The sequence below is a fragment of the Cohnella abietis genome (assembly GCF_004295585.1).
Lineage (GTDB): Bacteria > Bacillota > Bacilli > Paenibacillales > Paenibacillaceae > Cohnella > Cohnella abietis.
On the sequence record NZ_AP019400.1, the window covers coordinates 2317645 to 2375315 of the forward strand.

47 protein-coding genes (2 of these 47 only partly in view) are annotated in these 57671 nt (G+C 47.0%); 33 read left to right on the plus strand and 14 right to left on the minus strand.

The genetic code is table 11. The features are described from left to right. Positions 1-1173: the 5' portion of an MFS transporter gene (locus tag KCTCHS21_RS09890; protein WP_232058231.1), read on the minus strand. It extends 75 nt beyond the left edge of the window; only the first 1173 of its 1248 coding nucleotides appear in the window; the start codon lies at positions 1171-1173; its stop codon lies beyond the left edge, outside the window. A 252-nt stretch (positions 1174-1425) separates the two neighbouring features. On the opposite strand from KCTCHS21_RS09890, the gene KCTCHS21_RS09895 reads away from it, so the two are divergent. Then, complete coding sequence (locus KCTCHS21_RS09895) at positions 1426-2007, plus strand: peroxiredoxin family protein (protein ID WP_130607258.1); 582 nt, start codon at positions 1426-1428, stop codon at positions 2005-2007. Between the two features lie 149 nt (positions 2008-2156). Here KCTCHS21_RS09895 and cimA read toward each other — a convergent pair whose 3' ends face one another. After that, a complete protein-coding gene (cimA, locus tag KCTCHS21_RS09900; RefSeq protein ID WP_130607260.1) occupies positions 2157-3770 on the minus strand; it encodes a citramalate synthase in 1614 nt (537 codons plus the stop codon). A 148-nt stretch (positions 3771-3918) separates the two neighbouring features. On the opposite strand from cimA, the gene KCTCHS21_RS09905 reads away from it, so the two are divergent. The 6 genes from KCTCHS21_RS09905 (at position 3919) to KCTCHS21_RS09930 (ending at position 13406) form a co-directional block, all read left to right on the plus strand. Continuing rightward, positions 3919-5208 carry a DNA polymerase IV gene (locus KCTCHS21_RS09905; RefSeq protein ID WP_130607262.1) on the plus strand — a complete coding sequence of 430 codons (1290 nt, stop codon included), beginning with the start codon at positions 3919-3921 and terminating at the stop codon, positions 5206-5208. Positions 5209-5327: 119 nt separating this feature from the next. Then, complete coding sequence (locus tag KCTCHS21_RS09910) at positions 5328-5564, plus strand: ferredoxin (RefSeq protein WP_130607264.1); 237 nt, start codon at positions 5328-5330, stop codon at positions 5562-5564. Positions 5565-5763: 199 nt separating this feature from the next. Then, complete coding sequence (locus KCTCHS21_RS09915) at positions 5764-7593, plus strand: CHASE2 domain-containing protein (RefSeq protein ID WP_130607266.1); 1830 nt, start codon at positions 5764-5766, stop codon at positions 7591-7593. Between the two features lie 67 nt (positions 7594-7660). After that, a complete protein-coding gene (locus KCTCHS21_RS09920; RefSeq protein WP_130607268.1) occupies positions 7661-10318 on the plus strand; it encodes a FecR domain-containing protein in 2658 nt (885 codons plus the stop codon). Positions 10319-10357: 39 nt separating this feature from the next. Further along, positions 10358-11929, plus strand: a complete 1572-nt coding sequence (locus KCTCHS21_RS09925; protein WP_130607271.1) for a stalk domain-containing protein — start codon at positions 10358-10360, stop codon at positions 11927-11929. A 16-nt stretch (positions 11930-11945) separates the two neighbouring features. Next, complete coding sequence (locus tag KCTCHS21_RS09930) at positions 11946-13406, plus strand: L,D-transpeptidase (protein ID WP_130607273.1); 1461 nt, start codon at positions 11946-11948, stop codon at positions 13404-13406. A gap of 15 nt (positions 13407-13421) precedes the next feature. On the opposite strand, the gene KCTCHS21_RS31365 is transcribed toward KCTCHS21_RS09930, so the two are convergent. Continuing rightward, a complete protein-coding gene (locus tag KCTCHS21_RS31365) occupies positions 13422-13565 on the minus strand; it encodes a hypothetical protein (protein ID WP_170211425.1) in 144 nt (47 codons plus the stop codon). A gap of 253 nt (positions 13566-13818) precedes the next feature. Between KCTCHS21_RS31365 and KCTCHS21_RS09935 the strand changes: the two genes are divergently transcribed. The 6 genes from KCTCHS21_RS09935 (at position 13819) to KCTCHS21_RS09960 (ending at position 19338) form a co-directional block, all read left to right on the plus strand. Further along, positions 13819-14913: a quinone-dependent dihydroorotate dehydrogenase gene (locus tag KCTCHS21_RS09935; protein WP_179952688.1), complete on the plus strand. Its 1095-nt coding sequence runs from the start codon at positions 13819-13821 to the stop codon at positions 14911-14913. Between the two features lie 11 nt (positions 14914-14924). After that, the gene (locus KCTCHS21_RS09940; RefSeq protein ID WP_130607275.1) at positions 14925-15728 is read left to right on the plus strand and encodes a GTP diphosphokinase; all 804 of its coding nucleotides are present in this window, start codon (positions 14925-14927) and stop codon (positions 15726-15728) included. A 1-nt stretch (position 15729) separates the two neighbouring features. Continuing rightward, positions 15730-16185, plus strand: a complete 456-nt coding sequence (locus tag KCTCHS21_RS09945; RefSeq protein ID WP_232058144.1) for a DUF309 domain-containing protein — start codon at positions 15730-15732, stop codon at positions 16183-16185. Between the two features lie 690 nt (positions 16186-16875). After that, the gene (locus KCTCHS21_RS09950; protein ID WP_145988933.1) at positions 16876-17268 is read left to right on the plus strand and encodes a hypothetical protein; all 393 of its coding nucleotides are present in this window, start codon (positions 16876-16878) and stop codon (positions 17266-17268) included. 439 nt (positions 17269-17707) lie between these two features. Further along, the gene (locus KCTCHS21_RS09955; RefSeq protein WP_130607279.1) at positions 17708-18550 is read left to right on the plus strand and encodes a pseudouridine synthase; all 843 of its coding nucleotides are present in this window, start codon (positions 17708-17710) and stop codon (positions 18548-18550) included. Next, positions 18547-19338 (plus strand): Cof-type HAD-IIB family hydrolase, encoded by a 792-nt coding sequence (locus KCTCHS21_RS09960; protein WP_130607281.1) that lies wholly within the window; start codon positions 18547-18549, stop codon positions 19336-19338. Before KCTCHS21_RS09955 ends, KCTCHS21_RS09960 begins: the two co-directional genes overlap by 4 nt. Positions 19339-19426: 88 nt before the next feature. Here KCTCHS21_RS09960 and KCTCHS21_RS09965 read toward each other — a convergent pair whose 3' ends face one another. From KCTCHS21_RS09965 to KCTCHS21_RS09975, 3 genes are all read right to left on the minus strand, one after another. Beyond that, a complete protein-coding gene (locus tag KCTCHS21_RS09965) occupies positions 19427-19519 on the minus strand; it encodes a sporulation protein YjcZ (RefSeq protein WP_130607283.1) in 93 nt (30 codons plus the stop codon). Positions 19520-19732: 213 nt separating this feature from the next. Further along, positions 19733-20686, minus strand: coding sequence for a D-2-hydroxyacid dehydrogenase (locus KCTCHS21_RS09970; protein WP_130607285.1), 954 nt, complete (start codon positions 20684-20686; stop codon positions 19733-19735). Between the two features lie 47 nt (positions 20687-20733). Then, positions 20734-21924 (minus strand): GGDEF domain-containing protein, encoded by a 1191-nt coding sequence (locus KCTCHS21_RS09975; protein ID WP_157994002.1) that lies wholly within the window; start codon positions 21922-21924, stop codon positions 20734-20736. A gap of 129 nt (positions 21925-22053) precedes the next feature. Here KCTCHS21_RS09975 and KCTCHS21_RS09980 point away from each other — a divergent pair, with 129 nt between their 5' ends. Genes KCTCHS21_RS09980 through KCTCHS21_RS09990 form a run of 3 tightly spaced genes read left to right on the plus strand, consistent with a single transcriptional unit; the run spans position 22054 to position 27776 of the window. Beyond that, a complete protein-coding gene (locus tag KCTCHS21_RS09980) occupies positions 22054-23220 on the plus strand; it encodes a glycosyltransferase family 4 protein (protein WP_130607289.1) in 1167 nt (388 codons plus the stop codon). 5 nt (positions 23221-23225) lie between these two features. Then, complete coding sequence (locus KCTCHS21_RS09985; RefSeq protein WP_157994003.1) at positions 23226-24509, plus strand: metallophosphoesterase family protein; 1284 nt, start codon at positions 23226-23228, stop codon at positions 24507-24509. 24 nt (positions 24510-24533) lie between these two features. Continuing rightward, positions 24534-27776 carry an AAA family ATPase gene (locus KCTCHS21_RS09990; RefSeq protein ID WP_130607293.1) on the plus strand — a complete coding sequence of 1081 codons (3243 nt, stop codon included), beginning with the start codon at positions 24534-24536 and terminating at the stop codon, positions 27774-27776. Here the strand turns inward: KCTCHS21_RS09990 and KCTCHS21_RS09995 are convergent. Both KCTCHS21_RS09995 and KCTCHS21_RS10000 read right to left on the minus strand, forming a co-directional pair. Continuing rightward, complete coding sequence (locus KCTCHS21_RS09995; protein WP_130607295.1) at positions 27760-28827, minus strand: YkvI family membrane protein; 1068 nt, start codon at positions 28825-28827, stop codon at positions 27760-27762. The genes KCTCHS21_RS09990 and KCTCHS21_RS09995 overlap by 17 nt on opposite strands. Positions 28828-28986: 159 nt before the next feature. Then, positions 28987-29697: a hypothetical protein gene (locus KCTCHS21_RS10000; protein ID WP_130607297.1), complete on the minus strand. Its 711-nt coding sequence runs from the start codon at positions 29695-29697 to the stop codon at positions 28987-28989. A 240-nt stretch (positions 29698-29937) separates the two neighbouring features. Here KCTCHS21_RS10000 and KCTCHS21_RS10005 point away from each other — a divergent pair, with 240 nt between their 5' ends. The 7 genes from KCTCHS21_RS10005 (at position 29938) to KCTCHS21_RS10035 (ending at position 35873) form a co-directional block, all read left to right on the plus strand. After that, positions 29938-30510: a xanthine phosphoribosyltransferase gene (locus tag KCTCHS21_RS10005; protein ID WP_130607299.1), complete on the plus strand. Its 573-nt coding sequence runs from the start codon at positions 29938-29940 to the stop codon at positions 30508-30510. 87 nt (positions 30511-30597) lie between these two features. Further along, entirely contained in the window at positions 30598-30933 is a 336-nt protein-coding gene (locus KCTCHS21_RS10010; RefSeq protein ID WP_130607301.1) for a hypothetical protein, read from the plus strand. 94 nt (positions 30934-31027) lie between these two features. After that, complete coding sequence (locus tag KCTCHS21_RS10015; RefSeq protein ID WP_130607303.1) at positions 31028-31240, plus strand: hypothetical protein; 213 nt, start codon at positions 31028-31030, stop codon at positions 31238-31240. 74 nt (positions 31241-31314) lie between these two features. Further along, complete coding sequence (locus KCTCHS21_RS10020; RefSeq protein ID WP_130607305.1) at positions 31315-31680, plus strand: carboxymuconolactone decarboxylase family protein; 366 nt, start codon at positions 31315-31317, stop codon at positions 31678-31680. 363 nt (positions 31681-32043) lie between these two features. Further along, on the plus strand, positions 32044-34413 hold the full coding sequence (locus KCTCHS21_RS10025) for a response regulator (protein WP_162309301.1): 2370 nt from the start codon (positions 32044-32046) through the stop codon (positions 34411-34413). Positions 34414-34443: 30 nt separating this feature from the next. After that, positions 34444-34809 (plus strand): response regulator, encoded by a 366-nt coding sequence (locus tag KCTCHS21_RS10030; protein ID WP_130607309.1) that lies wholly within the window; start codon positions 34444-34446, stop codon positions 34807-34809. Between the two features lie 29 nt (positions 34810-34838). Continuing rightward, positions 34839-35873 carry an HD domain-containing phosphohydrolase gene (locus tag KCTCHS21_RS10035; protein WP_130607311.1) on the plus strand — a complete coding sequence of 345 codons (1035 nt, stop codon included), beginning with the start codon at positions 34839-34841 and terminating at the stop codon, positions 35871-35873. Between the two features lie 4 nt (positions 35874-35877). Here the strand turns inward: KCTCHS21_RS10035 and KCTCHS21_RS10040 are convergent, their stop codons facing one another. Further along, on the minus strand, positions 35878-37269 hold the full coding sequence (locus KCTCHS21_RS10040; RefSeq protein ID WP_130607313.1) for a sensor histidine kinase: 1392 nt from the start codon (positions 37267-37269) through the stop codon (positions 35878-35880). 1 nt (position 37270) lies between these two features. Beyond that, complete coding sequence (locus tag KCTCHS21_RS10045; protein WP_130607315.1) at positions 37271-37984, minus strand: response regulator transcription factor; 714 nt, start codon at positions 37982-37984, stop codon at positions 37271-37273. A 183-nt stretch (positions 37985-38167) separates the two neighbouring features. Here KCTCHS21_RS10045 and KCTCHS21_RS10050 point away from each other — a divergent pair, with 183 nt between their 5' ends. The 6 genes from KCTCHS21_RS10050 to KCTCHS21_RS10075 all read left to right on the plus strand — a co-directional run bounded on the left by KCTCHS21_RS10050 (position 38168) and on the right by KCTCHS21_RS10075 (position 45729). Next, on the plus strand, positions 38168-39034 hold the full coding sequence (locus KCTCHS21_RS10050; RefSeq protein ID WP_130607324.1) for a carbohydrate ABC transporter permease: 867 nt from the start codon (positions 38168-38170) through the stop codon (positions 39032-39034). A 22-nt stretch (positions 39035-39056) separates the two neighbouring features. Further along, on the plus strand, positions 39057-39914 hold the full coding sequence (locus KCTCHS21_RS10055) for a carbohydrate ABC transporter permease (RefSeq protein ID WP_130607326.1): 858 nt from the start codon (positions 39057-39059) through the stop codon (positions 39912-39914). Between the two features lie 19 nt (positions 39915-39933). Next, the gene (locus KCTCHS21_RS10060) at positions 39934-41082 is read left to right on the plus strand and encodes an efflux RND transporter periplasmic adaptor subunit (RefSeq protein ID WP_130607328.1); all 1149 of its coding nucleotides are present in this window, start codon (positions 39934-39936) and stop codon (positions 41080-41082) included. A 13-nt stretch (positions 41083-41095) separates the two neighbouring features. Then, a complete protein-coding gene (locus KCTCHS21_RS10065; protein WP_157994004.1) occupies positions 41096-42454 on the plus strand; it encodes an ABC transporter substrate-binding protein in 1359 nt (452 codons plus the stop codon). Further along, positions 42447-43001, plus strand: a complete 555-nt coding sequence (locus KCTCHS21_RS10070; RefSeq protein WP_130607332.1) for an RNA polymerase sigma factor — start codon at positions 42447-42449, stop codon at positions 42999-43001. The genes KCTCHS21_RS10065 and KCTCHS21_RS10070 overlap by 8 nt, the downstream gene beginning before the upstream one ends. A gap of 127 nt (positions 43002-43128) precedes the next feature. Beyond that, positions 43129-45729, plus strand: coding sequence for an Ig-like domain-containing protein (locus KCTCHS21_RS10075; RefSeq protein WP_130607334.1), 2601 nt, complete (start codon positions 43129-43131; stop codon positions 45727-45729). Between the two features lie 427 nt (positions 45730-46156). Here KCTCHS21_RS10075 and KCTCHS21_RS10080 read toward each other — a convergent pair whose 3' ends face one another. Continuing rightward, on the minus strand, positions 46157-47788 hold the full coding sequence (locus tag KCTCHS21_RS10080; protein WP_232058145.1) for a HAMP domain-containing sensor histidine kinase: 1632 nt from the start codon (positions 47786-47788) through the stop codon (positions 46157-46159). Between the two features lie 104 nt (positions 47789-47892). Then, entirely contained in the window at positions 47893-48627 is a 735-nt protein-coding gene (locus KCTCHS21_RS10085) for a response regulator transcription factor (protein WP_130616438.1), read from the minus strand. A gap of 281 nt (positions 48628-48908) precedes the next feature. Between KCTCHS21_RS10085 and KCTCHS21_RS10090 the strand changes: the two genes are divergently transcribed. From KCTCHS21_RS10090 to pbfA, 3 genes are all read left to right on the plus strand, one after another. Further along, positions 48909-51902 (plus strand): efflux RND transporter permease subunit, encoded by a 2994-nt coding sequence (locus tag KCTCHS21_RS10090; protein WP_130607338.1) that lies wholly within the window; start codon positions 48909-48911, stop codon positions 51900-51902. Positions 51903-52171: 269 nt separating this feature from the next. After that, a complete protein-coding gene (locus KCTCHS21_RS10095; RefSeq protein ID WP_130607339.1) occupies positions 52172-52483 on the plus strand; it encodes a YbjQ family protein in 312 nt (103 codons plus the stop codon). A gap of 381 nt (positions 52484-52864) precedes the next feature. After that, complete coding sequence (gene pbfA, locus KCTCHS21_RS10100) at positions 52865-54232, plus strand: (R)-1-hydroxy-2-aminoethylphosphonate ammonia-lyase (RefSeq protein ID WP_130607341.1); 1368 nt, start codon at positions 52865-52867, stop codon at positions 54230-54232. 723 nt (positions 54233-54955) lie between these two features. Here the strand turns inward: pbfA and KCTCHS21_RS10105 are convergent. Together KCTCHS21_RS10105 and KCTCHS21_RS31105 are read right to left on the minus strand one after the other, a co-directional pair. Continuing rightward, the gene (locus KCTCHS21_RS10105) at positions 54956-55816 is read right to left on the minus strand and encodes a helix-turn-helix transcriptional regulator (protein ID WP_130607343.1); all 861 of its coding nucleotides are present in this window, start codon (positions 55814-55816) and stop codon (positions 54956-54958) included. Between the two features lie 39 nt (positions 55817-55855). Next, on the minus strand, positions 55856-56014 hold the full coding sequence (locus KCTCHS21_RS31105; protein ID WP_162309302.1) for a hypothetical protein: 159 nt from the start codon (positions 56012-56014) through the stop codon (positions 55856-55858). A gap of 137 nt (positions 56015-56151) precedes the next feature. Between KCTCHS21_RS31105 and KCTCHS21_RS10110 the strand changes: the two genes are divergently transcribed. Continuing rightward, positions 56152-57671, plus strand: partial view of a glycoside hydrolase family 95 protein gene (locus tag KCTCHS21_RS10110; RefSeq protein ID WP_232058146.1) — the 5' portion only. 895 nt of this gene lie beyond the right edge of the window; the window shows 1520 of its 2415 coding nt (coding positions 1-1520); it begins with the start codon at positions 56152-56154; its stop codon lies off the right edge, out of view.

A 57671-nucleotide genomic window follows, 5' to 3' on the forward strand; every position in this document is an offset into this window, starting at 1 on the left:
GATAAATACGAGCTGGTGCGACATTCCCATTAACCATCCGAATAGGGGAGGGCCAAGGGCCACCCCAAAAAACCTCAAGCTACTGTAAAGGGAGGTAATCATTCCTCTTTCGGCCTTCTCAACTGCGCCAGTAATCATCGTATTTAGACAAGGCAGAAGCAACCCAGTTCCAATGCTGCTGACGGTTAACAGTCCGATGAATACATATAAATTTGAATTAAACCATATGGCCAGCGCTAAAGAAACAACCATCATTGCCAGGCCAATATTCATAAGCCAACGTATAAGTACGCCATTTTTTTTGATGATTGTACCTGTAAGGTAAGCGGTTAGCACCATGCCTAATAACGGAATGGCTAAGATAAGCCCTTTGCGCACTCCTATAATGGAGTAGGGCGGTTCCTCCAGTATGTTGGAAAGAAAGAACAGAACCCCGAACAAAATAAACAACGCCAATGATCCCCCGAAAAAAGAAGAAATCAACCAGCGACCCTGTTTTGCGAAAATACTCCGAATGGATTTCAAATATTGTTTTAATGGCTTAGGCTGCTCTTCGCGCTTCGGTTCCTTAAGGAGAAATATAACCGCTAGCAATGACAATAAGCAGAAGACTGGAAAAGCAAAAAATGCAGCATACCACACGATAATTGCAAGAAGAGCTCCCAGTATAGGGCTCACAACCTTGCCAGCACCGTTGGACGCTTCGATTAAGCCTAGCGCCTGGCTTTCCTCGCCATCTTTGAATAAGTCGCCTACTAAAGCCATAGCAATAGGAGCCGTGCCTGCAGCACCAATTCCTTGCACCGCTCTTGCCCCGATCAAGATTCCATAGGAGTCCCACACTGCACCCAAACCGGCCAGAATCCCCGCCCCTCCATACACAATGAGAGCAGGAATCATAACGGCTTTGCGACTGAATCGGTCAGAGAGGTAGCCGGCGATCGGAATGATAATAGCTGCTGAGAAGGAGAATAGACTTATGACCAGGCTGCTCTGAAATTTCGAAATGCCGAGCTCTTTACTCAAAGTGGGTAAAATAGGGACAAGCATGGAATTACCGAGAACGAGCACTAAAGGGACAGTCGAGAGGGCGATGTATTCCCATATTTTACTCTTCCGTCCCCCTGTAGAGCTTGGGGACGCTTTCTGTTTTGTTTCAGTTTGTGAGGTCATATCGCTTGTAAAAGTTACCGACAGCTTACGCTTAGATTCAGTTGTAGTGGACAATCCCATTCCTCCTTAGGACCCCAAAAGCCCCGTCTAAAGCCAATATCAAAGGTAAGGTGCCCACTTGAAGATTAAGGTATGCACTGGGAGATGGGATCATTTTCCGAAATAGACACGAAGCTGTCGTTGGAACGATGCTCACAAATGAGTTAAAATAAAATAACCATCCGAGATTGGATAGAAAAGAGTGAATATACGATGAAAAGAAATGTATTAATATTAGGTTTAGTTGTAATCGCTATTGTAGCGGTATGGATATGGGACTCACCAAGTGGTAAGGAAGGCAACCAGGCTACAGTGGGAGCCCCTGCAGGAAAAGTAGATGACCGGAATATCCCGTCTAAGCCATCACCTAAAGTAAATCATTATGCTCCATCTTTTAGCTTACCGTCCTTAGACGGAACTTCTACCTTCGAGGTAGGGGGCAAAAGGGATAAAGTACTTATCGTTAATTTCTGGGCGGCATGGTGCGGTCCTTGCGAGCTAGAGGCGCCCGATCTCAAGGATATTTATGAGAAGCACCAGGATAAGCTGGATTTATATGCGGTTAATGCAACCAATTTTGATAAGCTGAGGGAAGCAAAGGATTTCGTCAAGGAGCAGGAGCTTGTTTTCCCTATTCTTACAGATGCAAAAGGTGTTGCCGGGGATTTATATAAGGTATACTCGTACCCAATAAGCTTTATTATTGATCGTGATGGGGTCATTCGCCACAGGATTGAAGGGGTTATTGAACGAAAGCAATGGGAGATTTACCTGCAAGAGGTTATTAATTCGTAGACGCTTATTAAGACAGAAAATTAAAGGGATTTCCGTAAAGATCGAGCACCTGGATCTGAACGCGGAAGTCCTTTTTCTTTTTCCAAGTTTTCTTTTCCAGCGACAAAACAAAAAAAGAGAGGCCTAAGCCTCTCTTTACAGTCTCTACATTAATGATTAACTAGCCCATGCGATTCTCTTACGAGCTCATGGATGGTTTCGTCCTTCACCATGTCAAGCAAAGCATAACGGATGCTGTCGACAAGTGCTTCCCAGCTCGCTTCAATTACATTTGAGGATACACCAACGGTGCTCCATCTGTCCTTGAAATCGGTTGACTCAATTAATACCCGGACCTTAGCGGCTGTTGTATCCTTTTCATCTAGAACGCGTACCTTATAATCGGTTAGATGAATATCGCGGATTCCCGGATAAAACTGCACTAGAGCCTTACGCAGCGCGTTGTCTAATGCATTCACTGGTCCATTACCACCGGCAACGGTGTACACTTGCTCTCCAGCTACCGATATTTTGACAATAGCTTCCGTCGTCATCTCAGCTGCCGTTTTCTCAACCATGATTTTGAACGAATCTACTGTAAATACCTCTACCGAACTGCCGTAAGCATCGCGTAGCAATAACTCTAAGGAAGCATCCGCACCCTCGAACTGATAGCCTTGATGCTCTAATTCCTTAATGCGATCAATGACTTCGCGAGATTTCATGCTTTCTGAATTAACTTCGAGTCCCAGTTCCTGTGCTTTGGACAAAATATTGCTCTGACCAGCAAGCTCGGAGACAAGCACCCGTTGCTTATTACCAACGAGATCAGGAGAAATATGCTCATAGGTTTTGGAATCCTTCATAATGGCAGACACATGAATGCCGCCTTTATGAGCGAATGCAGCATTTCCAACGTACGGCTGGTTAACCGGCATATGAACATTCGCAATTTCGCTTACATACCGGGAAACGCTTGTGAGTGTCTTAAGCTGCTCGTCGCTGACACAGCTATAACCCATTTTCAACTGTAGCGTAGGTAAAATAGAGGAGAGGTTTGCATTCCCGCAACGCTCGCCATACCCGTTGATTGTACCTTGAATTTGACGGGCACCAGCCGTAATAGCCGCAAGTGTGTTAGCGACAGCTAGTTCAGCATCGTTATGTGTATGAATTCCAATTGGAGCATCAATAGTGGACACCACTCGTGAAACAATTTCACTGATCTCACCAGGTAGCGTACCGCCATTTGTATCACATAGCACGATCCAATTGGCTCCTGCATCCTTTGCTTTTGCTAGTGCAGCAAGCGCATATTCAGGGTTTGCTTTATAGCCGTCGAAAAAATGCTCTGCGTCGAATAGAGCTTCCATGCCGCTTTGTTTAACGAATGCTAATGATTCGTAAATCATCGCGAGATTTTCCTCCAACGTTGTTTGCAGAGCGGTGTGCACATGGAAATCCCATGACTTTCCAACTAGTGTAGCCGCTTGAGCACCAGATTCCGTGAGGTGCTTCAAGTTAATATCTTGCTCACACGTGCTATTTTTCCGCCGAGTACTTCCGAACGCTGTTAGCTTCGCCTGAAGCTGTAGCTCGCGGACACGACGAAAAAACTCGATGTCTTTACTATTGCTGCCGGGGTTTCCGCCTTCAATATAGTGGACGCCTAAAGCATCGAGCTTAAGAGCGATTTTAACTTTGTCGTCAGCCGTTAAACTGATGCCTTCACCTTGCGTACCGTCGCGCAAAGTGGTATCGAAAATACATAGGGGAGTAGACATGCGTAAACAAAAGGCCTCCTTAGGTAAAAACAGGTGAAACTATTATATCACGGCTTACTGGAAATGTAGAGGGGAACAGCGTGTTAAGGGCTACATTGCGGGAACAATCCGTTCCTCTGTATAATTAGAAGCTATAGGGGGAGTGATCATGAGCGAGAGCGCGGGTAAGCTACGAATTATTTTGCATATAGATATGAACGCGTTTTATTGCTCCGTTCACGCCGCCGAGGAACCGGATATATACAAAGGAAAACCTACGGCTGTTGCCGGTAGTGTTGAATTGCGCAAAGGAATTGTCGTGACAAGCTCCTATGAGGCTAGAGCCAGGGGAGTTCGAACGGGGGTTACAGTACGACAGGCTCTTACTGTTTGTCCAGAGCTCATCATTATTTCTCCTGATTTCGATTTATATCGTAAATATAGCCGTGGGTTTATGAGAATTGCGGGCAACTATACTCCGCTTATTGAAGCGGTGTCCATTGATGAGTGCTTTCTAGATATTACAGGAAGCTCACAGTTCGGGACGCCCATTGAGATTGCTGAAACGATTGCCCGTCGGGTAAAAGAGGAATTGTCCCTGCCCTGCTCCATCGGAATAGCACCGAATAAGCTATTAGCTAAGATGGCTTCTGATATGCGCAAGCCTGATGCAATAACGATTCTTCGAAGGCGAGAAGTGCCGAAGCTGCTCTGGAGTAAGCCTTGTCAGACCTTATACGGTATTGGTGCCCGAACGGCGGATAAGCTACTACGGCTGAATATTCGGACGATTGGGGAGCTAGCAGCCGCGAATGAGAAGGTGTTAGTGGAGCGGTTCGGTGTGTACGGAGCTTGGATGAAGCAAGCGGCGAATGGCATTGACGACTCCCCTGTAGAGCCGTTGCAGGAAGGACCGAAATCAATCGGGCATACGACGACTCTCCCAGCAGATTTAACAGGCCGAGAACAATTTCGTCGTGTATTGCTTAATCTCGCCGACCAGACAACCCGAAGGCTAAGGCATCAAAGGATGGTGTCCTCTACCATTCAGATTACGATCCGAGATCCTGATATGCGGACGATCACGCGATCTTCCACTTTAGCGATCCCAACGGATACTGTGGAAGACGTCTACCGGGTTGCCTGTCGTCTTATGGAGGCTCACTGGAAGGAAGGGAGTCCAGTACGATTGCTGGGCATTACTTTGCAGACCTTGGCTTCTAAAGAAGAAACCCCCTTGCAGTTGGATTTGTTCTCCTATGAAGAGAGCCCTAAGAAGGATAGGCTCATTACTGCTATGGACTCTTTAAGGGATAAATATGGTGAAGATGCGGTGCTGACAGCAGGGATGCTTGGGGACGATCCATCAACTCTTATTCGGAATAAAAAATTAAGAGGAACCTCGCTTCAGAAGGATTTTTTGCGTGAAAAATCACCTGACATTGAGAATGATTATTAAGTACTATTCACGATGATTATGATCTGTGATTTCGTTTGATCTCTGCGACGTTTTGTATTATATTGATCAGTAGTAGTCTATTATAGATGCGACTCGGATTTAATCAAGGAGGTTAATTTATGTCTAAGTATACTTATGTAGATAAAGACACATGTATTGCTTGTGGCGCATGTGGCGCAACTGCTCCAGACATTTATGATTACGATGACGAAGGCCTAGCAGAAACAATTTATGGAAGCGATGGCAATCATGGTAATACTGAAATTCCAGAGGATCTTTATGATGATTTGCAGGATGCAGCTGATGGCTGTCCTACAGACTCCATTAAAGTAGCAGATTCTAAGTTCAACATGTAATTCAACGGTAATGAAATCAAAAACCCGTTTCTAGGTGCACAGACCTAGAAACGGGTTTTTATTCGTACGTAAATGACAACTTTTTTCATAACTTTTTTCACATAAGTCATCATTTAGATAAAATACAACATAAAACCCATAGCTTAAGTTATAATTAATTTTGTAATTGGAATCATTTACATAGGGAGGCAGGTTTTTTTTGAAAGAGCGTATTAGAAGAATGACCATTGTTTTGAATGTCCTTTTAATAGTTGCTGTATATTTCATCTATAGCTCTCATTCTATGCAGAAGATTGACAATTTATTGTTTGATTATGATATGAAGCAGGTAAGGGATGGTATTGCTGATTCGCGGATCGTTGTTGTTGCAATTGACGATGAGTCGCTAAGTCAGTTAGGAAGATTCCCATGGGATCGTGCCGTATATGCCCAACTGCTAGCCAACATGAACGAGGAAGGAAATATCCCTACCTCAATTGCTTTTGATATTGTTTTTAGTGAGGAAAGCGGTAATCCGGACAGTGACATGGCTTTTGCCGAAGCATTGGCCGAGTATCCTAATGTTATCTTGCCTGTTGTGGGGATTACAGAAAATAATATAAACAACCGAACTGTGGTTAAGCGAGATCAGCTGTTGAAAGCAGTTAGTGTGTCGGAGCCCTACCAATTATTCGCAGATGTAACCAAGAAGGCACACATCAACCGGGTTATTAGTCCAGACGGGGTCATTCGGCAAACCTGGTTAAAGATTCAATCCCCAACAGGTGAAGTTATCCCTTCATTGGCGTATTTATCGGCACAGATGGCTGGTGTGGATCTCAGTAAATACGATGCTATAACGGACCCTAGTAAAACGGCAGAACAAATCGCGAAAAATACCATTACAATAGATTATCAACTAAAAACAGAAAATTTCACGACGGTGTCGTTTGTACAGGTTCTGAATGGAGAGGTTCCTCCAGACTTATTCAAGGATTCGGTCGTCTTTATTGGGTTTACGGCAGTAGGATTATCGAATGAGGGTGGGCAGGACACTGGGGTAACACCGATTGAGAAAGATATCAAAATGGTGTACGCACATGCTAACATCACTAATCAGCTACTTAAGGGAACATCAATCTCTTTTACTTCTAACTGGTCAGAGCTTGTCTTAATATTTGTGCTCTTTGTCCTGTTTGGCATTCTCCCGTGGAGATTGAAAAATATTTACTCTATTCTTATTTTCTTGGCTGTCTTCTCATGCGTTCTATATGGACAATTTGCTCTCTATCAGCAATCAGCCATACATATTAATATCATTTATGCATTACTTGCGATGATGCTGGCATACCTCGCTAATGTCTCGCTTAAGTCATATATGGATAGTGTTCAGAAGAGCTTCGTAACACGCCAGTTTGGGCGATATATCTCACCTGATCTCGTGAAGCAGATCGTCGCTCAGGATATTGAGATCAAATTAGGCGGAGACCTTAAGACTATATCCATTTTATTTCTTGATATTCGGGGGTTCACCCCATTATCTGAGAAATTGACTCCATCTGAGCTCGTTGACACCTTGAATACGATGTTTAATATGATCACCGAGACAACTCTTCGTAATCAGGGAACGATAGATAAGTTTATCGGAGATGCGGCTATGATTTTATTTAATGCTCCGCTTGAAGTTGTGGACCATGAGCGAATGGCAGTTAAGACCGCATATGAAATTCAGCAGGGCATGAAGAAGATTAAGGACGAGATCATGGAGAAATATCAATGTGAGGTTAACGTTGGGATTGGGATTCATGCGGGACCTGTTGTTGTTGGAAATATAGGCTCTTATTTGCGGGTAGATTACACGGCGATTGGTGATAACGTCAATATTGCGGCCAGAATCGAATCACAAACAAAGAAGGGACAAGTTCATGTCTCCGAGCAGGTTTATGAGAAAACAAAACAATATTACCGCTTCGATGAGGGAGAAGACCGTATGTTCAAAGGTAAATCTCATCCGATACGGGTGTATGAGGTTCTTGGCATAGTTGAATAGCTTCAGTTTTTTATGATAGCAGAAGTATCTATACAAATTCTGAACAAATAATTGAAGGGAGATATGAATGATGAAAAAGTTCAGTTTGCATTTTATTGTAGCTTTACTAGTGTTAATGCCTTTACTTGGAGCTCTAGCCAATGAGTCTTCGGCTGCAGCATCGCGCGTGTCCGTTATTAAGGAGCTAAAGGGATCAGTGAAGGTCAAGAAATCTGGGGGCTCCAAGGAGTTTACGGCTTTTGTAAAAATGAGTCTGAATGAGGGAGATATTCTAAAGGTAGGTGCAGAGGGCTCTGCAGTGCTTCAATTTGGTAACGGTTCCTCGGAGGATGATCTAATGACGGTTTCCTCTAACACAACCTTGACCTTCTCCAAGCTTTCGGATAACAAAGGTACGACAACCAAAATCAGCATGCTAAAGGGCTCTGTATGGTCAAGTGTTAAATCTATTAAGAACAAGGACGACAAATTCACATTGGAAACCCCTACCGCGATCATGGGTGTGCGCGGTACGAACTTGCTTGTGAGTGTCGATCCTTTCACTGGAGATTCCAAATTTGTTATTTTATCAGGTGTAGGATCTATTGAACCACAGAAGAATAATCCTACGCTTGTGACTTTATTCCCGAACCAGCAGGTTACGATAGACGATCGCAATGAGACGGAACAGTTTCCAGATGAAGTGATTATACTTGATCTGGAAAATTTCACGAAAATGATGGGTGCGAGTGCCAATCAAATTATTAAGGCAATCATAGTAGCGAAAGCAGAAATAGATAAGGAAAATGATGAGTTTATTAAGAAGAAGCAACAAGAGCTACAAAATAACAATAAAGATGATCTCGACAGGATACTTCAGAATTTAAACAACCTTATCGCAAATATAATAAAAAGTTCTTTTAATGATAAGAAGATTGATAAGGATAGTATTCTAAAAATCGTCGACGAAGTTAATAAAACGCTAACACAACCGAAAAAAATTGATCTAGACAACACAGTACCACTGCAATTGACAGAACAGGAAAAGAAAAAGCAAGAGGAGCTTAGAAAGCTTGAACAGGCCAAGTTGGAAAAGCTACAAAAAAGTAAAGAGCAAGAGGAGCTTCTCCGTCAAAAAGACGAATTGGCCAAGAAACTAGCAGATCTTAAAAAGAAAACAGATGACGCAAATAAAAAAGCGGAAGATGATGCTAAGGAGAAGGCAAAGCTAGATTACGAGAAACAGCTTTCTGAGCTGGAAAAGAAGAAGTTTGAAGAGGAAAGCAAGAAGCGTGAGCAGGAGCTTAAAAATCAAACAGCTAGCCCAACTCCTACTCCTAGCCCGAGCTCTAACACAGGAACAGGTCCGACACCAACACCGACACCGACACCGACACCGACACCAATGCCAACGTCGCCCTTTATCCTGTTTTTCAATAATCCAGGCGCATATACATGGGCCGAAAAAGATTTCTCTTACGAATCATCCGTTCAGGAGTATTCTTTTGATTTGATCTTTAATACACAGTTGGCCCTCATAAAGCGAAATCAGATCCCGGGAGAATATGTTGTAAGTGTCGAATACAGTAATCAAGAAACTGGCAACAACTATGTCCAAGTTCCGTTACACGAAATTGAAAATGGATATATCATCCCGCTTACAGTTAGGGAAAACAAAATTAAAGTTCATACTGAATCTGGTGAATCTAGTGAATTAATAGAGAAAAGTTATACCCTTACGGTTAATAGGAGCTCAGCACCGGAAGGACTGGCAGCTTGGAATGCATCGGCAATAGACAGAAATGAAGGCGTTTATTCTTTTGAGTGGCAAGGGACAGGAGTAGACAAGTATGCTTATGATTTGAGAACTTCTAGCGAAGTATCCCGAATATTCGATACGGTAAAATTATCGCTCGAATTTCAACCGGGAATTACGAATGCAGAGCTACATTATAAAGATGCAAACACAGAAGACAGGACCATAAGGTGGTCTGATAGTGGGTTGAAATCTATCGAAAACCTTCCTCAAGGATACATCTTTATGCAATTAAAATTATTTACAGGTAATCAAGTTTCACATACTATGGGTCTTTGGTTGATTAATGGAAATGCCGATCTTAATAGAGATAAACCGTTAGTTATTACGGATAATCTTAATGCTCCTCTTGAGTATAAGTTTGAGTATGAGTTTGAGGGTTATGATAATTATATTATTTTTGTTCCTGAAGAAGCGACAAGCATTTCATTAGCGAATAATGAATCCTCTAATATGCTAATACAATCCGTTTATTATGGTGATGAAAAATACACTACGGGTAATAACGGGAGTATAATGCTCCCCTTGTCAGAAGGGGAGTCATTCTTTACGGCTAATTTCGGAGACATTAGTGGTTTAGAATATGAGACCATGTATTATGAATTTCAAGTCGTACGTGTTCCTACTGGAATTGCGAATTGGAGTATACAAAACAGCTATTCCGACTTTTATGACTACTGGGACAAGGAAGATAACTCAGGTGAGTACTCTACGACAACACCTGACAATGAATTGTTTCTCAATATTTCTACAAAAGAAAATGTGTCTTTAAAAATTTTCAAAGGATCAGAGCAAATAGCTCCTCCAAATCCAAGATATCGACTTGAGGGGCTTGAGGTTGGTGAGAATAAATTTACGATGTCAATTACTAGTAATTCAACAACTAAAAACTATACATTAGTCGTGTATAGGCTCCCTCCTCCTGCTTGAGCAAGAGCTTAAAATCTTTATTATTAAGGAGATTATGGAATGAAAATAGAATTTAAGAAAATAGTAGCAGCAGCTCTAACGTTCACTGTACTCACGTTACCAACAGCAGCTTTGGCTGCCTCCAGCACAGAGTGGACAAAGTCAGCGAAGCTTTATGAGGTGCACACATGGACTGGCAATTCTGAAATTGGACATCGTAATGGCTCGGTTAGCGAAGCTACGTTCTTTCAACCCAAATCTGTTGTAGTTACAGCGGACGGAAATTTGCTTGTGACGGATTCTTCCAATCATTTTATTCGTAAAATATCGGTAGACAAGGTAGATGACTATACGGGTTATAAATTGGGAGTGGATGAGAACAAGCTACCCATTGGCGGATACAACGACGATATATTAAAAGATGCAGCTTTCAATAAACCATCCGGGCTAGCGATAGATGCACAAGGAAACGTATTTGTGGCGGATACAGACAATAATGCCATACGTAAAATTTCCAAGGACGGAAAAGTAACGACATTGGCGGGCAATGGTCTTCTTGGTCTGGCTGACGGAGTAGGTGAGAAGGCGAAATTCTATAGTCCATCTGATGTCGCAGTAGATTCTCAAGGTAATGTCTATGTAGCAGATACCTTGAACAATGTTATCCGTAAAATTACAGCTGATGGAACGGTGAAGACGTTAACGGCTCCTTCAACAAGAGTCGTAGAATATTTTCCAGGGGTTGCTGAAGCAGTAGGGGATTTCTTGGACGGACCAATTCCTTCAGCTAAATTCAATGAACCAAGCGGGCTAGTCATTGATAATAAAGGCAACTTATATGTTAGTGATCGCGGCAATCAACGTATTCGTTACATTGATTTCGCTAATGGCAAAGTTTCCACTGTAGCTGGAGGAGGAGAGTTAGCTAAACAAGCTCCTTATGTAGAGGGAGATTATGTAGACGGTCCTGCGGCTCAATCGCGATTGAATGCTCCAGAAGGTTTGACAGTAACTGCTGACGGTTCACTAATTGTTGCTGACAGCTTAAATCATGTCATCCGCATTATTAAAGACGGCACAGTGTCGACGTTAGCAGGAGTTCCTACTGAGTTCGGTAAAGCAAACGGAATTGCTAGCTCAGCACAATTTAATCATCCGACAGATGTTGTGGTACTCCCGGACGGTCGTTTAGTCATCGTCGATGAATCAGGTAACAAGATCCGAGTCCTTCAGAAATATGCCAAGCCAGCTGCATTGCCAGCTTCCGTTATTTCTGTCTTGTACGACGGAAAGCTTGTTCCATCGGATGTGCCTGCACAGAACAAATCGAATGCCGTATTGCTACCAGTTCGAAGTGTAGGAGAGACGTTAGGCTATAAAGTCGAATTTGATAATAAGACGGGAAATGCTATTCTTACTAAAGGCGATGCTGTCTATACCGTCAGCAAAAATGCGAATACGGTTAAGAAAACAGTGAATGGGAAGAGCGAAGCACTGACCTTGAACTCAGAGACGGCTTTTGTAAATAATCGCTTTTTAATTCCTGTTCGCTTCTTCGCTATTGAAAGTGATCTCGATATCCAATGGGACAGTGAATTTCAAATTGTCGTCATTCGCAATAAAACCTTTTAGGTAGAGAGGTGAACTCATGAGCAAGGAATCACGCATTGACGAACAGATCCAACATTTCTATGACAATGTTCCCAATGTAGGGGATGCCTTGCCGCTCAAGGATTACCTCCTCAAGCATGAAGATAGCCGGATGGCATGGTACTTGCTCGGCAAGGAATATGAGGGACAGAAAGACACAGCTAAGGCTACTTATTGCTTCGCACAGGCAGGAGAAATATATGAGGCGTTTGAATCAAAGCCTGCGCCTATGTTACCTGTTAGTAAGTCGAAAAACAAAAGTAGAAGCCGCTTAAAATGGATTATTGGCATTCTAGCTCCTTTTCTATTAGTTGGTCTTGCTGTTGGAGCGATTAAAGCATTTGCTCCGGACAAAAGTGAGCCGCTGTCAAATGTGCCTGTAGCTGAGGGGACGCTAACACCAGTCAGCCCCTCAGTTCCAACTAGGGGTACTCAAGCTTCGCTCCCTCCGAATGTGGTCCCACCGGATCAAATCGCGGGAGCATCAAGCTCGGATAAAGATGGGGGTCAAGTGTTAGGGGCACTATTGACGAATAATCCCTCCCGACAGCCGCGATTGCTTATTAAAACACCAGCCCTGGGCAAATGGAGCGACTGGGTGAAGAGTGGGAAGCTTATCGCATCGGTTACATCAGATAAAGAATCAGGTACTGCCGCAATCAATTGGTATGATTCCAAATGGTGTAATTGTAAGCCGGATGATGCGACATCAACCCAGAAGCTTGTGAAGGGTTGGATGCCGCTACAGGAAGAGAAAATCGTACTGCGCTCAGCTATTATTCGTTATAAGGCTAGCACGGGGAAGTGGCCGGCTACGCCTGAGACGTTAGCAGCTGACTATCCTAACAATACGATGGCGGGATGGACAGAAGGGATGACGCCTTGGTTCGATGAGCTTAAAGGTAATCTCGAGAACAAGAAGGATGGAAAAATCCCACAAGCTCCTGCTTGGCCGGATAATACAGGGCCAGATATGGGCCATGGGACACCTTCGGGACAATTATCCGCTATGGCTGAGCAACCGCTCGCTATAATGATTGATACGGAAAATCATAGATTGGCTGTTGTGAGCGGCAATGTTCTATTACGTAATTATGAGGTAGGCTTAGGAGGAAGTAAGACGCCTGAGCGAAGCTTTGTTATTTCGGAAAAGGTCAAAAATCCAAACGGCCGTAGCGATGGAGCCTTCGGCAGTCGAGGAATGACCTTATCCGATACGCGATATGGAATTCATGGAACGGATGAGCCCAAAAGCATAGGCAAGGATGAATCACATGGGTGCGTCAGAATGAAGAAAGAAGATGTGGAAGAATTATTTGATTTAGTACCATTAGGAACCCCTGTAACAATAGCAAAAGGAGGCTTGCCCAACGAACTGAGAGCTCCACCGGAACGATTCCGGCTAACGAGCACGCAGGACGAGACAAACCCCCACAAGGTATATGACTGGTTAAATTAAAATGATGCAGAAAAATTAGACATCCAAGGCAAGCAGTGTAGCCATAACCCCCACAATAACTACAAAAGCCACCCCGATCCAGATAAGCGCCTTCTTATTTAATTGCTCCTTCGGTTTGGCGCGGGATGTGACGGGTGGTTTTTTTCTGGCTGTGCTCATGATAATCAACCTCTCTATCATATGATTCGTTAATCCTTCCATTGTAATCGTTTTCCCAGAGAAATACCAGACGGGGATAAGAGACAAATGAGCGATGAGAAGGATGAATTCAAACGAATCTAGATGAAGAGAGACTAAGCGGGCTTTATCCCCTTTTCTTTTCTCTTGGAAAAGGCTAAACTGTTACCCGAAAGGTTTTCTTTAATACACGTGTAATCTATTGTTAGTGTTTCTTGAAAGGATGTCGAATTCATTGTTGTACCAAATAGCTAAACCCTTCTTATTCAAAATGGACCCTGAAGCTGCACATCATCTGATCGTAGACGGAATGGGTGTTTCTGCGAAAATCCCAGGTATGCCCTCGCTGCTATCTGCAGTATGGGGCACGAAAGATTCTCCAGAGCTGGCAGTCGACTTATTCGGTCTTCATTTTAATCATCCTGTTGGCTTGGCTGCAGGTCTTGATAAGAACGCGAAGGCAGTGACTGGCCTATCGAGAATTGGATTATCTTTTCTAGAAGTGGGAACCGTTACTCCGAAGGGGCAAGCTGGTAATGAGCAGCCTCGTTTGTTTAGGCTTCCTCCGGATGAAGCGCTTATTAATAGGATGGGCTTCAATAATGATGGAGCAGATGTAATGGCTGAGCGGCTCTCGAAGCTTTCTCGGCATCGGATACCTCTAGCCGTAAATATTGGTAAGAATAAGCTTACACCTAATGAAAATGCAGCGGATGACTATCGGGCTTGTGTGCAGAAGCTGTTTCCTTATGGTGATTTTTTCGTTGTGAATATTAGCTCACCTAATACTCCGGATTTAAGGGCTCTGCAGCATGGAGACGAATTACGTAGTCTACTTGACGCGGTCAAGGATGAGATGGGTAAGCAAGCTGAAAGACATGGTGAATTACCGAAGCCAATTTTAGTAAAGATTGCTCCGGATAATACGGAAGAGCAAATCATGTACATGGCTGAAGCTATTCAGCTTAGTGGAATGTCAGGTATTATCGCTACGAATACAACGATTAGTCGTGATGGATTAACACACAAGAGTGCAGGAGAAATGGGCGGGCTTAGCGGTCGTCCGCTAACGCAACGTTCGACGGAAGTCATCCGAAGCTTATACCGAATTACACAAGGAAAGCTTCCAATTATCGGCTCTGGCGGCATTTTCACAGCAGATGATGCTTATGAAAAAATTCGTGCGGGGGCAAGTTTAGTAGAAGTATACACCGCGCTTATTTATAAGGGGCCTGCATTATTAAAGGAAATACATGGCGGCTTGAAGAAGAAATTAAAGCAAGATGGATTTACTCGTATTACGCAAGCGATAGGCGCGGATCACCGTTAGGGGGTTTTTCGATGGACGGAAGGGACTGGGGGAAGTTCCTGCTTCCCTATGAGCAAGCTGCGGAAGAGCTTAAGGTTAAGCTGAAGGCACTCCGTTCTGAGCTTAAGGCTAGAGATGAGTATGCTCCGATTGAATTCGTTACAGGTCGAGTGAAGCGGGTATCAAGCATATTGGAAAAAGCACGTCGACTATCTGTGCCGCTTGATCGGATCGAGCTTGGCATTGAGGATATTGCGGGCATCCGAATTATGTGTCAGTTCGTGGACGATATATACCGTGTAGCTGAATTAATTCGCCAGCGTAAGGACCTGAAGCTTGTATATGAGAAAGACTATATAACAAACTACAAGGACAGTGGTTATCGGAGCTACCATCTCATCGTCGAATACCCGGTGCAGACTTCTCTTGGTTCTAAGCCTGTCCTGGCAGAAATACAAATCCGTACACTGGCGATGAATTTCTGGGCGACGATCGAGCATTCTTTGAATTACAAATATCGTGATCAATTGCCTTCTCATGTTAGAGAAAGGCTACGCAAGGCAGCTGAAGCGGCTTTCCAGCTCGATACAGAGATGTCCAGCATACGTCAGGAGATTGTAGATGCGCAGCAGGATTTCGAAGAAAGCTCAGTTATCGTACGGCGGGTGCTTAACGAGATTCAGGAGCTTTATTTTTTCCGTAGAGTAAGAGAGGCTGCTCAGTTCCAACTTCGCTTTAATGAGCTGTGGGAGCATGACGATGTGTGGGGCCTTAAAGAGCTATCCCTCGAAATTCAGGCCGCTTTGGACCGTGCAGGAAAGGGCGGGACAAGTTAAGATGACAGGCTCTGGGAGACAAGCAGATCGTTTAAAGGGCTTGATGAATGATCCTCGCTACTTTGCTTATATCTCCTATTTTAATAAGGATCAAGATTATTTTGAGTGCCATGAGGTTATGGAGGAGCTGTGGTTGGAGGAAGGCCGCAGTCCCCTGCTTCAGGGGCTTGTTCAGGTTGCGTTAGGCCTGCACCATTGGGACAATGGGAATGTTACGGGAGCTGTGAAGCTAATGACGTCTGCCTTAAATAAGCTTACCGTCTATGCGGATGATGTTATTCTAGGACTTGATATGGTTTCGTTGCGTGCGAATTTGAAATCTGGTTTGGAAGCGCTAACAGTGATGGGGGCTCCATTCGAACCGTTTAGGCTAGAGGTGAAGGATCAGTTGCTAGCTCGCGCGGTTACAGAATGGGAAGCGGGGCCAAGGAGCCTCGGAGATGAGAAAGAGGAGTAACTGACTGAGGAGTCACGCCTAGGCGCATACAGTATCCGGTGGGAGCGTCAGAGGGCGCTACAGCCGGTTTATTTGTATTTTAGGACAAGCGGTTCTTTAACATATTCGCATAACAGTAAATAGGCTGCTAGTGGCACCGTAGTGGAACCGTACTGGCACAGTATTGGAAGGTGCACGAAATATTCGAGCAATTGGTTTGTGGAAGGGCACGAATGGAGGTAGTTGTGCGAATATTTCGAGCAACAGGGCTGTGAAGGTGCACGATTGGTTGGAGATGTACGATTATTTCGAGCAACGGGGTTGTGGAAGAGCGTGATCGGAGGTAGTTGTACGATTATTTCGAGCAACAAGGTAGTGGAAGGGCACGAATGGAGGTAGATGTACGAAATATTCGAGCAATAGGGCTGTGTGAGGACAGATGGAGGTAGATGTGCGAAATATTCGAGTAACTGGACCTTGGAAGGGCCCGCTTGGAGTGAGATGTACGATTATTTCGAGCAACAGGTTAGTGGAAGGACACGAATGGAGGTAGATGTACGAAATATTCGAGCAATGAGTCTTTGAGGAGGCCCGAGTGGAGGCAGTTGTACGATTATTTCGAGCAACAGGTTAGTGGAAGGACACGAATGGAGGTAGTTGTGCGAATATTTCGAGCAACTGGTCCTTGGAAGGGCACAAATGGAGGTAGTTGTGCGAATATTACGAGCTACTGGTTCGTGGAAGTTCCCGATTGGAGACAGATGTACGATTATTTCGAGCAACAGGGCTGTGAGAGGACACGAATGGAGGCAGTTGTACGATTATTGCGAGCAACTGGTCCTTGGAAGGGCACAAATGGAGGTAGGTGTACGAAATATTCGAGCAATTGGTTTGTGGAAGGGCACGAATGGAGGTAGATGTACGATTATTTCGAGCAACAGGTTAGTGGAAGGCGCGAATGGAGGTAGATGTACGATTATTTCGAGTAACGGGGTTGTGGAAGGTCGCGATTGGAGTGAGATGTACGATTATTTCGAGCAACAGGTTAGTGGAAGGACACGAATGGAGGTAGATGTACGAAATATTCGAGCAATGAGTCTTTGAGGAGGCCCGAGTGGAGGCAGATGTACGATTATTTCGAGCAACAGGGCTGTGGGAGGGCACGAGTGGAGGCAGTTGTACGATTATTTCGAGCAACAGGGCTGTGGGAGGGCACGAATGGAGGTAGCTGTACGATTATTTCGAGCAACTGGTCATTGGAAGGGCACGAATGGAGGCAGATGTACGAATATTTCGAGCAACGGGTTTGTGGAAGGGCACGATCGGAGGTAAGTGTGCGAATATTTCGAGGAACGAGGTTGTGGAAGGTAATCTCGATGCAAAGCTTTTTCTTCAATGTGCCAAAAATAAGGATAGTGTTATAATTGGAGCATAGAGCTTAGTTGTGGACAAGCACTTTTACACGATAGGGATAAGCTTGCCTTATACAACAGGGATATTAGTATGGACATGAAATTGCGGCAATAAGAAAGTAGGTCATCAGATGAAGGTAACAATACGATTGGACAAGATGCTCGGAAATCTAGGATATGGCACACGTAGCCAAATTAAAATTCTTATTAAACAAGGTGCAGTCGCTGTAAACGGAAAGCTAGCTAAAGATCACGGAATGCAAATTAATCCCAAAGAAGATGAAGTGGTGCTTGATGGGGAAACGATAAAATATCGAGACACTGTATATGTCCTGCTTCATAAGCCTGCAGGAGTCATTTCTGCGACTGAGGATAGCCGGGACCAAACGGTCATCGACTTGCTGGATGAAGATTTGGCTGTGCTGTCACCCTTTCCTGTTGGGCGGCTGGATAAAGACACCGAAGGCTTGCTAATTATTACGAATGACGGGAAGCTATCTCATGAATTATTGTCACCACGTAAGCATGTCCCCAAGACATACCGGGCTCTAGTAGCAGGTGATGTTGGAACGGACGATGCTGAGGCCTTCTTAAAGGGTGTAGCTTTAGATGACGGCTACGAGACTATGCCAGCGCAATTGCTGGTGAGGGCAAAAACAAGAAATGATGGGGCCCCTGAAGTTGAAGATGAGCTTTATGCTACTGAGATGATAGACGCCATTAAGCTTGCACCTAAGCAAGAGGAAGAGATTTCGATGGATGTTCTTAGCTGGATTGAGCTTACGATTCACGAAGGTAAATTCCATCAGGTTAAAAGGATGTTCGAAGCAGTTGGTAAAAAGGTGCTGTACCTGAGGCGTATTTCGATGGGGCCGCTACAGCTGGATGCGTCTCTCGCTCCTGGAGAGTGGAGAGAGCTGACTGAAGAAGAAGTGGAGAGTTTGCGTAATTATCGGAAGGAAGGCAAGGTATGAGCTATCGCCTAATTGCTTTAGACATAGATGGAACGTTATTGAATGATCATCATGAGGTAACTCCAAGGGTTCGTGAAGCCGTAAGAGCAGCAGCGGAGCAAGGCGCGGAAATCGTGCTTTGCACCGGCCGGGGTTCAACTAGCGCGCTATCCGTCCTTAATGACCTAGGACTAAAGGGAACGATGATTACCCATAACGGCGCATCCATAATCGATAGTGAAACACGCGAAGTTTTATACGACACCGTCATTTCACATGAGCATGCGCAGACGTATGTGACTTTTTTCCGGGAACGCGGCATTCATTATGACATGAATACAGCCTTTGATTTGTATGTGGAACAAATGAATGAAGAGATTTCGCAGATGTATAGCAACATGCTGGCTATACCCATCCTGCGGAGCGAGGAAGAAGGATTTCCGGAGCGGATGGTGAAAATGTCCATTTTTGCGCCAAAAGCTGTGTTAGATGAAGTGGAAGCCGAATGGATAGGATGGCATCATGAGCTGCAAACGGTGAGAAGCGGGGATTCTTTCTTCGATGTGCAGCACTTGCATGCTAGTAAAGGAAAAGCGCTGGAACAGCTGGCTAACCTTCGAGGAATTGCGCGTGAGCACATCCTTGCAATTGGCAATTATTATAATGATACGGCTATGATTACTTACGCGGGTTGGGGAGTCGCAATGGCCAATTCCCCTAATGAGGTAAAGGCAATAGCGGATGAAGTAACGATTTCCAACAATGAAGATGGCGTAGCGGTAGTGCTAGAACAAAGGGTACTAAGATAATGACACTTTAATAAATAGAAAAACAAGTCGGACAAGTGCCGACTTGTTTGGCGTGGCTTACTATTGGACTTTGTCCAGGCAATCCCAATTAGTAACCAGCGCGCAAGATGATGACTAGCAGAATGAACAAGACCAGCACGAAGGCTGCAGATGCATAATATCCGCCGGCTGCACCAGACATGCAAATTCCTCCTTCATGAAGAATAATTTTGTTGGGGTGCCGAAGTAAGGTGCTATGATGTGCTCCCCTGTCCTCGGTATACTCTTATATTATGAAGAAGGAATTCTGCGGATTGGACATTTATCCCATGGAAAATGATTTGGGTATTGGCGGAAATAGGCTAACGACAGGCAAGGACAACAGCTGGAGTTGTAGAGCTGTTGTAGATTTATTTTAATAGCTGCGCTCTAAATTAACTACATTACGCTCCGGCTTTCCTACTGCTAAATAAGCTTTCAGGTTGTCCATTAGAATATCGGCTACTCTTTGCTTATAGTTGTCTGTCCATCCCCCGATATGAGGGGTAATAATGACGTTATCCAGCTTCCATAGAGGATGATCGGCTGGTAACGGCTCTGTTTCAAAGACGTCAAGCCCTGCACCAGCAAGCGAGCCATTCTCCAAGGCTTGAATCAATGCATCTGTATCAACCGACGGACCACGTCCCATATTAAAAAATAAAGCACCCGGACGTATCCACCCCAAACGCTCCTTGTCGAACAAATGGTGAGTTTCCTCTGTATAAGGTAGCACGTTAACAACAACATCGCTTTGTGACAATACCTCTTTGAGCTGGTCAATACCATACATCTTCTCTACGTTTGAAGAGGGAAGCGAGCTGCGCCTTACCCCAATTGTACGCATACCGAACGCAACTGCGATACGAGCGAATTCCTCTCCAATAGCTCCAACCCCGATAATGCCCATTGTTTTACCCGAGAGTAAATGATAGCGTTCGGACGGCTGCCATTGCTGTTGGCTTTGATGGCGAATCGCATGATGTAAATTACGGCTAAAGGAAAGCAGCATGGCAAACAGAGTTTCTGTCATGGATGCTGGGTGAATGCCGCTAGCACTACTTAGTTGAATGCCAAGACTCTTAAGCCTATCTAGAGGAAGCTTATCAACACCAGCAGAGCTCGTTTGTACCCATTTTAGCTTGGAGCCTTCCGTTTCCAATATTTTTCCCATAGTAGCATTCCAACCACACACAACCTCGGCTTCTAGATATTGCTCGTGAGATATTTGATCAGGGCTACCAGTAACGATTGTCCAATCTGGAATTAGCTCTTGTATTTGTTGCACTTGAACGGCTTTAAGCTCGAATAGTAGAAGTAGACTAGGCATGGAATATCTCCTTATGTATGTATTGTGTTTGACAGCTAGGTAGTAAATTAACCATCACGGCGTTTCAGAAAGCTTGCTTCAGCGGCATTTATTCCTTTAAGCTTTGCGTAATTCGTAACACGGTTTTTACCAGATGTTTTACTATTATACATCGCCTCATCCGCCTGCTTCATAAGCACCTCAGCTGTCTCGCCTACCGCAGCCATACTGAAACCAATGCTGATTGTAACGATTGATTCCTTTTCTGTCCGCGAGCGAATGGCTTCAGCAACTTTCTTGCACACAGACGAAGGTCCAATGACGAAAGCGACTAGCTCCTCACCGCCGTAGCGACCGGATAATCCAATTCCTTCGGTTTCCTCCATCAGAAGAGCTGATACCTGCTTAAGAACTCCATCTGCCTTATGATGTCCATGCGTATCGTTTAGCTTCTTGAAATTGTCGATATCGCAGAAAATAACGCCAAGAGCTCTTCCGGTCCGAAGCTCCTGATCCAATCTTCCCATGAAGTACCTTCTATTGTACAGGTTTGTTAGACCATCTGTAATCGAAGAACGGTAAACAGATTGAAGAATTTCGACAACACGCTCGAATAAAATCATAAATAAAAGAATGTAATATACAATTGGTAGCAGGCCCGCTATCGTTCTAAAAATAAGGACCTCTGGTGCCCAATAGGTGCTTGAAATGACAAAGAGCTGCATTGAAAATGCGACCATAATGCTAGCCATATATTTACGAGGCTGGCCAATATGGGGGGCAAACATCAGCGCAAACAATGGCCCAAGCATAAGCAGAAAGCTATCTAGCGCAGGTGTTGAATGAATATTGCTCATCCAATCACCATTGGATGAAGAGACTCCCGGCAGTATGTCTCCAAGGGCAATAAGCAGCGCGGTTCCAAGCAAGCCATAAAACCAAATGCGTGTTCGGGTGCGACGACGATGGTAGAGCTCAAATACAGCGAAATTGATGACGATGAATGCATATACTTGTAGTAGCTTGCCGATGAATTCCAAAGAAGGAATGGACGGTGTAAGCTTTAAGGCAAACGCTAGCTGAAGCGAGTGGTGGATGAGAATAAACGCAAGAGATGTGAGCAATGATCGGTAAGCTTGCCTGCGATTGTGCTCATATATTCGGTAGGACATGAATAACATCAGGGCCACAATGACGACAGCCATAGCGGAGGAAAAAAGAAAACTGTAATCACTGGAAGTAAGGATGATAGTATACATGATGGACTCCTTTAGCAATCTCTTCAGCTTGCAGAACATATGTTTCTAATATATCATATTTTTGAGAGACTAAGTGCTTGTCTTATTCTCATGCTTACCTAGATAGAGAGAAGTGAGGAGGAATCGCCCTTGAACATTTTACAGGCGTTGTTTTTCCCCCCGGAGCAGCCGGGAGGTGTCTCATCCATGGTACCCCATATCGGGGAGCGATTCCGCAAAATAGGCTGGGAAATGGAACTGTTCTCACTGCCAAGGCGAATTCGCAACAAAGGACATGACCCAATCAAGTTCGAGACCTTTGACTGGCAGACCTATGCGGGCAATGCCATTGTGGACAAATATATTCAAACCTATAAGGATTACATTTGGTGGGTGAAGCTAAGGCTTTCCGGTCAGAAATACGATCTCATCCATGCGCATCATCCAATTGCTGCACTAGCGATGAAGCATATTTTTGTGGATACCCCAGTATTAATGACGATTCATTCAAGCTATGAACGAGAGCTAATATTAAACGGCCGAATTGCCGATGGTGGCGCTGAGCATCGTTTTCTGACTGCGATATACACAGAATTAGAGCATCAAACGGATCAGCTGATGACGGTTTCGAACTCTTTTGCTAAATATATCGGCACTTACTTGAAAGAACCTGAGCTTATTGAAGTAATTCCTAACGGATATGATGAGAAAAGGTTTAAACCAGTCCCTCATGAGAACGAGGTTACCCAGCTTGTAACCGTATGTCGACTCGTTCCGGCCAAGGGATTGGATATTCTTCTGAGGGCTTGTGCTGAGCTTCGCCAAAGAGACATTAAGTTCGTTCTTCATATTATTGGAGACGGCCCTATTCGTGAAGAGCTTGAGGCATTGTCTCAGAGCTTAGGCATATATGATGATACGATTTTCTACGGGTACATGCTTCATCCTGAGGAATTAATGCCCTTCTTTGATGTATTTGTTTTACCGTCACGTGCAGAGGCATTTGGTTCGGTATTCGCCGAAGCGGCATTGTGCTTACTGTCCCTAGTAGGAACAGACGTTGGAGGCATCTCGGAGCAAATTGAGAATGGCGCCAACGGCTTGCTTGTCCCATCAGAGAATCCTGTTGCTCTCGCAGACGCTCTAGAAACGGTAATTAACGATCCCCATTTCCGATATGAGATGGCACGAGCAGGCTGGAATAAAGCGAAGAAAACATACTCCCTTAATCGGGTCATTAGTGAGCTCAAAAGGATTTATACGTCATTCGATAAAGAAATCGAGCAAGAGCAAGGGACGGACAAACAGGAGACGTGATCACAGTGGGTATTCCTTTTACCTTTGTACATGCGGCAGATCTTCATCTTGATAGTCCCTTCAAAGGGCTGACCAAGGTGCCGGATGCCGTTCGGGAGCGACTGCGCGAATCGACCTTCGCTGCACTACGGGGGCTCTGTGACATTGTTAGACGTGAAAAAGTAGATTTTGTTGTGCTGGCGGGGGATCTGTTCGATGCAGCAGATCGTTCCCTTCGGGCACAGCTTCGTCTGCAACGTGCTCTTGGTGAGATGACTGCCCTTGGAGCCCAGGTATATATTGTGCATGGCAATCATGATCCCGAAAGCGGACGTCAGGCGAAGCTTGATTGGCCTGAAGGGGTACATGTTTTTGATTCGGGCGGCGTAGGATGCTTGCCTGCTTTTTCTCGTGATGGCGAATTAGTAGCCCATGTGTATGGTATTTCTTATCCGACGCAAGCAGTGACCGATAACTTGGCACTTCGTTTCAAGAAAAAGGAGGGAGCACCCTTTCACTTGGCATTACTGCATGCTAATGTGGACGGTGATTCATCCCATGACAACTATGCGCCTTGCAAGCTAGAAGAGCTGGCAAATGCCGGATTTCAATATTGGGCGCTTGGTCACGTACATAATCGTCGTATTTTGCACGAATATCCTCATGTCGTCTATCCAGGAAATATACAGGGGCGCAGCATCCGTGAAACGGGTGGCAAGGGCGCTTACGTTGTCTCGGTCTCAGATACGGGATCTATTGATATGCGCTTTCGCGATGTTGCAGATGTGCTGTGGCAGGAAATCTCGGTATCGATTGCTGGTATAGAGAGGGAGCAGGAGCTCAAAAACCGACTGCTGACAGCGCTTGAGGAAGTGGGGCGAGAAGCAGAAGGACGTCCGGCTTTGGTACGTATTCGGTTAGAAGGCCGTGGTGTTCTGCATGATCGACTTTTGCAGCCCATTGTAGCTGAGGAATGGCTTGAGGAGCTAAGAGAATGGTTAGGTGAACCTGAGGACAGCAAAGCTTGGATATGGCCAGAAACAATTGTTGTTCGAACAGGTGGATTGCTGCAGCTGGAGACAGCCTCTGAGGAGAGTGGCTTTGTTGGTGAGCTTCTTCGTAGAGGAGTTGCAGCAACGCAGCAATCGGATTTATCCAAGGCGTTGCTTGATGAAGCAATAGACGCGCTATATCGACAGCCGAAAATTCGGGAATGGCTTGATTCTAGGAGCCATGAGGAACGGGCCCAATGGATAAGTCAGGCGATGGAGCTTTCCTTGTCATTGCTGAGGGAAGAAGATGCCGGGTGATCTGCCTGGAATGGAGGTGACGGGATGTACATACGAGAGCTTCATGTAGACGGTTATGGTGCGCTTCAGGGACTGAAGCTTGAGTTCAAAGCTCCTATCACCGTCATTTATGGCCCTAACGAAGCAGGTAAGAGTACTTTACTTCGGTTCGTTCGAAGCATGCTATATGGTTTCCCTACGCGAAAAGACCCGGTGGAGCGGGGCGAGCCCGTATTCGGAGGGCGCCATGGAGGGCGGCTGCTCCTGTCGGATAAGTCAGGGCGGAAGTGGATACTTGAGCGCTATGCTGAGCGTGGGAATGATATCCTGCTGCGTGAAGAAAGTGGGATCGAGCGGATATTAGGTCAAACAGAGTGGGAGCGGCTTCTATTAGGAGGTATCTCTGAGCGCTTGTTTCGTCAATTGTTTGCGGTATCGCTTAATGAGCTTCACGAGCTGAGATCGCTGCAGGGAGAAGAAATCGGCAATTATTTGTACCACGCTGGACTTGCTGGTGGCTCTGCACTTACGGCCGCGCGTCGTCAGATAGGCACGGAAATGGATCGTCTGTTTCGTCCGAAAGGAACGACTCAAGAAATGAATCGGCTGCTCGCCGCAATGAAAGAAACGGAGACAGCCATCCGTCAAAGCGGAGATGGCGTTCAATATTATTATGAGACCGGCGAAGCATTAGCAGAGGTGGAACAGCAATTAGCCTTGCTAGATCAGCAGTTCCCCGAGCTGCGTATGCAAACGGCAAAGCTGCAAGGGGCGTATGAGCTGCGCGAATGGTGGCTTAAGCGCGAAGCTTTATTGACGGAAGAAACGGAAATACGCAATCAGCTGCCCGATCCGTCAGCTCCCTTACTGCGAGAGGCTACCATCGTCGCTTGGCCGGATTTGAAGCTCAGGCGACAGGAAGCCATCATTAAGCTGAATAGAGCTACAAGCACTCAATTGGAGCTGCAGATTCAGCGTGAGAAGATGACTTGGGATGAAGAATGGGTATCTTCCGTTGCTGAGCTTGAACGTCTGGAATCATTGCGCGAAGGAATGATCGCTAAGCGAGAAGAAAGAACGGAGCTGGAGGCCGAGCGCCGAATGCTGGATGAGAGCTTACAAAGCACGCTTTCTAGACTTTCTGCGAATTGGGGAGAGGAAGAGCTGCTTTCCTTCGGGGGGCTCGTTGCCGAAAGGGAAAGAGTTCGCCGCCTGCAGATAAGCTGGGAGGAAACGGAAAGGGCATTGGCTACGCTTGATTCAGAAATTCGTAGAATTGCCAGACAGCGAGAGGTACTTCAATCGGAAGAAAGCTCACTTTCCGCTGCCGAAAGCTTGGCGGATAAGGATGCTGGCTTATCGTTGAAGGGACAATCCCAGACATTCGGCTTATTCATCCCGCGCACTAAGCCAGCTTTAATACAGGCATGGCATAATGTAGAGGATGCGCGCCGGGAATACGAACGGGCTCGGTCGATTACCCGTCCTTCTCGCAGTAATGGGTCTCGCACCTCTCAACGGATGGCTGTGCCACCCCGAATGCAGTATGGCATTGCAGGTCTTCTAGGTGCTGCAGCAATAACCTTACCATTGCTGATGAATAGTGAAGACAAAGCGGCTCCTGTTGTTTATTTGATTTCCGCTATTTTGTTAATCATATCTGCAGGAACGTTAATAACAGCTTTGCGCCGCAAATCCGAGAGTCGTAATCGAACAGCTACAGATGCCTCTAGCCCGACTAGCGATCATGATATTGCAAGTATTCGGTTACATCATAAGCTGGTCAACGATCGATTGCGCCAATTAATGAATGACCCTGAGACAGCGGTAGCCAAGCTCATTCCAGATCTTCAGGAGATGGCCTCGGCTGATTTGCCGCAGCAATCGGAAGCTGAAGATCTAATGTGGCAGCAGCTACGCGGTGCCGTATATGAGCAGCTCGAGCGATTCGAAGTAATGGAGCGCGAGAAGTCGAAGCAGCAAGAGCTTCAAGGGAGAGGGCAGGAGCTTCAGAGAGAGCGTGAGCTTGTAGAGAGAGATTCGGTTAAGCTGCATCAACGATTGGATGAGCTACAGGAGCAATGGATGGAATGGCTGCACAATCGCAGATTACCTTCTCATCTCACTCCAGACGTTTTACCCGAGCTGCTAGGTTTAGCTGAGCAGGGGCAAACCTTGCTGCGCCAGCGTCAGCGTGTAATGGAACGAATGAACACGCTTGCGACAGCATTAGCTGAATTTGAACAAGCAGCGTCTCGCCTTATAGAAGCATGTCCTCCACCAGCCCATATTCGCATGGACATTTTACAAGCTATACAATGGCTCTATCGCGAATCATTGAAACAGCTTGAGGTTAAAGAGGCGGCAGAACGGGCTGATCAACAGCTTATGGCTGCTAGTGCCTTTGTGAATGAAGTCCATGAAGAGCTTAAGGAAATAGAAGATAGTGTGGCTGCTTTATTCACCGAAGCGCAAGCTGTGAACGAGGCTGAGCTTGAAGAAAGGCTTCGAATCGATGGGCGTTGTCAGGCGCTTCGTAAGGAAGCAAGGGAAATCCAGCTCCGATTGGAGTCGGGAAGAGATGCAGTAGCGCAGGCGAAGCTGTACGAGCTGCTGGATAGTTATGACGAGGCAGCCCTGGCTTCTCTGCTGCAGGAACAGAAAGGCTTGCTTGAAGCAGAAGAAGCACGCCGGACAGATTTGCTAGATAGACGTGGTCGGTTAGCTCAAGAGCTGAACAGACAACGCAATGAGGCGGAGCTTGAAGACAAGGGACAGAGGCTTCGTGAGCTGCAGAGCAAGCTCGAGCAGCTTACCGAAAGATATGCGATCCTCGCTCTATGCGATAGGCTAATTGTTCAGACAAAGGCCGTCTACGAGGAAGAAAGACAGCCGGAGGTGCTGCAGCATGCTTCTCGCTATTTGAAACAAATGACGAATGGTACCTACACTCGCATTGTTGCACCGGGAGATACGAAGGCTCTTCTGGCAGAAACACATGACCAGAGACAGCTGGATAGCCTTTATTTAAGCCGTGGCACACAGGAGCAGCTCTACTTGGCTATGCGTTTCGCCTTGTGCAATGCGGCATCGCCGGAGCATCCATTGCCGTTACTGCTTGATGATTTGTTTGTGCATTTTGACGAGCAAAGGCTTATTCAATCTCTCCCTGTCCTTCAAGATTTATCTGGTCAAAGACAGGTTTTCTTATTTACTTGTCATCGACACGTGGCTCAGACAATAGCATCAGGAATTCCAACTGCTCAGCTGCTTACGTTGGGGGATTAGGAGGCGTCGGCTGACTAGTGGAACGAGAGCGATCACGGCTAATGAGGAAAAGCCAACCCAAGCTGAGCAAGCCGAACATGGGGTACAGCGTCGATAATAAGGGGCCGAAGCCCAATTGCCCGGCAAGAAAACAGATGAACAAGAGAATCGAAGTTAGCAGCCATGGGGAAGCCTTTGTTCTCTCTTGAAGCTGTAGCGTAAGGCCGTATATATCGGCGACAAGAGTTGTGAAAATTTCCATGAAAATTAAAAATACGAATATCCAGTGGAGCCAAGCCCCTAGCTCACGGGCGATTCCGCCCATAGGAATCTCAAATTGCGCAATACCGGGCATTCGTGCTGATAGTGCCAGATGGCCAGCAAGAAGCATAAGGCCTATGCCGATTCCTCCCATCCATGCGCCTCGCTTTAAGACGATGGGATCTTTAATGGCAGATCCGAGAGGGACAAGCACAGCTTGCGACATGGAGAGATTAAATGCTGCGTAAAGGAATGGGGATAGCCAAGCTGCCCAAGGAGATAGCTCATTGGGACTGGATATCCAGTTGCTGGATATGGGGTTGCGAAGCGTCTCTATAACGAGAAAGGTTGTGAACCCAATCATTAAAGGAACTACAAAGGTGTTGATTGTTAGAATTGCATTCATCCCTTTACGCAGCAGCAGGAAGCAGGCGAACATCGTCACGATTAGTCCAGTTTGGTAGCTCAAGTTCAAGTGCTCTGAGAATAGTGAACCCGCACCAGCAAGCATAACTGCATTAACCCCCAGCAGAACTATGAGCATCAGATGGCTTACCCAACGTCCTACTTGCTCGCCGAATAAGTATTTGTTTAAGTCTTCATAGGACTTTGCTTGGAGCTGAGCGGCCAATAGCATAACCTTGGCGCCAATCCACACGAAAAACAAGGTTGATAAAATAATGAGATAAGGACCCCAATGTCCGAAACGTGTGAAAAACTGCATGACCTCTCTTCCGGAAGCAAATCCTGCTCCGACAACGGTTCCGATAAACACTAACCCGACTTGAATGCTTGTGGCCCATTGCTTCATTTCACGGAACCTCCCGACCGACCTTGTCCGTCTCTATTCCTTAATCTATGTCGCCAATAGGACGGGCATGACTTGAGGAAGTATCCGCTTTGATATTATCGTTATAGACAACACAAAAACGCCTCATTCTTCGGATAATATCCGTTGAAGGAAGGCGTTTTAGAGTTGTTCACTAAGGAGCTTGAGCGACAGAACCTTCTGAGTGTCGGGGTCTAGGTCAAGCTTAAACCAACCGCCAGCTACCTCTACTGCTATGACATTGGTTTGGTTGTCATTCTGAACACCAAGCAGATTGGCAGCTTTCGAGCCATCCATGCCATTCAGAAGTCCTTGAATACCGGAGCTTACTTTGGAAGAAGAAATTTCTATATAAACGACTTTATTTTTCTCGTTCAAGCCTATTGCTATACCGTCATATTCCCATATATCTACCGTTTCATCATCTCCTGGCAGCGGATATGTATTTGCGGGAGATCCATATTTCTTAAGGACGTCACTTTCTGCACCGCCAAGCACTATGTCGCCTAAAGAAGGATTTTTCGCATGAAAGGGTTTATCCGTTGTGTTGTCTTTGCTTGTTGATTTAGGATGCAGGTTAGACGCTTCAACAGCAGGAGCCGAGGGTGTAGGATCGATATCTGGTGAGGATGGGGCTTCGGACGCAAAATCTGTAGGTTGCTTGCTAGGCCATGGATTCCAATCATTAGGCGGCAAATAAGATGAAGACGGACGGGGTGATTGAATTGTAGCTGGATCATCTGCAGGTAAGCTAGTTGATTGCGCCGCAGGTATGGAGCTACAGGAGACCAAGCTTGTGGATAGCAGAAGAGTGCCCCATATCTTAAGTAATGCTGGGCTGCTTCTCATCATGGAATCCCTCCTCTATCTACACTTACACTATATAAGACAATACAAATCATGGAAAAGTTTCGGGTTAATTAAGTTTTTTTCATATTTCATTCTTTTGTCACATCAAGGCATAATTTGTCGGGACTATAGTCATGGTATTTCAAAAGCTTTCCGATGTAGGTTTCCAATAAACCTTATGTTGCACGAGTGAAAAGGATATGGTACGTTAGACGGAAAAGACAACGGGTGGTGGAGAAGACAGTGGATATTCTCAAAGATAGGATTCTTAAAGAAGCGAGTGTCATTAACTCCGGGGTGTTGAAATTGGACTCTCTGCTTAATCATGGCGTCGATCCGCAATTGACGATGGAGATGGGCAAGGAGTTTGCAGCAAGATTTGCTGGCGAGAAAATTACAAAAGTAATTACGGTTGAATCATCGGGAATACCGGTTGCTTTCGCAACTGCGTTCCAGCTTGGCGTACCGCTCGTATTTGCTCGCAGGAAAAAAACATTACTCGGTGAACCGGATGCCTATATCGAAAGGGTTCCTTCATTTACGAAAGGAATCGTAACTGATTTAATTGTATCTCGCGATCTGCTTAATGCAGACGATTCCGTACTGTTTATTGATGATATTATTGCAAACGGGGATGCGGCTCGGGGACTCATAAAAATTATTGAGCAATCTGGTGCGTCTATTAGTGGTATCGGGATCGTTCTTGAGAAATCATTTCAAGCGGGTGGGCGTACACTTCGCGAGCTTGGTTTCCGGCTGGAAACGCTCGTTAAGATTCAATCACTCGATGATAATACAATTACATTTGCCGATTAGTAATATTAGGGCTATGAACTTCCATTCCCAACGGGATTTCATTGACGTATAATAGGATTAACCTGCAGATGGGGAGGCGAACAGCAAATGGATAATGCAAGTAACCTAAATTTGTCGGTCGACTTTTTCCTGAATAAGCTGGAAGAGTCCAAGGTTCATTTTGAGCGAGCGCTCGATTGCAAACACACGGAGTTCGACGACCTGTATCCATACATGATCGAACACCCGCAATTTTTCTGGTATAAGCGTTATGTAGCTTGGTCTGAATTGCTTACGATTGTTAAGCTGTGCGAAGAGCTTAATCTTCCATGGACAGAACGATTCGCAACTCATCAAGCGGAATATGTTAGCAAACGAGTCATGTCCAGCAAGGTTCTAGATTTCTGGTATGAAACGAACGATACGAGGGAGCACGTCGGGTAACTACAATCGGTGCTGCTTGCAAACTCGCCTGAATGACCCGCATGGACTTAGGTCCTGGCGGGTTTTTCGGCTCACACAAGAGGAGGACTATAACATGGATGACGATCAATTGAACCATTTTCGCGTCGAAGGAACGAAGGTTAGGGTTGTAAGGGATGCCTTGGAGCAAAATGATGTAGTCGGGATTGTAGTTGCATGGGATGACGAGAAAATGCTCATTCGCCGCCCTAATCGGAAAGTAGTAAAGGTAAACCGGGGTTATGATATTCAACTGGCAAGCGAGCCAAGACAATGGTCACATGAATGAAAAGTCTGCACGTGAGGGAAATTAGAGGGCAATGACATTGACCATCTAAATTCTAAAGGTGCGGGGGCAATTCGATGAATGTAATGGAGCAAAAGGTACGTCAGTATAAGGAAAATGCAGCTGGGCTGTCCGATATACTTCCGGAGGTGGCGCGTACATACGAGCAATTTACTGGGCAAGCCTTTGAGTCGGGAGAGCTTGATGCAACAACTAAGCAGTTAATCGCACTCGGAGTTGCTCTTTACGCGAACAATGAAGTATGTAGCTTTTACCACGTACAGGAAGCGCGTGCCCTAGGTGCAAGCGATCAACAAATTATGGAAACAGTAGCCGTCGCCTCGGCGGCCGCAAGCGGACATGTGCTGTCCCAAGGGGTTATCAGAGTTCAGGGGGCGCTTGGGATTAATACAGGGGAACAGGTTAATAGCAATATTAACTGAAACATGAGTCCTCCCGACGGTAACACCATAACAATGAACCAGCTCTTGAATTGGTCCTTACGACGATTCAAGAGCTTTTTTGGTTATTCATAATGTATAAGTGACAAGCTTATTTATTCCTGAATAACCTCCGACATAAACAGTTTTCGCTTTCCAAAAGATAGCGAAAACTGTTTATGCTTGCATTTGATGTTACAGGCTAGCTTCTGCATCTCAGAAAGGGTATTGATATTATTGCAGAGGGCGTATAAACTCAATAGCGTGTTGTTTTTTAGGGACAAATTGCAAGGAATTCAGGGGTATTTCTATAGGGAACTGCTTATTCAAGGAAGTCAAACAACAAACAAGGAGATAAGGGACAAAATGGAACATATGCATGAATCTTATGATGCTCTTTTAGTTGTTTTTTCATATGTCGTTGCCGTTGTGGCTTCTTACACAGTTCTTGATTTGGTCGGAAGGATTACGACATCAACCGGTCGGGTCCGGTGGTTATGGCTCCTGTTCGGTGCGTTTGCAATGGGAATGGGAATTTGGTCGATGCATTTCGTCGGAATGCTGGCTCTTTCCTTGCCTGTTCCAGTTGCTTATAATCTTTTTACAGTTGTGCTGTCAGTCATCGTGGCCATTATTGCTTCATTTATTGCTTTATATATGGTTGGTCGTGATCACTTAACATTACGCCGACTGCTCGGCGGTGGAGTGCTGCTTGCCATCGGAATCTCTTCTATGCATTACATAGGAATGGCTGCCATGCTAATCGATATTTCCTATGACCCTTTTTATTTTATTCTCTCTATAGTCATAGCTTTAGTAGCTTCTGTCGCTGCATTATGGCTGTCATTTTACTTCCGCAAAGGCGGTAAACGCGGTGCGACGTGGAAGAAACTAGGTAGTGGATTAATAATGGGAGCCGCAATTGTAGGTATGCATTATACAGGCATGACGGCTGCACATTTTCATTTGGGAGACAAATCGTTATCAACCTCGGGATTTATTTTGGATCAGAGCTGGCTTGGTTACTTCATCTCAGGAGGAACTTTATTTACGCTAGGGTTATCGCTGCTTGGGATTTATATTTCTAATAAATTCTCTTATAAAGATTCGGAGATTCAGGAGAAAGCTAGTGAAATCTCCGAGATGAATAAGGAGCTGCGGCAGTTAAATGAAAATTTAGAGGAGCTAGTGAAGGAACGCACCGCGCAGCTTGAGCAGGCACATGACGAAGCGATCAAAGCTAATATGATCAAAAGCCAATTTTTGGCCAATATGAGCCATGAATTGAGAACGCCGCTAAATGCGATTATCGGTTACAGCGAGTTGTTGGTGGAAGAGGCGGAGGAGCTTGGCGAGCAGACTTTTGTGGAAGACTTGGGGAAAATCAGAAATGCAGGCAAGCATCTGCTTAATCTGATTAACGATATACTGGATATTTCAAAAATTGAGGCTGGCAAAATGGAAGTTCACATGGAGACCTTTGATATGTCCGGTCTTATTCAAGATGTGATTACCACAGTTAAACCGCTGACGGATAAAAACAACAATAAATTGGAAACGAGCTTGGTGCAAGGTGAAATGACAACCGATGTCACCAAGCTGAGGCAAATATTGATTAATCTGCTCAGTAATGCGAGCAAATTTACTAAAGAAGGCACAATCTCGCTTGACGTTTATCGTGAACTTCGTAACGATCGGACAGGCTACTGTTTTTGCGTCAAGGATACAGGTATAGGAATGACGCCCGAACAAGTGGAGAAGCTGTTTCAGCCGTTCACGCAAGCGGATTCCTCCACGACACGCAAATATGGAGGAACCGGTCTCGGGCTTGCCATTAGCCGCAGCTTCTGTGATTTGATGGGTGGAGCGATTCAAGTTGAAAGTGAAATCGGCTCGGGAAGCCTCTTCACGTGCTGGCTCCCCACTTCTGTGGAGGAAGAAAAGTGGAGTGATGAGGAATTCGTAGAGAGTCAGGGTAACAGGGAAGATAACGGTGGGATCAGCATCCTGCTTATTGATGACGAGCCATTTAATCATCAATTAATGAAACGTTATCTTGCTAACGAAGGCTGGACACTCGCTTTTGCCTCGAGCGGACAGGAAGGGCTTCAGATGGCAAAGAAGCATCGACCACAGGTAATCTGTCTAGATATTCTCATGCCAAGCATGGACGGATGGACGGTGTTATCAGCGATCAAGAACGATCCGGAATTGCAAGATATTCCTGTCGTAATATGGTCCATGACTAATGATAATCACTTGGGTTATGCTCTGGGCGCTTCCGAATTTCTGACGAAGCCGATCAGCAGAGAACAGCTCATTCACGTGATGGATAGATTTGTCTCGAAGCGCACGGATCATACTGTTCTGGTCATTGAAGATGATGCTGCAACAAGCGAGTTGATGGCACGGCTGCTGCAAAAAGAAGGATATGAGGTAACTCAAGCTCAAAGCGGTCGTATAGCATTGGATTTCATGACGAGAGTAACGCCTAAAATGATCTTGCTTGACCTCATGATGCCGGAAATGGATGGTTTTCAATTTGTCGCTGAGGTACGCAAACAAGAAGCTTGGAGTGACATACCGATTGTCGTGGTGACGGCCAAAACGATAACAGCGGAAGATCGATTGAAACTGAATGGCTATGTGAAAGGTGTTATTCAAAAAGGCTCGTTCGAGCATAAATCGTTACTGGATGAAATTCGCCGATATGTTGTTGTGGAACGACAAGAATAGTGATGATCGGAAGAAAGGAGATGAATCGAAGTGCAAACGATACTTCTTGTGGAAGATAATGAGATGAATCGTGATATGCTGTCTCGACGGTTGAGCCGCAAAGGGTTTCAGATTATTACGGCTGAAGATGGGAAGGAGGGCGTGGATTTGGCTATCCGGCAACGTCCCGATTTGATTTTGATGGATTTGAGCTTGCCTGTTATGGACGGCTGGGAGGCAACCCGATTGCTTAAGAACACAGATGAAACGAAGCATATCCCGGTAATTGTCTTAACAGCTCATGCGATGGCGGGAGATGAAGCGGAGGCATACCGGGCAGGATGTGATGATTTTGATACTAAGCCGGTTGTCTTGGAACGGTTGCTAGAAAAAATAAATACGGCATTAGGACAATAATAAGAATATAAACAGATGGAGAAATTTTTATGGAAGCTATGATCGCCAAAATTTTAATAGTAGATGATCAAGAGTATAATGTCAGTCTCCTGGAACGAATTCTAGGAAGAGCGGGATACAAGAAAGTGTATAGCACAATGGATTCTCTTCAGGTTGAACGTCTGCTCACAGAGATTGAGCCAGATATTATTTTGCTCGACCTACATATGCCTGGTATGGATGGGCTTGCGATTTTGAAAATGATTCGCGAGCGGTACGGTCCTGATCACTATCTGCCGGTGTTAATGCTGACTGCTGATTTGACTACAGAGGCCAAGCAGCAGGGCTTGCAGGCAGGCGTTAATGATTTTTTGACCAAGCCCTATGATCGAACAGAAGTGATTCTTCGTATTACCAATTTGCTCCGCACCCGGTTTCTTCACAATCAATTGCAACAGCACAACAATCTATTGGAAGAAAGGGTACGGGAACGAACGAAAGACCTGGAGCAAGCACAAATGGAAATCATGCAGCTTCTTGGGCGAGCGGCGGAATATCGCGATGATATGACGGGTCAGCATACTCAACGGGTAGGTGCGTTATCAGGACAAATTGCAGAACGCATAGGCCTATCTGAGCTGGAGGTCAGTATGATTCGGATGGCTGCCCCCTTGCATGATATAGGTAAAATCGGTATCCCTGATGATGTCTTACTGAAGCCCGGACGATTCGAGCCCCATGAATTTGAGCGTATGAAGTCTCATGCATCAATCGGTTCCAGCATACTAGAGGGGAGCTCGTTTAAACTCCTGAAGCTAGCCCAGCTTATCGCTCTTTCACACCATGAAAAGTGGGATGGTTCCGGGTATCCCCATGGATTGAAAGGAGAAGATATTCCTCTGGAGGCGCGGATTGTAGCCCTTGCCGATTTTTATGACGCATTGACTCATGAGCGTCCATATAAGAGGGCATGGACACAAGAAGAGACGCTTGCAGAGATTAAGGAGCAACGCGGGAAACATTTTGATCCGCTAATTGTGGACGTGTTCATTCAGTGTGTTAGCGAAAAGCCGCCCATTATCTAATAAGCTAGGAAAGGGGCGGAAATCGCAAAACAAACGCTGCGCCGCCGCCCGGCTCGTTATGGGCAGATATGCGGCCACGGCACTGTTCAACGATGGCGCGGGAAATGGCGAGGCCCAGCCCAGTTTCTCCGTTCTTTCCTTTCACAAACCGTTCAAAAAGCTGAGATAATAACGGTTCGGGAATCCCTTCACCGTCGTCGGAAATACCGATGTCAATTCCTTCAGAGTCAGCAGAAGTTTCGATGCGAATCGTTTCCTTGGCATATCGCGTCGCATTGCCCAGGATGTTGATAAGTGCTTGCAGCAGTTTCTCACGGTCCGCATAGATCATTAGCTCTTGACCGTTGCCCGGTCCGGTTGTCTCAATCTGCAAGCCACTCTTCACGAGCAACGGATTAATTCGTTCCAACGCCTCCGCGATCAATTCCCTTACTGAGACACGGTCCATATGGAATATCCCGCCTTCGCTTTCCAGCTTGGCGAGAAGAATCATTTCCGTCACGATTTTTTTCAACCGTTCGCATTCCTTGACGATGACATCCAAGCCTTTATTGGCATGCTCGCCCGTAAAGATGCCGTCCTTGATGCCCTCTGCGTATCCCTGGATTGACATAAGTGGCGTCTTCAACTCATGCGAGGCGTTCTGAAAAAACTGCTTCTGAGTATGCTGGTATTTATCCAATTCGCTAGCGAGATTGTGGACGGCTTTCGCGACTTCTCCGATCTCGCCTCCCGTTTCAATTAACTGAACCTCGGAGAAACGACGCATCTCCACCTTGTTCAATTCTGCTTTCAGTTTCCAGAGCGGTTTGACAAGTCTTCTCGAGATGAGCATGCTCAGAAGGAAAGCGAAGATCCCACCGACGGACAAGATAATCATCAATCGTTCGAATAAGGCGAGCTGCATCGCTTTAATCTTGCTTAGCGGAGCTGTCATGACCGCCGTGACACCCTGCTCGTCAGGCTTCACGCCTGGGATCGATAACGTTTCAATGATATATTGATCGTCTTTTCCTTGCCAGATTCCTCTTGAGCCTAAGGAGTCTTGCTTCGATAATTGCACAAGCTCCGTCGTCGCCTCGCTCGTAAGCGTGCTATAGACCACTTTCTCCCCGGGCGCTATCAATACTGCGTTTGTCATTCCAGTTGAAGACGCTGTAGTGAGGTTTTTTTGCTCAGCCGGTACTTGTGGTACCTGCCCATCATTTTCTTGCGCCGGCAAGAGTGGCATGACTGGAGTCCATTCCATCAGAAGACCGGCTTGATCCCGTAGCTCTTTCCGCTGGTTATCGACCAAAGTGTCGAGCAGCAGCGGATAAATCAGAGCGGCAGTAATCGCCAAAATACATATCAGCAGCAAAGCAAAAGAGAGATGGAACCGATATATCATTTTCATCTTATTGCCCCGTCCTTTCCGTCCGCAGCCGGTAGCCGTGTCCCCACACAGTATCGACCGGAAGCTCCTTTATTTTTCTCCTCAGTCGCTTCACCAGATCGTCGATCGCACGGTCGCTCCCGTAATAATCATCTCCCCAAATCAACGTAAGCAGCTCGTCCCGGGTGAATGCTCGATTCGGTTGCTCGGTCAACGTCTGCAGCAATTTAAATTCCTTAAGCGTCATTTCGACTTCTTCCCGGCGCCAGAAAACGCGCCGTTCTTCGAGGACGAGCCGCAGCTCGCCAACTTCAATCGCGGTATCCCCAGGTAGCGAAGGGGCAGGATTCTCTTGGGCTTGGCGAATCGAGCCAATCCGATGGAACAAGCGGTTCACGCGCGCGATCAATTCTCTCGGGCTGAACGGCTTCGTCAAGTAATCATCGCCGCCGAGCTCGATTCCGAGGATGCGATCGACTTCCTCATCGCGCGCCGAGATCATGACAATGGGAACTTCCGCCTCTTTGCGGATTTGCCTGCACAGCTCGAATCCGCTCATTCCCGGAAGCATGATGTCAAGAATCCACATATCAGGCGGGTCGTTCTTCCATAGCTCTAACGCTTCTTCCGCCGTCGATAACGTCATCGTGCGGTATCCTTCTTTATGCAAATAAGCCTCGACGATTTCCCGGATCTGGGCATCGTCATCGACTACAGCGATTTGATAGGAATTCATGCGGCACCCCCCCCTAACATTTTATCGACCCATTTTACCATACTAGATTCGGCTGAGGCCTGAATTACACACTTTTTCCACATTGCTTTCATATTTACTCCCCCAACTTACTTGTACACTAAGCGAAGTAAGTTAAGCCGTTGTGCACAAATTGTTTACCGGCTCCCGATTGGAGGTTTCTTCATGAAATGGCACCGTCTAGCTCGAAGGGAGTTTCTAGTTGCTCTTGGTTTCCTGGCTCCGAGTCTGGCTGGATTTTCTGTTTTCTATCTTATTCCGTTCGGGCAGAGCATCCTGAACTCGTTTCAGGATGGAATCGGAGGAAGCTTTACGTTGTCCAACTACAAGGAGCTGCTCCTCAGCTCCTCGTTTCAGAAAGCGGCGTCCAACACGTTCTGGTTCACCGCGATCAGCGTACCGATTCTCGTCGCTGTATCGCTCATGCTAGCACTGCTTTTGAATCAGCGTGTATTTTTCCGAAACTGGCTTCGTACCGCTTATGTACTTCCGCTTGTTGTGCCGGTCGCTTCAATCGTACTTGTTTGGCAAATTTTGTTTGATTGGAATGGCGCACTAAATGCTGTGATGGAGCATTTTGGCTATAGCCGTCAAGATTGGATGAAATCTGACTGGGCTGGCTTTGTGATCGTGCTGGTTTATGTATGGAAAAACATCGGATACAACGTCATTCTGTTCATGGCCGGCTTGCAGAACATTCCGGGTCAATATTATGAAATTGCCGATCTGGAAGGGGCAGGTCCTGTTCGGAAGCTGTTCAAAATTACACTCACTTATTTGACGCCGACGACGTTTCTGGTCGTGCTCATGTCGGTACTGAATTCTTTCAAGGTATTTCGCGAGACGTATCTCGTTGCGGGCGCTTACCCGCACGACCGTATCTATATGATGCAGCATTACATGAACAATATGTTTCTGTCTCTCGATATCCAGAAGGTTTCGTCCGCGGCGGTGTTAATGGCGCTTTCCATCATGGTGCTCGTGTTCGTCCTGTTCCGTACGGAGAGGGTTTTCCGCTCCTATATGGAGTAAGCGTAAGAAAGAGGGGAAAGACGTGAAGAAGGAATGGGTCACACAGCTGTTGCGCTCGTTGCTGCTAATCGCCGTCGCCGTCCTGCTGCTGACGCCCGTTGTCTTGACCGTCGTCAGCTCCTTCATGACGGGGCGGGAAATTATAGCGAATTACAGCATGTTAGGCAAAACGGACACGAGTGTATTCGTTAATCTCAAATGGATTCCGGATTGGGTGTCTTTCCAGCAGTACCATAAAGTATTGATTGAGACGCCTAAATTTCTGTATTTGTTCTGGAATTCCGTATATATGGTGGCTCCCATCATCATTGGACAAGCCACTGTGGCAACGCTCGCCGCGTTCGCGCTTGGAAAGCTGAGTTTTTGGGGAAGGGAAGGATTGTTCTTTATCTACTTGATGACGATGCTAATGCCGTTTCAGGTGACGCTCGTGCCTAACTATTTGATGGCAGATCGGTTGGGCCTCCTGAATCATCCCGGATCTATTATATTACCAGGCGTGTTCGGCGCCTTCGGCGTGTTTTTACTGCGGCAATTTATGCTCCATATCCATTCGGCTTATATAGAAGCAGCCAAAATAGACGGAGCGGGATATTTGCGGATATTCCTATCGATTGCGCTACCGATGGTGAAGCCGGGCATTGCCGCACTCATTGTACTTTTGTTCGTCGACTATTGGAACATGGTCGAGCAGCCACTTATTTTTTTGCAGGAAGCCGCGATGCAGCCGCTCTCGGTTTTCCTCTCTCGCCTTCAGAAAGAGGAGTTGGACGTCTCGTTTTCCGTCTCGGTTGTGTATATGATGCCGATGGTGCTCCTGTTCTTAAGTGCGGAGAAATATTTTATCGAAGGAATCCAGCTTTCCGGCGTGAAAGGCTGAGCGAAAGGAGAGTGGCAACATGACACAGCGAAGACAACGAATGGCCGGCCTAGCCTTGGTAGCGTTTCTCCTCGTATTGGCGGGGTTGACGCTGTTTAGCCAAACGCTTCAAACCGCCTTGCTGCCCAAGGTGGCGACAGCGAAGCCGGAAGATAAAAAGCTGACCCATCGCATTGAAGGTAGCGGAATGATCACCCCACGCAAGCAAATCGAGATAAACAGTGATAGTGGCTGGAAGGTGGAGAAGGTGCACGTTCGTAATGACGATCAAGTGAAGAAGGGCCAGGTGCTCGTGACTTTCGACGGAACGGAGGCGCAGCAGCAGCTTCTCGATGCGGAAGATGAGCTGAAGAAGCGGAATTTGACCCGGGAGCTGCTGCAAGAGCAATTTATGGCTGCTCAGCGAGCAGAAGACGCGGAGATGATTCGCAAAGCCAAACGCGATTTGGAATTGGATCGGCTAGACCGGGATATTGCGATGCGGAGAATCGAAACGCTACGCAAAAATCTGACGCAAAAACGCACGTTAATAGCGCCAGTGAACGGCAAAGTGGCGAATCTGCAAGCCGAGGAAGGAATGGGTCTTCCCCCAGGGCAGTCGGTGCTTACGCTTGTGGAAACAGGCGAGGGGTTTCATTTCACCTTCACGGTGGATAAAGAGTCCGCTGATTTGATAAGAAAAAACGAGAAGGTGACGGTCAACGTGGATGATGAAGATAAGCCCAGGCAGATCGAAGGAACAGTCACTGATATTAAAGCGGCTTCCCCGGGAAGCAGTGGAGGAGGGGCTATAAACAAGCCAGATATCAATAGCGGCAATTCAGACGGAGGCAGCAAGGCACAAAAAACGATCGTCGTTGACCTATCGGGAGACGGTCTTCAAGGAGGTGAGTCAGCTAGCGTTAACTTGGAGAAGCCGTTCAAAGATAAGGGGCTCGTCATCAGCAAAAAGTGGCTTAAAAAAGACGGGTCCGGAAGCTACGTGTTCGTCGTTCGCGAGAATCGAAGCTCGCTCGGCAACAAATACACGGTCCAGAAGGCTTACGTGAAAATAGGGAACGGGAACGATGAGGAGATCATCGTGCTCGGAGGCGTTTACTTAGAAGAAGCTATTGTTACGGAGTCGAGCGAACCGCTGCAGGAAGGCAATCGAGTCCGATTAAATTGAGAGGATGATTGATATGAAAAAATTAGGGTTAATAATGATGCTGTCCATTGTTTTGATAATATCCGCTTGTACCAGCAACAACGGAGGCAATCCACAAGGTGAATCGACTGGTGAAAACTCTGGCGAGACGAAGAACGGCAAAAAAACCGTTGTTTTATCTGTTATGACGAATAATCGTTTCTTTGAATCCGCAGTGCGTAAATTTGAAGATATACATCCAGATATTCACATTGAAATCAAGGAATACAAGGCGTCGACTGACGACGGAGGAGGCGGTATGTCCATGCAATCTCTATCGCTGGCAGATATCGAAAAGTACGTTCAATCGGTGACAACGCAGGTTCTTTCCGGCAAAGGGCCCGATCTTATCCTCATGAGTGAACTGCCGCAGGACAAATTTGTAGCCAAAAAATTGCTGGTTGATTTGAACGATCTATTTGGCAAGGACAGCTCCATTGATCGAAATGCGCTTTACACTAACATATTGGAGGCATCTAAGGACGGAGATGGTCTGTATGCCGTGCCACTCTCCTTTTCGCTCGATCTGTTTTCAGGAAATACCGAGATATTAAAGAAGGCAAATCTTTCAATCGACAATAATAAATCATGGAGCTGGAACGAATTTAGGGATGTTATGAAAAAATTGAAAGAAAGCAATCCCGAAATTGACTCTAACCTGGACCCAATGTCGCTGCTCATGGATTATATGGAGGACAAATACGTTGAGCTGGTCGGCCAAGGCAATCCTAATTTTGACTCAGATATGTTCCGCAATATGTTAAAGGAAATTAAGTTGATGTATGACGAAGGCATAATCGCCAAAGAAATGTCTTTCGGTGGCAGTAATTCGGCATTTCAAATGTCGGGCATATATGGCCTCGAGCAAGCGCTGACGATGCGTAAGGGTGTGGATTATTACCAGAAGCCGAGCGCGGCGGGAGATAAGAAGGGTGCACCGTTCAGAGCCAGTTACAGCTTGGGAATCAACAGCAAATCCGAAGTTCAACAGGAAGCATGGGAATTTATATCGTTCTTGCTTTCAGATGAAATGCAAGAGGATCCGAATCTCATGGGAGTGCCGATAAATAAAGCTATAACCGAAAAGAAATTACAGGAAATTTTGCAAAAGCTCGAAAATGGAACGCTGGAAACGATGATTTCGAAAGAGATGCTTCCAGATGTCGAAACGGCGAAAAAACGGATTGAAGTAATCAAGCGGATGCTCCCTGAGTCGGATTTCCGCAGATTCAGCGATATGAAGGTGCTAACGATCGCGATGGAGGAATTCAGTAGCTTTATAAGCGGCCAGAAATCCGCGGAAGAGGTAAGCAAGCTTATCCAGAATCGGGTGAAGACATATTTGAATGAGTAACGGAAGAGAGCAGCAGCGCAGATCAATCTCAGAAGCGTTCCCGATTATGTATTCCCAATATTTCATGCAAGTGTATTATTCCGCCTTCTCGGTCACCAAGAACGACGAGCTGGCACAGGATGCGGCACAAGAAACGTTCTTGAAGGCTTATCGTCATTTCGACTCGTTGGAGCAGCATGAACAGAAAGGGGCTTGGCTCAAGGCGGTTTCCCGTAATGTGGCGATTGATATGTATCGCAAGCAGCGTCGGGAAAATAGGAGCTATTGGGCGTGGCGGGACGCCTGCCGAGGCGAAGTCGACGTTGAACGGACGATCGTAGACCAGGATTTCCTTAGGGGGTTGCTCTCTTCGCTGGAGCCTATCTATCGGCAGTCGTTGCTGCTCGTCTACGAATATGGCTTGACGTATGAGCAGCTCGCTAATTATCAGAAATCGTCGATCAGCGCCGTGAAGTCGAGAGTCCATCGAGCCAAAAAGAAGCTGCGCGTCGTGGCATTGCAAACGGAAAACCTCGTGGGAGTGCCAGAACGTAGTAGTTTGCGGTAAAGATAAGCCAATTGAAGAAGATTGAAAAGGTAGCCGGACGCGCAGATACAAGCGGTCCGGCAACTGTTTTGTCGCTGCTCGTATGTTCGATAATATCTGAATTGTAATAAGAGGAGGAAGATGAAGGATGTCGAGAAGATTTCACACTTTTATTATGGGATTGTTGGTACTGGTTTTGTTTATTCAAAGCAGTGCTATAGCAATGGCCGCGGAAGCAGAAATTTCACGGCTTGTTTTGAGTAGAAATGAGGTAACGCTAGAAGTTGGGGGATCCGCCTCTCTGACTGCAACAGCGGTATATGTTACAGGAAGCACAAGCGATGTGACGATTAAGACAGATTGGAGCAGTAGCAATTCGGATATCGCTGCTGTGTATGCTGGAATAATTACTGCCAAGAAAGAAGGGACGGCGGTCATTACCGCTACCTATCAGGGAAAGACAGTCATTGTAAATGTGGCAGTGAGCAAGAAGGTTAAGGCATTGACTATGGATATTAATGACTTCGATCTACGTGTAGGGAAGGAACAGCAAATAGAGCTAACAGCTATTTTCGAGGATGGGTCAAGTGAAAATGTAACGAAAAAGGCAGCGTGGTCTGTCGATAATTATAGCGTAGCTACTGTTGTGAATGGTTTGGTGACAGGTAAGAAGTCTGGAACTGCTAAAGTCACTGCCAAATACGGTAATCAAAGCCTTACAGTGGAAGCTGCTGTTGAGCTTGCTAGACGAGTTGATATGGAATATGCAGATCTAAATTTATTAATTAATGAAGAGAAGCAAATCGTCTTGAAGGCTACCTATCCTGATGGCTCAACACAAAATGTATCAGATAAGGCAGAATGGAAAAGCAACAATGAGAAGGTAGCGGACGCCATTAAGGGTGTTATTAAAGCATACAGTGCAGGAACTGCGACGATTACAGCTACATATGGAACGAAAATGGCTACTATTAATGTACATGTCGATGCTTCCCGCAAGCTGGAAGCCAACAAGCAAGAGCTGTTCCTGCGTATCGGAAAATCAGAGCAGCTTGAACTGACCTTAACTTATATTGATGGGAAAACAGCTCGTATTACGGATAAGGCAAAGTGGGAAACCTCCGATGACTCAGTCGCATATGTGGTAAATGGCGAAGTGTTCGGTCAAAAGTCGGGTGAAGCAGATATTACAGCAACCTACGGAAACAAAAGCGTGACCATTCATGTGGATGTAGAGGTTCCAAAGCGTCTAGATCTCGATACGAATTCCCTTGATCTGGACTTGAATAAGTCCCGTGAATTAAAGCTTTATGCCACATTTGCGGATGGAACTCAGGAATTGATTACAGACAAAGCTCAGTGGTCTTCTGATAATACGGCTATTGCAGATGTCATCAAGGGCAAGGTAACAGGCTACAAATCTGGTACTACTACCATTAAAGCAGCCTATGGCGGCAAACAGGTGACTGCGGCAGTTAGAGTGGACGTTCCTAATCAGATTGTTCTGAGCAAATCAACGGTGGACATGCAAATCGGTGAGTCGATTACATTGATTTCTAATGCCTATTATAGTGGTGAACGTATAGTGGATGTGTCCGCGCTTGCACAATGGAGCTCATCTAATCCGGATGTAGTTGAGGTCAACAAGGGAACAATAACTGGCTTAAAAAATGGAACTGCGACCATTACAGTGACATATGGCGCACGGACGGCGACTATGGTTGTATCTGTTGGTGTTATTGAGAAGTTGACTGCGAGTCAGAAGAAGCTGTCACTTCGTAAAAATGAAACGTCAGCTATCACCCTGACAGCTGCGTATAAAGATGGTCTTGTGAAGGACGTTACGACGCTTGCGGAATGGAGCTCATCCAAGCCCGATGCTGCGTCAGTCTACAAAGGTCAGATCACCGCTAACAGCTCGGGTACAACAACCATTACTGCTTCATTCGGCAAAGAATCGGTAACCATTACTGTGGATGTGGAAGTAGCAGATAAGCTAACGGCTGATACCTATGCGATAACAATGGAAGTGAACGAGAGTAAGCAGGTTAAACTAACTTCGACGGATAGTCTTGGCAACAAGCTGGAGGTTACGGATGCTGCGGAGTGGTCTTCTTCCTCGAAAACTATTGTAGAAGTCAATGGTGGTTTAATCAATGCGCTTGCTGTAGGCAAGACGAGTGTGACCGCCAAATATGGAGGAAAAACGGTGACAATAACGGTCGATGTTGGCGCTGTGTTGAAGCTGGAGTCGAGCACAGATATATTGACGATGCAGTCAGGTATGACGCAGTCGATCAAATTAACTGCGACGCTACCAGATGGCAGAACGAAAGACGTCACTTCACTGGCAGAATGGTCGACTGGTAACTCTAAGATCGTTTTTGTCTCACAGGGTCTATTAACGGCAATCGCTGTTGGAAAAACGAAAGTAACCGCCAAGTACAACGGCAAGACGGTTAGTATTAGCGTTGATGTCGATCAACTGAAGTACTTGGACATCAATAGAAGCGGCAAGCCTGTAGCACAGCTAACACTAAAAGCTGACCAAGCGATCCAGCTAGAAGCTGTCGCAACATACATGAGCAACTCCGAACGGACGGTCACCACCGATGGGATTTGGAGTTCATCTCAGGTCTTAGTTGCTCATGTTAAACATGGCGTAGTTACCGCGCAAGGAAAGGGAAGCGCAACATTAACAATTAAGTTTGGAAACAAATCGGCAAAGATTCGAATTGTAGTTGAATAGTGTTGTAAGTCGTTTAGGTCTATCGATTATAGTTTTGCGGGGAAGTATCTCCCTACGGTTGCTCCACCCCGTAAAGTGAAGATAAGCTTTGTAGTCATTTCCGATTACTTTACGGGGACCCCGGGTTGAGATCGTGAAATCTGAATGGGTAAACTCGTAACAAGGAGATTTCACGATCTCAAAGACAAACGCTTCGCTCCTACAGGAGATACTTCCCCTCTTTTCTTATCGATTACAGTCAGTATAAATTCAAAAAGAAACCTCTCTTTGGTAAATGGAAGTGTCGAGCAACCATTTAAGAGATGAGGTTTCTTTGTGCATTCAATATGCCAGGACCAGCTTTATACAGTTGATTTTATCCCATTTTTTGTTCAGGAAAACAAAGGAAGACGGCAAATGCTCCAATAAAGCGGGATCTACGTTAGTTTCAGCAGGGCAACAAAATCTCAATTTTCGTGCCTTGCCACACTTTGGATTTTACCTGGATTTCGCCGCCATGACCTTCTACGATGGTTTTGGCGATGCTCATCCCGAGACCGGAGCCATTCGTCGATTCTTCAGTATTCGTTCCTCGGTAGTAGCGCTTGAACAAGTGATGCAGCGTTTCCTCGTCCATCCCTTTGCCATTATCGATTACCCGGATGTATGCTTTGTCGTTCATTTTGCCGACAGAGACGGTGACGATGACGCCAGGCGGGTTATGCTTCACAGCGTTAGATATCAGATTGTCCATCAGCCGTTGTAGCCAAGTTTCATTGCCGTGTACCATTAGAGGAAGCTCATCCCCCACGTAGTGAAACTGGTATTCAGACATCGTGGCGTCGTTGATGTACTTCAGTACGGAGCAGCGCACCAGCTCATCCAAATCGATCTCCCGCAGCTCCATAATCGAATCGCCCTGCTTGAGCTGATGAATCATTGAGAAGTCGGAGATTAGCTCAAGCATATAATCCCCTTTTTCCCGAATCGTCGAGCCCATGATCCGCATCTCCTCTTGGCTCCATTCCTCAGGCAAGCTTTCCAGCATATACCCATAACCTTGGATCGTGGATAGGGGTGTTCGCAGATCGTGGGAAATTCCTGACATCCACTCCGCTTGCGACTTCTCTAGCCGCTCACGTTCCTTCTCGGTTTGCTCCAATTGATGCGTCATCTGATAAAAGGATTCAATTACTTCCCTATAAAGCTTGTAACTGAATCGCATCTTGCCGTTGCGGCGGAACACCTTGCGCATGTCCTTAGCGGTCAGCACTTCGTCGTATTGACCCTTGCGCATGCGTTCGAACCAGCCTGCGAACAAAATCAGCGGTTGACCATAGCGGTAGCCATGCCAGATGGAGAGTGGAACCGCCAAGAGCAGGATTAGACCTGCAAACCATAGGAGTCCACGGGTTGCCGAATCCAGCACAGGATGCTTTAAAGGACCTCCCACTGCATGGGACGTATAAAGGATCCAGGTCATTCCGCTCAGCTTGTCCCGATGGGCGACAATATTCGTGTCATAGTTGCTGGGTGATTGTTGAATGGCCAGAATATCCAGCGGACGATACGCCTTCTGTACAAATGCTTCATCACCTATGCCTTGTACGGTATGACCTGCAGGGTCGATCACCTGCAGATAGCTGCCGGTTTCGCGTAGCAGCTGGTTCAGCAGGGGAATCGTTTTGCTCTGCACCATCCCCTGCTGCCCGTAGGCGTCGAACCAGGCCATAAGCTGCTGAAGATCAGCGTTATGGTAACCCATCATATACAGAAGCGGATCGTTAAAAGCAAAATTCAGCTGAGTGTATACGGCATACGTCCCAAGCATCCGTGTCTCCTGAATATCGAGCAGCTCAGCGATGGAGTAGGAGGCCTGCAACGTAGGATAGGGAGTTGTATTGACTGCGTAAATCACCTTCCCTTCGGAACTGACAACCTGCAGCCACATTCCTTTTTCCTCGATGAACTTGTCCCACTTGGAGGATATCTGAACCGTCCCGTCCTTGGAATACGCTTCTTGAGAGATTAGCTGCAGGGCTCCAACCGGAAAGTTACGGCGCATTTCATTATTCTTCATGTTCTGGAAGTACAGGATGCAGGCAACCAGCGTGATGGCCACAATCACCAGGGCATAGAAGATCAATTGATACGTGAAGTGGAAAGCCATACGTTGTTGGATCTTCATCGGTCCTGCGACTCCTTTACCAGCTTGTAGCCAAGCCCGCGTATGGTAAGCAGCAGCTTCGGATTGCCGGGATCAATCTCGATCCGTTCCCTTATGCGCCGGATATGCACCATCACGGTCGAGTCATCGCCCTGTCCATTGATCCCCCAAACCTTGTCGTAGAGCTGTGTTTTGGAAAATACGACCCCGGGAAACTTGCAGAAGTGCAGCAGTAGCTGGAACACCTGCGCGGGGCAAGAAACTGACTGTCCCTCCACGATCAGCTCGCCCTCCGCCTCGTTGACGGTGAAGCGGCTATACCGATAAACCCCCGAATTAGGTCGGTTTACCGAACTAGCTGTGGGAGCTAGCGGCTCCAGACGGCGTAAGCGCGCCTGAATTCTTGCGGCAACCTCCAGGGGATTGAAGGGCTTCGTAATATAATCGTCCCCGCCCATGGCGAAGCCTCGCAGGACATCGAGATCGGATGCTTTAGCAGTTAAAAACAAAATATGCGGATTCCCGTATTCGCGAAGCTTGGAGCAAAGCTCTAATCCGCTGCCGTCCGGGAGCATAATGTCGAGCAGAATGATATCGGGTACTATGCGCACCGCCAAGTCGAGTGCTTCGGCGCAGGTGGAGGCAGCGTATAGCTGTTGAAAGCCCTCTCTGCGAAGCACCATTTGTAGCATCGTGACAATCGAAGGCTCGTCGTCGACGATCAAGATTTTTATATCGAATAGATTTGTCATCATTTTCACCCATTTCAATAGTAGCATACTCACATTAACAGAACCTAAACGGCATGAGCTAAATTAAGCTACTGTTCATCGATTCGTTTAGGCTCCGTTTCAATGGCGCTGGTAGCATTGGAAATAAGCATCCTATTCTAACACCCAGGAGGAGTGGGTTATGAGCAGATCGTCCCTAGTAGAAGGTTCACGATTCTAAAGGCAATGGATGATAGATTACCCATTCAAATGATTAGCAATGAAAACAGATGAAAACAAGAGTGGAAGGGGAAAGATTTAAGATGAAATGGTTTTTACAAGGAGTATTCCGCAACAAAGCAGCCATCTCGATTCTCGTGGTGATGGTTCTCGGCCTCGGCATCTTTAGCTATTTTAAGCTTCCTATGGAATTTATGCCGGAGATGGAAAACCCACAGGTAACGGTCAGCGTGGCCGGTCCGGGATACGACGCTACTACGATGGAGCGCCAGGTGACGAACCCGCTGGAGCACGCGTTAGCGGCTATTAAGGGTAAAACTGATACGTTCTCAACTTCGGGAGACGGCTTCTCCCAGGTCAACCTAATTTTCGGTTCAAAAACGAATATGAAGCAAGCAAAAGCGGATGTCGAGCGGGCGGTGAACGCGGTGCAACTGCCGGAGCGCATGTCGCCTCCGTACGTCGTTCAATTCAATACGTCGATGATTCCGATCTCGTTCGTCTCGCTCACGTTCGCCGATGGGACGAGCGAAGCGCAGAAGGAGAAGCTGGAACAGCAGGTTGTAGATGCCTTCCGTGCAATCGACGGAGCCGGTGAGGTTCAGCTGTCCGGCAAGTCGCTGCCTGGCGTCGGTGTTTTTCCGGACACGGACGAGCTGGCGGCCAAAGGAATCCCGATCCAGGCCCTTTACGGTGTGCTGCAGGGCCGCATCACCTCATCTTCCGTTGGCCAGACGTCGCTGGAAGGGCAGGTCGTCAACTTGAACGTTGCATCCAACCTTCAGGACATCGAGACGCTGAAGAAGCTGCCGATCGCAGGAGGAGTTGCTCTGGGTGATGTTGCCGACGTCAGGCTGCTTGAGGACAAGGAGAGCATTAGCCGACTCAACGGCAAGGACTCGCTAATGATCGTCATATCCAAAGCGGCCAGCGCCAATGCGGTAAACGTGGGCAAAGGCGTGGAGAAGACGATCAAGGAGATCAACGAGGAAAAGAATGGCGCTGAACTGAAGCTGATGATGAGCACGTCCGAACAGGTCGTCAATTCCGTCAATAGCATGATGAAGGAAGTGCTCATGGGCGCTTTGTTCGCTACAATCGTTATCCTCCTGTTCATGCGTAACATCCGGGCAACGCTCGTCACGATCGTGTCTATCCCGCTGTCGCTAGCAATGACGCTGTACCTGCTCGATCTGTCGAATATCACTCTCAACATTTTGACGTTGGGTGGTGTCGCTGTTGCGGTCGGACGACTCGTGGACGACAGCATCGTTGTTATCGAGAACATTTTCCGCCGGCTGCAAAAGGAATCGTTCTCCACTTCGGTAGTCATCGACGCCACCAAGGAAGTTTCAGGGGCGATCACTGCTTCAACATTGACGACGGTCGCCGTGTTCCTACCGATGGGGCTCTTGCAGGGCTCAATGCAGGCGTTCCTGCTACCGTTCGCTTTAACTGTCGCGTACTCGCTTCTGTCGTCTTTGGTCGTTGCGTTGACCGTCATTCCGCTCATGAGCGCCGGGGTGCTTCGCAACTTGTCAATCAAGGAGCACAAGCCATCCAAGGGGTTTACCACGTTCCTGCATTGGAATTTGCGGCATAAGTGGCTTCCGATCTTAATCGCGTTCGTGCTGCTGATCGGCTCGGTGAGTGTCTACTTTAGCTTACCGAAGGGCGCAATCGATTCTTCCGACGCCACTAATCTGAACGTGACGCTCGAATACAAGCTCGATACTCCGACAGACCAAGTTTTCGAAAACGGCAAAAAGCTCGAGGAGTTCCTGATGAAGCAGGAAGGTCAGGAATGGGTCAGCATGAGCATGGGCAACAGCGCCGAGGCTGCCAAGTACGGAAGCTTCCAATCGCCTACGCTCGTAACGTACATGTTTCAGATGAAGAAAGACGCGAACGCCGATAAGATCATCGAAGACATTAAGGCGGAGCGCTCGAACTATCCAGGAGCGCAGCTGAACGCCAGCGCCGGTTCGCTGTTCGGTGCCGGGGGAGGCACGAATGTGTTCGTCGACGTATCCGGAGACGATCCAGCCCTGCTAATGAAAACGGCCGACGAGATCATCGCCAAGATCAAGCCGATCAAGGACGTGCTCAAGGTCGAAACGAACCAGGAAGAGAAGAAGACAGTGTACACATTGCAAGTGAACCCGACCGAAGCCAAAGCCGGAGACATCGCATCCCAGCTTCAGGGTGTGCTCAATCCGGTGCCGATAGGCACGGTGTTGTCCGAAGGCAGCATGCTAAACGTCTTCGTTCAGCCGGTGCTCGCTCCGAAGTCCGAGCGAGATCTGAACGACCTGACCGTTCTGACAGACGACGGTCCTAAACCAGTATCCAGTGTAGCTAAGTGGATCAAGGAAGAAAAACCGACGAAGTTCTACCATAAAGGCGGGAAAAGCTACATTCGTGTAACGGCGACGGTCGATCCGAGCCAGCTGTCCGTTGTCGGCGGTGAAATATCGCTAGCGATGAAAGACGTTGAGCCGCCGAAAGACGTCAAAATTTACATGGGCGGCGCTTCCGCCGATCAGTCCGCCGACTTCTCCAGCATGTTCTTCATGATGCTCGTCTCCATCGGCATCGTGTACCTGATTCTGGTCGTCACGTTCAAGACGTTACGGGCGCCGATCGCCATTCTCTCTTCGATCTTGTTCGTACCGATCGGAGCGGTGCTCGGACTGATCGTAACTGGAGTGACTCCGGGTTTCACCGCCATCTTTGGAGTCGTCATGCTCATCGGAATCGTCGTCACGAACGCGATCGTGCTAATCGCCCGCGTGAAGCAAAACGAAGAGACAATGACGATTCGCGAAGCGATACTCGAGGCGGCGGGGACGCGTATGCGTCCGATTCTAATGACGGCGATCGCTACTGTTGGCGCCATGCTGCCACTAGTGTTCGGATCATCCGAAAGCGGCAGTATTGTCTCGGAGAGCCTTGCTATCGTCGTCATCGGCGGACTCATCGTCGCCACGCTGCTCACGCTCGTTATCGTACCTTGTATTTACGAGCTTCTGTTCTTCCGCAAGTCCCGTCGCCAGCGTGCGGCGGCCCGTAAGTGACCACAGTTTGAAATGGAATGCTCTAATTAAATGACTACAACAAAAAAGCTGCTAGGTTAATAACCTCGTAGCTTTTTTGCACTTCCACCGAAGCACCCTCACATCAACAATGCTCACATTAACAGAACCTAAACGGTGGGAACAAACTTAAACTGTTGTTCATCAATTCGTTCAGGCTCCGTTTCAGTGACGCTGGTAGGATAGTAATAAGGGTTCGATGCGAGGGTTCAGAACATTAAACAACCAATTATTTTTAAGGAGGAAGACAGATGATTATTACAACAACCGCAATCGTTGAAGGTTCTCCAGTCAGGCAGTATATCGGCGTTGCAACTGGTGAAGTCATCATGGCTACTAATGTAGGAAGAGACCTTCTTGCTTCATTTAGAGATCTTGTTGGTGGACGTTCGAAAGCCTATGAAACCAAGCTAAGGGAAGCAAGAGAGGCAGCCCTTAAAGAAATGACAGAGGATGCTTCGCAGATGGGCGCCAATGCCGTTATCGGTGTTGATTTTAATTACGAGGTTGTCCGTAGTGGCATGCTGATGGTCGCTGTCAGCGGTACGGCAGTCATTATCTAAGTAGCCTCTGTTGTTGACCAATACAATAAAATTTGGTGATGCGATGTACATTGCTCCAGAGGACAGAATTACTCTTTGGTAAAAAACTATAGTAAAAAAGCTGTTGGGTTATTAACCTGGCAGCTTTTTGGCTGTAGTATGCCTCCCGGCGTTGAGTTGATCGCCCACAGATAGCAACCGATTTCACGTAGCCGATGATTCAAGCTTCTTCGATAAGTTGAGAGCCAATCCTCTCAAATGTCGGCATAAACCTCGCAATAACAATTAAAACAACGATAAAACAAATATTTTACGTGTATTTAACCTTCTTTTCACATTAACATTCTATACTAAACTTGTACTTAGAGTTGTAGATAATGGTGACTGGAGGCTACAGTTAAAATGAATACGTACAGTAAGGAACAAGGCGACGTCAACGCGACGGAATTGCGCAGGAAGTATACGGACAGGAATCTATCGGCCGCTGCCAAAGCGTTGGCGGATGAGGATGCCGCTTATTTTATTCACCAAAGCTTGTCGACGCCTGTATTAAATGTACTCTCTAGAGCGGAAGGCATCTACATCTATGATCTGGACGACAAGGCTTATATTGATATGCACGGCAACGGTGTTCACGCAGCGGGGTTTAACAACGATACGATCATCGAAGCCGCGATTGCGGCGCTTCGCGATAAGAACACTTTTACTCCACGACGTTATACGAACAGGCATGCTGTAGCATTGGCCAAGAAACTCGTGGAAATTACGCCGGCAGGTCTCGACCGCGTATTGTTCGCTCCGGGCGGTTCGGAAGCGATTGAGATGGCGGTCATGCTGGCCAAGCAAGTGACGGGGAAATGGAAGACGATCTCCTTCTGGGATTCCTACCACGGCAACGGGTTTCAGGCTTCGAGCATTGGAGGCGAGGAGCTGTTTAAGGGCGGTAACGGTCCGATGATGCCGGGTGCGCTACATGTCGAATTCCCGAATTATTATCGCAATCCGTGGGGTTTTACGACCCAGGAAGCGGTGGACGATGAGATCATCAGACAGATGAGCATTTTGTTCGAAAAAGAAGGTGATATCGCTTGCGTTATTGGGGAGCCGGTGTCCGCGACGCCGATTGTTCCAAGTCCAACATTTTGGGTGCGGGTCAAGGCCTTATGTGAGAAGCACGGCGCGTTGCTCATTTTCGACGAAATTATCGAAGGCTTCGGGCGGACGGGGCGTATGTTCGCTTGTGAGCATTTTGTAACCCCGGATATTCTCGTGTTGGGCAAATCACTGGGCGGAGGACTGCTTCCGTTTGCGGGAATCGTGGCGAATGAGCGGTTTAACGTGCTTCAGCATCGTTCCATCGGACATTTTACGCATGAGAAAAATGGTTTATGCAGCGCCGTCGGGCTTGCGATGATTACCTACTTGCAGGAGCACGAGTTAGTGCGGCAAGCTGACGAGGTAGGAACGCTCGCCCTGCAATGGCTGGAAGCAATGAAAGAACGCCGACCTTCTGTTGGACATATTTACGGAAAGGGTTTACACATCGGCATTGAGCTTGTTATCGATAAGAAAGATAAACATAAAGCGATCGCCGATGCCGAAATGGTCATGTACAAGGCGATGGAGAGGGGAATCGCTTTTAAGATCATTGAAGGCAATTTCATTACGTTGCGACCTTCCCTACTGATTCAATGGGACGAAATGAAATTGGCGCTGGAACAGATCGAAGCGTGCATTCAAGAGGTGGAAGAAGGCTTATACTACGACTAATATGCTGACTGTTCTCCCTGGTATTTTGCGATGCATCTCGTAGCTTCAACTGCTGTACACTCTCAAACGTGTATGGCAGTTTTTTGTTTTGCTGCGGCCGGAGAGAGTTAGGCTGCGAGATTCGAATTTGACTAGCCAAGTTCTATCGTCGCAAAATGCAGCTATGGTGGGCCGAACCGCCGGCAACCTCGCTCTCAAAGTCGCAAAATGCAACGATGACGGGGCGAACCCCGGCAATTCCGCTCTCAAAGTCGCAAAATGCAACGATGGTGGACCGAATTCCAGTAACCTCGCTCTTAAAGTAGCAAAATGCAACGATGGCGGGTCGAAGCGTGCTAACTCGGCTCTCAAAGTAGCAAAATGCAACGATGATGGGCCGAATTCCAGTAACCTCACTCTCAAAGTAGCAAAATGCAACGATGGTGGGCAGAACCGCGCCAACCCCGCTCTCAAAGTCGCAAAATGCAACGATGGAGGGCCGAATCCCAGTAACCCCGCTCTCAAAGTAGCAAAATGCAACGATGGTGGACCGAATTCCAGTAACCCCGCTCTCAAAGTAGCAAAATGCAACGATGGTGGTCCGAATCCGAGTAACCTCGCTCTTAAAGTCGCAAAATGCAACGATGGTGGGGCGAACTGCGACAACTCGGCTCTCAAAGTCGCAAAATGCGACGATGGCGGGTCGAACCGCGCCAACCCCGCCCCACTGCCAACCCGGCTCGTTTATTTTCTCAAGTGTGGCCCCGTTCGGAATTGGCGGGGGCTTACACCGTAATAAGCGCCGAAATGGCGAGAGAACGGGTGAATGGAAGGATAGCCGAGTTTGTCGGCGATTGCGGTAACGCTGAGATCGCTCTCTTGGAGCAGTTGGGTTGCGCGACGCATTAGTTGTTTCAGCTGGTATGATTTGGGGGTCAGGCCAGTTTCCCGAAGGAACAGCTCATGGAAGTACGTTCGCTTGAGTCCGCACGACTTCCACCAGTCGGATACGGGTTCCCTTAGCTCCGGCCGAGCATCCAATTTCGCAAGGAGGCGAACGATCCGATAATCGCTCGGTTGCTTCGTATGAACAGCGTTATACCATGCCAGCAACCACGAGGTGAACAGGCTGTTGACCGTCTCTTGCCTGTAATAGGTAAGTTCCTCGAATAGCTTGGCCATCGTCTGGAACATATCGAATAGATGAGGGTACGCCTGCAAAGAGAAGATACCGGGGAGCCCGTCCAATTCTTCGCAAGGAGGCGTAGCCGTTCCGGTGCTCGGCTCGTATGGTTCGGGATAACGGTAGAAAAAACGATTAAGCGAACGCGGATGATCTTTTTCCCAGAGATCGAAATAAAGATTGTAGGAAGAAAGCGGCTGGCTCGGAGACATATGGAACGCATGGGGCTGACCGGGACGTAAGAAGACGAGTGTCCGCTTGACGATCGGATATTTCTTGCCATCGACTTCCATTTCCCCTGGTCCTTCCGGAAAAAGATGAATCGCATACACGTTGCAAGTACGAAGTCCTTCGTTCGAACTACCGTCGTATACGTAAGGCATATACTCTCCGACAAAAGGCGTTATGTCAGTTAGCTTCATCTGCGATATTCCCTCCCATGTATGAATACAAATCTAGAGTTAGATTACCGGATGATTCGACAAATAAATGGATGCGTTATCAAATACGCCATCTCTTATGAATGATACGATAAAAGAAAGAAATCCGAAATCGTAAATCGAAAAATTACGGATGAAATCTGCAATCTGTAAAGAGGTTAGTGTTAAATAAGTCCGCATTGCCTGAAATACGGGCGCATCCATAGAAATTTTTGCCGCGCTATTTTGAGGAGTACCGGATTTGCTAGTTAAAGGTAGTTAGAGATAGTTAGAGGCAATTAGAGCTAGTCAAAGCCAGAAAGGGGCACCTAATAGTAATGAACGCGAACAACGAGACAAGCAAAATGAGCAATACAAGCCAGATAAGCCAGATAAGCAAAACGACCAAGCTGAGCTTATGGTACGACCGACCCGCTGAGGCTTGGACGCAAGGATTGCCGATCGGTAACGGAAGTCTCGGCGCGGTAATTAGCGGAGGCGGCGCACAGGAAACGTGGCACATGACCGAGTCGACTTATTGGTCCGGCAAAGCTGAGCGTACACCTAGCAAGTCACAGGGAAAAGCGGACCTGGAACGGATGAGGCAGCTATTTTTCGACGGTGATTACGAGAACGGGGAGCGTTTGGTTGGGGAACTGTTGCAGCCGGAAAAGGGGAATTTCGGCACTAACGTGGCATTATGCGATGTTAAGCTCCTATTCGGACACCAAGAACGCCGATTTATCAGGGAACTGAATCTGGAAGAGGCTATCGTATCCGTTTCTTATGAGTCAGAAGGCGTTAATTACACCAGAGAGACATTCGCATCGCATGCGGACGGCATCGTAGCATCTAACATACTTAGCGATCGGGCGGGTGAGCTTTCGTTTACGCTAGAGCTCGAGGGCAGATCGGATACGTTTTCCGTCTCGGAAGGCAAGAACGGCGATTCTCTCGTATTCAGCGGTGTCGCAACGGAAAGCGTGCATAGTGATGGTCAATGCGGAGCGAAAGGACTCGGAGTCGTGAAGGTTGCCGTTAACCGCGGCGGAACGATCAGCGTTGCGAACGGAACGCTATCTGTCTCGCAAGCGGACGAGGCGCTCATCATCTTCGCAGCTTCGACGGACTACGATCGAAGCGACGACAGATGGATGGAGGAGCCTGAGTCAAGAGCGGAGCAGGCGATTGCCAAGGGCTTCGAGCGTCTGAAAGAAGCGCACGTAGCAGACTACCGCGCGCTGTTCGCCCGCGTGGAGGTCGAACTAGGCACATCCGACGCTAGCAATGCTGAACTCACATTCCTTCCGACGGACAAACGGATTGCACGCTTGCGCCAAAGCCAAGAGGATGACCCGGCGCTTTATGCGCTATTCTACCAATACGGTAGATACTTGACGATTGCCGGCTCACGCGAAGATTCGAGATTGCCGATGCATCTGCAGGGCATCTGGAACGACGGCGAAGCATGCCGCATGGCATGGAGCTGCGATTACCATCTGGACGTCAACACCCAGATGAACTATTATCCCGCTGAGACGGGTAACCTGGCTGAATGCCATCTTCCACTGATGCGTTTCATCGAGAAGCTGTCAGTCGCGGGTAGAGAAGCAGCGCAAGATTTCTACGGATGCGAAGGCTGGGTTGCCCACGTATTCACGAACGCTTGGGGCTTTTCGGCGCCGGGCTGGCACTTCTCTTGGGGACTTAACGTGACCGGTGGATTATGGCTGGCTGCGCAGCTGCAAGAGCATTACGAATTCGGCGGGAACGGCGAAGCGGAAGCTTTCCTAAAAGAAACAGCGTATCCTGTCCTGAGAAGCGCGGCGGAATTTTACCTCGATTACATGACGATCCA

Bases quoted from the DNA above. Each gene is read 5' to 3' on its own strand.
- KCTCHS21_RS09895 (WP_130607258.1), top strand. From the start codon at position 1,426: ATGAAAAGAAATGTATTAATATTAGGTTTAGTTGTAATCGCTATTGTA.
- cimA (WP_130607260.1), bottom strand. From the start codon at position 3,770: ATGTCTACTCCCCTATGTATTTTCGATACCACTTTGCGCGACGGTACG.
- KCTCHS21_RS09905 (WP_130607262.1), top strand. From the start codon at position 3,919: ATGAGCGAGAGCGCGGGTAAGCTACGAATTATTTTGCATATAGATATG.
- KCTCHS21_RS09910 (WP_130607264.1), top strand. From the start codon at position 5,328: ATGTCTAAGTATACTTATGTAGATAAAGACACATGTATTGCTTGTGGC.
- KCTCHS21_RS09920 (WP_130607268.1), top strand. From the start codon at position 7,661: ATGATGAAAAAGTTCAGTTTGCATTTTATTGTAGCTTTACTAGTGTTA.
- KCTCHS21_RS09925 (WP_130607271.1), top strand. From the start codon at position 10,358: ATGAAAATAGAATTTAAGAAAATAGTAGCAGCAGCTCTAACGTTCACT.
- KCTCHS21_RS09930 (WP_130607273.1), top strand. From the start codon at position 11,946: ATGAGCAAGGAATCACGCATTGACGAACAGATCCAACATTTCTATGAC.
- KCTCHS21_RS31365 (WP_170211425.1), bottom strand. From the start codon at position 13,565: ATGAGCACAGCCAGAAAAAAACCACCCGTCACATCCCGCGCCAAACCG.
- KCTCHS21_RS09940 (WP_130607275.1), top strand. From the start codon at position 14,925: ATGGACGGAAGGGACTGGGGGAAGTTCCTGCTTCCCTATGAGCAAGCT.
- KCTCHS21_RS09945 (WP_232058144.1), top strand. From the start codon at position 15,730: ATGACAGGCTCTGGGAGACAAGCAGATCGTTTAAAGGGCTTGATGAAT.
- KCTCHS21_RS09955 (WP_130607279.1), top strand. From the start codon at position 17,708: ATGAAGGTAACAATACGATTGGACAAGATGCTCGGAAATCTAGGATAT.
- KCTCHS21_RS09960 (WP_130607281.1), top strand. From the start codon at position 18,547: ATGAGCTATCGCCTAATTGCTTTAGACATAGATGGAACGTTATTGAAT.
- KCTCHS21_RS09965 (WP_130607283.1), bottom strand. From the start codon at position 19,519: ATGTCTGGTGCAGCCGGCGGATATTATGCATCTGCAGCCTTCGTGCTG.
- KCTCHS21_RS09970 (WP_130607285.1), bottom strand. From the start codon at position 20,686: ATGCCTAGTCTACTTCTACTATTCGAGCTTAAAGCCGTTCAAGTGCAA.
- KCTCHS21_RS09975 (WP_157994002.1), bottom strand. From the start codon at position 21,924: ATGTATACTATCATCCTTACTTCCAGTGATTACAGTTTTCTTTTTTCC.
- KCTCHS21_RS09990 (WP_130607293.1), top strand. From the start codon at position 24,534: ATGTACATACGAGAGCTTCATGTAGACGGTTATGGTGCGCTTCAGGGA.
- KCTCHS21_RS09995 (WP_130607295.1), bottom strand. From the start codon at position 28,827: ATGAAGCAATGGGCCACAAGCATTCAAGTCGGGTTAGTGTTTATCGGA.
- KCTCHS21_RS10000 (WP_130607297.1), bottom strand. From the start codon at position 29,697: ATGATGAGAAGCAGCCCAGCATTACTTAAGATATGGGGCACTCTTCTG.
- KCTCHS21_RS10010 (WP_130607301.1), top strand. From the start codon at position 30,598: ATGGATAATGCAAGTAACCTAAATTTGTCGGTCGACTTTTTCCTGAAT.
- KCTCHS21_RS10015 (WP_130607303.1), top strand. From the start codon at position 31,028: ATGGATGACGATCAATTGAACCATTTTCGCGTCGAAGGAACGAAGGTT.
- KCTCHS21_RS10020 (WP_130607305.1), top strand. From the start codon at position 31,315: ATGAATGTAATGGAGCAAAAGGTACGTCAGTATAAGGAAAATGCAGCT.
- KCTCHS21_RS10025 (WP_162309301.1), top strand. From the start codon at position 32,044: ATGGAACATATGCATGAATCTTATGATGCTCTTTTAGTTGTTTTTTCA.
- KCTCHS21_RS10035 (WP_130607311.1), top strand. From the start codon at position 34,839: ATGGAAGCTATGATCGCCAAAATTTTAATAGTAGATGATCAAGAGTAT.
- KCTCHS21_RS10040 (WP_130607313.1), bottom strand. From the start codon at position 37,269: ATGAAAATGATATATCGGTTCCATCTCTCTTTTGCTTTGCTGCTGATA.
- KCTCHS21_RS10045 (WP_130607315.1), bottom strand. From the start codon at position 37,984: ATGAATTCCTATCAAATCGCTGTAGTCGATGACGATGCCCAGATCCGG.
- KCTCHS21_RS10050 (WP_130607324.1), top strand. From the start codon at position 38,168: ATGAAATGGCACCGTCTAGCTCGAAGGGAGTTTCTAGTTGCTCTTGGT.
- KCTCHS21_RS10060 (WP_130607328.1), top strand. From the start codon at position 39,934: ATGACACAGCGAAGACAACGAATGGCCGGCCTAGCCTTGGTAGCGTTT.
- KCTCHS21_RS10065 (WP_157994004.1), top strand. From the start codon at position 41,096: ATGAAAAAATTAGGGTTAATAATGATGCTGTCCATTGTTTTGATAATA.
- KCTCHS21_RS10070 (WP_130607332.1), top strand. From the start codon at position 42,447: ATGAGTAACGGAAGAGAGCAGCAGCGCAGATCAATCTCAGAAGCGTTC.
- KCTCHS21_RS10075 (WP_130607334.1), top strand. From the start codon at position 43,129: ATGTCGAGAAGATTTCACACTTTTATTATGGGATTGTTGGTACTGGTT.
- KCTCHS21_RS10080 (WP_232058145.1), bottom strand. From the start codon at position 47,788: ATGAAGAATAATGAAATGCGCCGTAACTTTCCGGTTGGAGCCCTGCAG.
- KCTCHS21_RS10085 (WP_130616438.1), bottom strand. From the start codon at position 48,627: ATGACAAATCTATTCGATATAAAAATCTTGATCGTCGACGACGAGCCT.
- KCTCHS21_RS10090 (WP_130607338.1), top strand. From the start codon at position 48,909: ATGAAATGGTTTTTACAAGGAGTATTCCGCAACAAAGCAGCCATCTCG.
- KCTCHS21_RS10095 (WP_130607339.1), top strand. From the start codon at position 52,172: ATGATTATTACAACAACCGCAATCGTTGAAGGTTCTCCAGTCAGGCAG.
- pbfA (WP_130607341.1), top strand. From the start codon at position 52,865: ATGAATACGTACAGTAAGGAACAAGGCGACGTCAACGCGACGGAATTG.
- KCTCHS21_RS10105 (WP_130607343.1), bottom strand. From the start codon at position 55,816: ATGAAGCTAACTGACATAACGCCTTTTGTCGGAGAGTATATGCCTTAC.
- KCTCHS21_RS31105 (WP_162309302.1), bottom strand. From the start codon at position 56,014: ATGCGGACTTATTTAACACTAACCTCTTTACAGATTGCAGATTTCATC.